This window comes from Spongiactinospora rosea, assembly GCF_003315795.1.
GTDB classification, from domain to species: domain Bacteria; phylum Actinomycetota; class Actinomycetes; order Streptosporangiales; family Streptosporangiaceae; genus Spongiactinospora; species Spongiactinospora rosea.
Map to the genome: position 1 here is coordinate 55,583 of NZ_QMEY01000024.1, position 57,216 is coordinate 112,798.

Genomic DNA, 57,216 nt, shown 5'->3' on the forward strand with positions numbered 1-57,216 from the left:
CCTGCCGGCTCGTGTACCGGCGATGCCCGCTCAGGAACGTCTCGCTCAGTCCGGCCGAATCCGCCGGGTTGTCCCGCCCCATGACCCTTCTGCCCGTCGTGTCACCACCCTCGCAACCGAAACATACCTCCTGCGGGTGACATTCCGAATCGAAGCGCGGATGGCCAGGCTGACCTGTCATAAGATGTCCGATCAAGCTCTGTACATTCTCCTTCTTTCGGGCTGCGCGTCCAGGGGGGCGGACCACAGGTGGACCTGTTCGGAGAGCGGCACGACCCGGGGGAAGGCGAGCAGTGGGAGCCCTTCTCCAAGGTCGCCGTCTCGGGGTTCTTCGCCGCGCTCGCCTTCTTCCTGACCGGCTCCGCCGTGGGCTGGACCGCCGTGCCGGTCGTCGTGGGCCTCCTGGTCTTCGTGGTCGGCATGCTGCTCGGCGTGCGGGGACTCGACACCGACGTCGCCCCGGACTTCAACGACTACGACCACTTCGACGACGAGGACGAGGACGAGGCGTCCGCCCGTGAGGCGCGCCTGGCCGGCACGGCCGGGCTGGACGCCGAGGGGCACACGCTGTACGGCCGCGCCTGGCGGGCCGTGGCCGTGGTCCAGGAGTCGCGGGCGGGCCGGATGGGCCTGCTCGACGACGTGGCCAACGACGTCGTGCTGCCGCGCCGGCTGACCGGGATCCTGGAAGTGCTGTGGGACCAGGCGGCGCTGCGCGCCGAACAGGCCGACGCGATGCGCGAGGCGATGACCCCGGAACTGCGGGCCGTGCTGGGGCCGCAGCGGGAGGCGCTGGCCCGTTCGGTGCGCGCGGTGACCCGCCAGGTGGAGGACCTGGAGGAGTACGCCCGCAGGGTCCAGAACGCCGACTCCGCGCTGCGCGCGCACGACCTGCTGGACAGTAACCAGAAGTACCTGGACCTGCTGGCCAGGACGGAGGACGCCGAGGGCGTACGCGACCTGACCGCCCAGGCCGCCGATCTGGAGGCGGCGCTGGCGCAGAGCCTCCGCGACGCGGTGAGCGCCGGGCGCACGCTGGCGCTGCCCGCGGCCGACGATCCGCCCACGCTCCCCGACCTGCCCGCCGTCCAGGGCGCGCCCCCCGAGCCGGGCCCGCCCACGCTCCCCGGCCTGCCTCCCGTCAGGGACACCGCCCCCGGGTCGTCCACGCTCCCCGAGTGGCCGCCCGGCGCTCATGAGGGGCCCCCGTTCCGCTTCTGACCTCGGCACGGGCACAATGTCAGGCGATGCCGAACTAGACGGGGGGATTGCGGCGTGAGCTTGACGATCGTCAATGTGACCGTGTTCGACGGGGAGTCCGGGGACCTCAAGGAAGGCCCCGTCCACATCTCCGACGGGAAGATCGTTCAGGTGGGAGGCACCCCGCCGCAGGCCGATCGGATCCTCGACGGGGGCGGCGGCACGGTGGTGCCCGGGCTCATCGACGCCCACTTCCACGCCTACGGCACCAGCCTGGACCTGCTGACGCTGGAGTCCAGCCCGCCCAGCTACATGGCGCTGGCGGGCGCGCGGCGGCTCGGCGCGGCGCTGACCCGCGGCTTCACCACCGTCCGCGACGTCGCCGGGGGAGACCCCGGCCTGGCCAAGGCCATCGCCGAAGGGCTGATCCCCGCGCCGCGCTACCTCTACACCGGGCCCGCGCTCAGCCAGACCGGCGGGCACAGCGACCTGCGGCCCGCCGACGCGGACCTGTGCGCCTGCTGGACGCACATGGGCGAGGTGGTCGACGGCGTGGACCCGCTGCGGCGGGCGGTACGCGACAGGTTCCGGCGCGGCGCGCACGCCATCAAGATCATGGCCTCCGGCGGGGTGGTCTCGCCGACCGACCCGATCCGCGTGCCGCAGTACTCCGCCGAGGAGATCCGCGCGGTCACCGAGGAGGCCGCGCGGCGCGGCAGCTACGTCGCCGCGCACGCCTACTCGCCCGAGGCCATCGCGCACGCGGTCGGCAACGGCGTGCGCAGCGTCGAGCACGGCAACCTGATGGACGCCGCGACGGCCGGGCTGATGGCCGAGCGCGGCGCGTTCCTGGTGCCCACGCTCGCCACCTACGACGCGATGGACCGGCGCGGCGCGGAGGTCGGCCTCGCGCCGGTCTCCCAGGACAAGAACCGCGAGGTCCTGGACGCCGGGCGCAAGGCGATCGAGCTGGCCAGGCGGGCCGGGGTGCGGATCGGCTTCGGCACCGACCTGATGGGCGTGCTGGAGGACGAGCAGCTCAACGGGCTGCGCCTGCAGAGCGAGGTCGAAGGGCCGCTCGCCGCGCTGCGCGCCGCCACCAGCGTCAACGCCGAACTGATCGGCCGCTCCGACCTCGGCCGGGTACGCCCGGGCGCCGTCGCCGACCTGCTCGTGCTCCCCGGCGACCCGCTGGCCGACGCCTCGGTGCTGTGGTCGGACCCCGAGCGCCGCACGGTGATCCAGGGGGGCACGGTCGTCCAGGAGGCGACGACCGCCCCGCGACACGCCGCCGGGTAGCGCGAGGCCGGGCCCATCGCCTCCTATCCTGCCGATGAGCAGGCAGAACACCGTTCGGGGGGCAAGTGGCATGAGCGATGACTTCGTACTCGACGTGACGAGGATCCGCGAGCAGGCACGGCAGAAGATGGCCGAGGGCCCGGTGACCGACGCCTACGGCAAGGACCGGGAACGCGTCGTCGAGATCCTTAACGACGTGATCGCGACCGAGGTGGTGTGCTGGCTGCGGTACACCCGGCACGCCATCTCGGCGGTGGGCGTGGACCGGGCGCAGGTGTCCGCGGAGTTCACCGAGCACGCCAAGGAGGAACTCGACCACGCGCTGCGCGCCGCCGAACGGGTCTCCCAGCTCGGCGGCGAGCCGGAGTTCGACCCGGCCAAGCTGGCCGAGCGCTCGCACACCGACTACACCACCCCCGCCGACCACGACCTTCAGCAGATGCTGCGCGACAACCTGGAGGCGGAGCGGATCGTCATCGCCACCTACCAGGAGATCATCCGCTGGCTGGGCGAGGACGACCCCACCACCAGGCGGCTGATGGAGTCGATCATGGAGGAGGAAGAGGAGCACGCCGACGATCTGGTGGACCTGCTCGGCGGCTGAGCGGGGCGACCCTGGGCGAACCCTTGGCGTTGCGCGGGGCGAACCCCGGGTAGGTCCCCGGCATGGCAGAGATCGGTTACACGATGATGTGCGAGCAGACCTCGCCGGGTCAGCTCGTGCGCGACGTCGCGACCGCCGAGCGCGCCGGCTTCGACTACGCGGTCATCTCCGACCACTACTTCCCGTGGCTTGAGGAGATGGGGCACTCGCCGTACGCCTGGACGGTGCTCGGCGCGGCGGCGCAGGCGACCGATCGGCTGCCGCTGATGACCTACGTGACCTGCCCGATCATGCGGTACCACCCGGCGGTGGTGGCGCAGAAGGCGGCCACCATGGGGGTGCTGTCCAAGGGCCGCTTCACGCTGGGGCTGGGCTCGGGGGAGAACCTCAACGAGCACGTCGTCGGGCACGCCTGGCCGTCGGTGGACACCAGGCACCTGATGTTCCGCGAGGCCATCGAGATCATCCAGCGGCTGTTCGGCGGCGGCTACCGCGAATACCGGGGCGAGTTCTTCGACCTGGACTCCGCCAAGCTCTACGACCTGCCCGAACGGCCGGTCCCGCTGGCGATCGCGGCCTCGGGGCCGCGCTCGGCGGAGATCGCCGCGGAGTACGGCGACGCCCTGGTGGCCACCGAGCCCGACGCGGACGTGGTGGACGCCTTCGCCGCGGGCGGCGGGCGCGGCAAGCCCGTGTACGGCCAGCTCGCGATCGCCTACGACACCGACGCCGCCGCGGCCAGGGAACGGGCGCACCGCCTGTGGCGCTGGTCGACGGCCGGTTGGAAGGTCATGGCCGAACTCCCCGGCCCGGTCAACTTCGCCGCCTCCGCCGAGTCCGTCACCCCCGACGACGTGGCCGCGACCGTGCCGTGCGGATCGGACGCCGGCGCGGTGGTGGAGGCCGTCCGCGCCTACGTGGACGCCGGTTTCACCCACATCGCGCTGGTCCAGATCGGCGCGGACCACCAGGACGCGTTCTTCGACTGGGCCAAGAGCGACCTGCTGCCCGCGCTGCGCGAGCTGTGATCAGCGCCCGGCGGCGATGATCGCCTTCACGAGGTCGCCGTCCCGGCTCTCGGGCACGGCCCGCAGGTCGAGCAGCAGCCGGCCGTCCTCCACCCGGCCCACGACCGGGGGCTCGCCGGTGCGCAGCGGGCCGGCGAGGCGGGCGGGGAGGCTGACCGCCGCGCTCGGCAGGCGTACGCCGGGCGCGCCGCCGCCGCCGACGGTGGCCGCCACCTCCTCGACCGTGATGTCCAGGTGCCCGAGCTGGGCGGCGATGGCGGTGGCGCGTTCGCGCAGCCTTGCGGGCATCGCGCGCAGCGCCCGTCGTACGGGGGTCTCGGGGGTGTGCAGGGTGGCCTCCAGGGCGGCGAGGGTGAGCTTGTCCACCCGCAGCGCCCGCGCCAGCGGGTGCCGCCTGAGCCGTTCGACCAGGGGGGCCCGCCCGAGCAGCAGCCCGGCCTGCGGGCCGCCGGCCAGCTTGTCGCCGCTCGCCGTCACCAGGTCGGCCCCCTCGCGCAGCGCGCCGCGCACCGAGGGCTCACCGGGCAGCGCGGGCTCCGGATCCAGCAGCCCCGAGCCGACGTCGGCCACCACGGGCACGCCGAGGCCGGTCAGTTCGGCGATCCCGGCCGCACCCGTGAAGCCCTCCACGCGGAAGTTGGAGGGGTGCACCTTCAGCACGAACCCGGTCCGCGGGCCGACCGCCGCCGCGTAGTCGGCCGGGGTGGTGCGGTTGGTCGTGCCGACCTCGCGCAGGGTCGCGCCGGTCGCGGCCAGCAGTTCGGGGATGCGGAACCCGTCGCCGATCTCGACCAGTTCGCCGCGGCTGATCACGATCTCCCCGCCGCCGGCGGCCAGCGCGGTCGCGGCGAGGACCAGCGCGGCGGCGTTGTTGTTGACCACATGGACGTCGCCGGCCTCCGGCACGGCGGCGGCCAGCGCCGCCAGCGCGCTCCTGCCCCGCCGCGCCCTGCGGCCGGTGACCAGGTCGAACTCGACGTCGGCCGGTCCCGCGGCGGCGGCCACGGCCTCGATCGCGGCCTCGGCCAGCGGGGCGCGGCCGAGGTTGGTGTGCAGCAGCACCCCCGTGGCGTTGATCACCGGGCGCAGCGGCGCGGCCGGGGCCAGCGCCGCCAGCGCGGCCTCCACCACGTCGGCGGGGGCGATCTCACCCGCCCTGGCCCGCTCCTGCGCCGCTGCCACGGCCGCCTTGACCTGCGCCCGGCCCAGCGCGGACAGCGCCGCGCGCATCCGCGCGTCGGCCAGCACGGCGTCCGTACGCGGAATCCGCCTGCGGTGGTCCATGTCGATCAAAGATACCGCCGCCGAAGCCGAATCCCCGGCACCACCCCACCACCGCGCGTCCGCCCCCAGGGGGTGCCGTCAGGGGTGGGATCAGGGCCGCGCTGAGGGCGCGGTGGCCGAAGAACCGGGAGACCGGAGGGGTGCGCGGGCCTTTGATTTCGTGCCGCCCGATAGCGCACCGGTCTACTGCCAGATTTTCTCGGAATTGGGGGGAAGTCGGGCCGATCGTCCGGTGGCGAGGTTAAGCAGAGGTTGCCGGAAATGATGCTGCCGGAAACGAAGGAGTGGCCATATCGGGGTCAGGTGTGCAACGTGTTTACTCAGGGTCGAAATTCGGTCAGGACGCTGCGATGTTTGTATCCGCGTATTGTCATAGACCAGGCCGCTGGGTATCGTCTGTTCGGGCAAGTCAAGAACGTCCCAGGTCAGGCCCGCATCCGTACGTACATCCCCTTTTTGCCGCGGCATCATCATGCCGCCTAAAGCGCGGTATACCGCATGCCCGCCGACCTTTTCCGCGCATTATGACGACCCCCTTGTGTAAGGAGCGCATGCCGTATGTCATCCAATCAAGAGACGGCCGAGATCGAGCAGGCGATCCGGTCGATCCTGATTAGGGATCTGTTCGTCGAGGTGCCGGACATTGGGCTCGACGACGGCCTTCGAAGCGTTGCGGGGCTCGATTCCCTGGGTTATGTCGAGCTGCGCGTCCAATGCGAGGACAGATTCGGCATCAGCATCACGGAGAAGGACTTCACCCCGGAGAACTTCGCCACCATCCGCTCCATCTCCCGGCTGGTCGGAGAGCTGCGGGCGCGCGCCGGCGCGGACCGGGCCCAGTGAGCGGACCGCACCTGATGCCGGCCGAAACACTCACCCCCGTCCTCCCCGGCGGGCCCGAGACCGGCGGGCCGGACCTCGGGTTCGACCGGTCCGTGCACATGAACCACTACGGAACGCGCCTGCCCTTCTGCTGTACCGGGGCCAAGGGGATCGTCCAGCGGTTCGTCGAACTCGACGGCCCGCGGGCGGGCCGGTCGCTGGACGTGCTCGACGCGAGCGGCGGGTACGCGTCCGCGTGCCTCGGAGCCGGTTCGCCGGTGATCGCCGCCGCCCTCCAGCGGGCCATCGAGGACAGCGGCTACGTGACCGACGAGATCGCCTCCCTGGAACGGGCCCGGCTGCTCGCGCGCCTGTTCGGCCCCGGCGGGCTGTGGTCGGACCGGTTCCCCGTCGGCGAGTACCACGTCAGCGGCCGTAACTCCGGTTCGGAGGGGATGGAACTGGCGCTGCGCCTGGTGCTGGAGTCCCGCTTCGACCGCCGCCGGCTGCGGCCCGCCGAGGGACGCGGGGGCCGCGACGTCATCCTCGCCTTCGAGGGGGCCTGGCACGGCTGGACGGGCGCGCTGCTGCCGCTGATCAACCGGCGGCACTACCGGGCCGGGCTGCCCACCCTGGCCGCGGAGCCGTTCGGCGTCACCGTCGAGCACATCCCGTTCGGCGAGATCGAGGCGGCCAGGGAGTACTTCGCGGCCAACGGGCACCGGCTGCTGGGCGTGGTCATCGAGCCCGTCCAGGGCGACGCCGGTATCCTCACCCCGCCGCCCGGCTACCTGCGCGAGGTGGCCCGGCTGTGCCGGGACGGCGGCGCGCTGCTCGTCGCCGACGAGATCCTGACCTTCGCCAAGACCGGCCGGTTCTTCGGCATGACGGACGACGAAGGGCCCATCCCCACCGACGTCACCGTGCTCGGCAAGAGCCTCGGCATGGGCGTGCTGACCACGTCCATGGTCGTGGCCCGCCGCGAGCTCACCGTACGGGAGACCGGCGCGGTCGCCACCTCCGACCTGCGCCCGATCACCTGCGCCGTGATGGGCGCGGGCATCGGCCACATCCACGCCGAGGGCCTGCTCGAACGGTCGCGCAAGGTGGGGGAGCACCTGGGGACGCTGCTCCGGCAGGAGGTGGTGGAACGCTTCCCCGACCTCTACCACGAGGCCAGGGGACTGGGCGTGATGCACGGCGTGGAGCTGACCGAGGCGGCCGCCAGGGACGTCCCCGCGTTCCGCGAGCACATGATCAGAAGCGGCGTGTACGTGGAGTTCATGGCGGGCGCGGGACGGCGCTCGCACGGCCTGCGCTACGTCTTCCCCACCATGCGGGTCGCCCCGCCGCTCATCATCACCGAGTCCGAGGCGGAGTCGATCGTCGAGCGGATCGCCGCCGGTTCCCGGGCGATTCGCGAGGCGGCCAGGTGACCACCGACCTCGCGCCCGCCGCCGTCCGGCATCGCGTCGAGCACGTGGACATCGACGCCTCCGGCGTCGTCCACTTCGCGCGCCACGCGACCCTGCTCGAAACCGCGGCCCTCGCCCACCTCGACCGCATCGGCACGGGCATCGACGCCCTGGCCCGCCTCGGTCTCGACCTCGTCGTGGTGGACCTGCGCATGCGCTACCACGCCCCGGCCCGCTTCCGCGACCACCTGGACCTCGCCGCCGACGTCCTGCACGTCGGCGCGGCGAGCTTCCGGCTGTCCGGCACGATCACGCTCGTGCCCTCCGGCCCCGAGGCGGAGCCACGCGCGCTGTCCACCGGCGTGTTCGTCTTCGGCGTGGCCGGCCGGGCGTGCGGCACCGCGCGACCGCTCCCGGAAAAGCTCCGCACACTGCTCAAGGAGTGCCGCCGACATGCAGACATCTGAGCCGGTCAGCACGGCCCCCGGTGAACCGGCCGAACCTGTAGCACAGACCACGACCATGGGCTTCACCGAACTGAAGCAATGGCTCCGCCACCGGCATCCCATGATCTACATCGACCGGGTGCTGGACTACGCGCCCGGCTCGCACCTGACCAGCAGCCTCATGGTCTCCGGGACGATGGACGTCATCGCCGGGCACTTCCCGGAACGCGCGATCTTCCCGGCCAGCCACCTCACCCAGGCGTTCGCCCAGTCCGGGATCATCCTGTACCAGGTCAGCACCTCCCCGGTCGCGGACGACGAGCTCACCCTCATCGGCTCGATGAAGTCGCGGTTCACCCGCATCGTGGTCCCCGGCGACCAGGTGGTCTTCCGGGTGCGCAGCGAGCGGATCGAGGACACCACGTTCTTCTTCTCCGGCCGGGCGACCGTGGAGGACCGGCCCGTGGCCGTGTTCAGCGGCACGCTCGTGCGGGTCAAGGTCGCGGACCTGGGGAGGATGCTGTGGTGAGCGGCCCGGCCACGGGAGAGCCGGAGGTCTGGGTCACCGGAATGGCGTGGTCCTCCGCGCTCGGCTCCGGCCTGCGCGAGGTGTGGGACCGCCTGCTCGGCGGCGCGGGCGGCATCCGGCCGGTGCCCTCGCCGCACCCGCTGCGCAACGAGGGCGCCGCCGTGCTCGCGGACCTCCCGCTGGAGAAGGACCCGCGCGAGCGGCAGTACATCCTCACCCGCGACACCGTGGCCGGCGCCGTGGCCGACGCGGGCCTTGAGGTCACCGACCCGCGGCTGCGGACGGTCTTCGGGACCAGCTTCGCCGCCCACCTGGACACCACGGGTGTGGCCTCTCTGGACGACTGGTGCGCGGAGGTCACCGGCGCGCTGGGCATGGCCCACGCCCCGGTCTCGCTCACCACGGCCTGCTCCTCGGGCTCCGACGCCCTGCTGGTCGGCGCGGAGCTGATCCGGAGCGGCGACGCGGAGATCTGCCTCTGCGGCGCGGCGGACGTCCTCACCCCGGCCAAGCGGCTCGGCCACACGGTGCTCGGCACCATGTCGCCGACCGCGCTGCGGGCGTTCGACCAGGCCCACGACGGAACGCTGCTCGGCGAGGGCGCGGCCTTCCTGGTGCTGGAGTCCGGCCGTTCGGCCAGGGCGCGCGGGGCCCGGCCGCACGGACGCCTGCTGGGCGCGGGCTCGGCCAACGACGCGGTGAACACCGCGGCCCCCGACCTGTCCGGCGACAGCGTCGTGGCGGCCGTGGGCCGGGCGCTGCGGTCCGCCGGCCGATCGGCGGCGGACGTCGCCGTGATCAACGCGCACGGCTCCGGCACGCCCGTCAACGACCTGGTGGAGTGCCGCAGCTACGCACGCGTGTTCGCTGGGGACGGCACGGCGGGGCCGCTGGCGTTCGCGACCAAGGGCGCGTTCGGGCACACGCTCGGGGCCACCGGCGCGATGGAGGCCGTCGCCGTGCTGCTGGCCCTGCGCGAGGGGGTCGTGCCGCCGGTCCACGGCCTGACGAACGTCATGCCGGGCTTCCCGCTCCGGCTGCCGCTGGGCGGCCCGGCGGCGTTCGAGGGCCGGGTCGGGCTGAGCGTGACGCTCGGCTTCGGCGGCTTCAACACCTGCCTGGCCTTCGGGGCGGCGACATGAGCGAGATCGGCTCGCTCGCGGGCGAGGGCGTCGTCGTGCGGGCGACGGGGGAGGCCGCCTGCGCCGAACTGCGCCCGGTGCGCAGCAGGATCCCCTCCCTGTACGCCGACCCGCTCGCCTGGCTCGTGGTGGACGCCGTCGAGGACGCCCTTTCTACCTGCTCGGACGAGTTGTACGAGGCGCGAGACGACGTGGCCGTCATCCTGATCAGTCCGCTCTGCACGCTGCTGACCATGGAGGCGGTCGCGCGGGCGGCGCCCGGCGGCCGGGTCTCCCCGCTCCGGTTCGCCGGGGCCAGTCCGGGCGGCGGGGGCAGCCTCACCTGCGTCGCCCGCGGGTTCAGAGGGCCCTCGCTCACCCTGGCCACCCACCCGGACAGGGGCCTGCCCGTCGCACGGACCCTCGTCCGCTCCTGGCTGCGGTCGGGGCAGGCCGCGTACGCCGTGGTCAGCGCGCACGAGGCGACGGCGGAGGGCGGGCACCGGGTGCGCTGCGGCGTCCTGGCGCCGGAGCCGGGCCGATGAGCGCGATCCAGGTGGACGGACTGCCGGGCCAGGACGAGATCCACGCCTTCCTGACCAGCGTGGTGGACCTCGACCGGTCCGGTCCCGCCGCGCCGCTGTCGTCCGTCGCCGATGACCTGGCGGCCCTCGGCACGCCGCCGGGGACCCCGGTGCTCATCGCCCTGCCCAACGGGACGCCGCTGCTCGCCTGCTTCTTCGCGGTCCTGCTCACCGGCGGGGTGCCGGTCCTCGTACCCCCGTCGGCCGGTGCCGCGCGGATCGAGGCGATCGGCCGCCGGTTCGGGGCGGGCGCGCTGATCGCACCCCGGGTGGACCCCCAGCGGTACGGCGCGGCGGCCAGGCATCGGGCCGGTGACGGCGAGGCGATCATCGCCCCCTGGCCGCAGCGGCGGCGGCACGCCCCCGGCGAGGTGATCCTGATGACGTCCGGCACGTCCGGCATCTTCAGCGGCTGCCTGCACGGCATCGGCTCGCTGCTGCGCAACGCCGCCCTGCACGCGCGGGCGATCGGCCAGCGCGCGGGCGACACGGTGCTGCTCAACCTCCCGCTGCACTACTCCTACGGCCTGGTGGCCCAGGCGCTGGCCGCGCTGGTCACAGGGTCGCGCCTGGTGGTGTGCGGGCCGCCGTTCACCCCGGTGGCGTACGCGGCGACGCTGCGCGAGCAGGGCGTCACGCTGTCGTCGCTGACCCCGGCGCTGGTCGTCCGGCTGGCCGGGACCGTGGCCTGGTCGCGGCCCCTGCGGGTGCTCACCGTCGGCGGCGACCACCTCGGCCCGCAGCACGTCGGGCGGGTGCTCGCCGCGCACCCCGGCCTGGAGCTGTACCTCACCTACGGCCTCACCGAGGCCGGACCACGGGTCTCCACCCTGGCCGCCCACCTGGAACCCCCGCACCGGCACGCCTCGGTGGGCCTGCCGCTGCCCGGCGTCACCACCGCCCTGCGCCCGGCCCCGCTCGGCGACGGCTCGCGCGAACTGCTGGTGCGGTCGGACACCGTGCTGCGCCGCCGGGTGCCGGACGACCGGCCGGACCCGCTGGTCGCGTCCCGGACCATCGCCACCGGCGACCTCTTCGAGATCGACGGGGACGGCTACCACTACTACCGGGGACGGCTGTCGGACTCGCTGGTCGTCAACGACGAGAAGGTCTGGCTGCCGTCGGTCAGGGAGCTGGCGGCGGCGATCCCCGGCGTGCTGCGGGCCACCACGCGGGTGTACCGCAACGACGACGAGCCCCGCTACGACCTCGACCTCTACGTGGACCGCCCGGACCCCGCGCAGGCGGCGGAGATCGAGCGCACCCTGCGCCGGTTGCTGCTGCGGGCGGAACGGCCCTCACGGATCGTGCTGCACCCGATCTCGGACGCGGGCTGGCACAAGTGAGCACCGCCTCGGCGGAGAGACGATGAACGACCTTCGGCCCGCGATCGGGCCGCCCCCGTGCCACGGGTCGTCACGGACCGGGTCCGCGAGGCCCCGGACGCCGAGGCGGTGACGTCCGGCGGGCGCTCCCTGACCTACGGCGAACTGTGGGCCGCCTCCGGCGAGGTGGCCCACCGGCTCGCGGCCCACGGCGCGACCGCGGGCACCCGGATCGGCGTCTGCCTGGACCGGCCGGCCGAGCTGGTGGGCGACGAGAAGGAGGCGGCGACGCCGCGGCTGGTGTCCACGGCGCTCGCGTGCGGGATCGGTGACATCCTCGCCGGCCTGACCCCGCCCGGCCTGACCCCGCCCGGCCTGACCCCGCCCGGCCTGCACCGCGCCGCGGCGGAGCCGCAGGCGGTGCGCCGCTGGCTGACCGCCCTCGAAGGCCACGGCATCACCTGTGCGTTCCGGCGATCCTGAGAGGAGCCAGCCATGATTTTTCGCGACATCGCCGACATCCTGCACACCGAGCGGGACGTCCACCACGAGTACTACCGCAGCACCCGCCTGCTGCTCGCCGAGGACGGCGCAGGCGTCGGCCTCACCGACACCACCCTCAACCCCGGTACCAAGGCCGCCTACGGCTACCCCGACCGCACCGAGATCGCCTACTGCCTCAGCGGCGCGGCCACCGCCGTCGACCTGGAGACTGGCGAGGAGCACGCCGTCGGTCCCGGCGTACTGTGGGTCGCGCCCCCCGGTTCCAGGTTCACCCTCGCCGTCACCGAGCCCACCCGGCTCATCTGCGTCTTCGACCCCCCGATCGAGGGAACGGGAGACCGGCGTACTGGACCCGTGAGGCGCTAGACGATCATCGCCGAGCGGCTGTGAGGGTCTGACGACGCAGACGGCGCGCTCCTTCCGGGCAGCCCGCGGGCATTCCAAAAGCCACCGCCGGCGCCCGACGCGGCGGCTCCTGGAATGCCGATCCTCCCAAGTGCGGGCGGTTCATCGGCGGCCGGCGCAGTGGACCGGCCCGGCCGCAGTCAGGCGGATCGGGAGGAAAGGTGCAACCCTGCCCTCAGGTCAGGCGGATCGGCAGGTGGTCCACGCCCCGGGTGCCGATGGCGGTGCCCACGGCCTGGGTCCACACGGGCTCCCCGGCGGCGCTCAACTGCGGGAAACGGCGGTGCATCATGGTGAGCAGGATGTTCATCTCCGTCCGTACCAGCGCCGCGCCGTTGCAGTAGTACATTCCGTACCCCATGCTCAACGTGGCGTTGTGGTTGCGCCCGGGATCGAAGCGGTCGGGGTCGGAGAACACCTCCGGGTCACGGTTGGCGGCGGCGAGCACCATCCGCACTGGGGCCCCCTTGGGCAGGGTGTGCCCGTCGAACTCGATGTCGGTGGTGGCCACTCGCGGGATCGGGGTGAACAGCACCACGCCGTCGTGCCGCAGCGCCTCCTCGACGAACGCGGCGGCCTCGTCATAGCTGCCACGTAGCCAGTAGAGCTGGTCAGGGTGGTCAAGCATCGCCTGGAGGCCGCGGTCGATGCCGGCCGCGGTGCTGTCATAGCCGGTCATCCACATGACCCAGAGCAGACCCAGCATCAGGCGGTCGTCCCCGGGCCTGGCGGTCCCGTCGTGGGCCGTGACGAGCGTGCTCAGCAGGTCGTCGCCCGGCGCGCGCCTGCGCTGCTCGATCTCCTCGCGGAAGTACGCCTCCACGCGCTCGGCGGCGGCATCCGCGGAGTTCAGGGTGTCCTCGTCGCGGGCCTCCAGAGCGGCCATCACCTCGACCACGTCGCTGGACAGCCGGTCGCGGACGTCCTCCGGCACGCTGAACAGGTCAGCGAACACCTCGATGGTCAAGGGGCGTGAGACCGTCTCGTGGAAGTCGACGACCTCACCGTCGCGCAGCCGCTCTGTGATCGCGTCCAGGAGGCGCTCGCACTTGGCGCTGATGTCGGCCTGCAGACCCTCCACGTTCTTGACCGACAGGTCACGGCTCATCAGCTTGCGCAGGCCGGTGTAGGCGCTCTCGTGCTTGCTCGCGAATGCGTCCAGTTGAATGGCGACGGCCCGGTGCCGGTCGGCCTGCGGGAACTGGTGCCGCAGATCCTCCCTGCCGGGCACGGTCAGCGCGTTGCCGGTGTTCTGCAGCGCCCACTGCACGTTCCCGTGCCGGCTCAGCAGGTAGAAACCGGCCGTGGTCAGATGCACCGGCTCGTTCTCGCGCAGCCAGTGCAGGAACGGATAGGGATTGGCGCGCTCCTCAGGAGCCGCCAGTCGTTGCAGTACGTCGACGGAAATGGTCGGGCTCATCGATCCTCCGCTCACAAGCAGGAATGGGTTGCGGCGCCACCGGCGGCTCCGGTCGCGCGCGGGGTCGTCAGACGCGCTCGGCCGAGACCTGCCAGATGGGCAGGAGCAGGCGGCCCTGGTCGTCGGCGGGCAGCCCTTCGACGAACGACGCGCCGTCGGCCACGTTCATCGCTTCCACGATCCGGTGGAGCAGGTCGCGGGTGAAGTCGGGACTGGCGGTGTAGGTGGCGCGGTCAAAGCGCGTGATCGACCAGCCGGCGTCGGTCAGGGTGCGCCTGATGTCCTGCTCCGAGCACCGGTTGGGCGCCAGGATCTCCCTGGGGACCTCGTCGGAGAAGCAGGCGATGTGCAGTCGCGCGCCCGGAGCGGTCACCCCGTGCAAGGCGGCGGCGTACTTACGGCGCTGCTCGGGGTCCAGGCCGTGATAGAGCGCACTGTCGATCACTGTGTCATAGGCCCTGCCCTCCAGGCTTCGCAGCGTGACGGCGTCCGTCACCACGAACGTGATCTCCAGCCCGAGGGAGCGCGCCCGCTCGCCGGCCCGTTCTATCGCCTTGGGGGAGACGTCCAAGGCGGTGACCCGGTGCCCACGCCCGGCCAGGAACAGGGTGTTGTCGCCGAGCCCGCAACCGACGTCGAGCACCTCCCCGCGGAAGGCGCCCTCCGCTTCCAGGGCGACGACCACAGGTTGCGGGCCGCCGATGTCCCACGGCACCACGTCGCGGTAGATCGCGTGCAGCGGGGAGTCCTCGGCGTAGATGGAGTCACCGCGATAGTTGGCGTCGAAGTGGAACTCCGACAGGGTCATCGGATCAGGCATATGGTCGCTCCTTCGTTGTCGGGTGCGAGATCGTCGTCACCAGCGGGAATCGGGTCGGTCCATGAAAGATCAGGTCGTCGTCGAAGACGGGCGGCTCCGACGGCAAGGTCATGCCGGGAAAGGCGGCGAAGAGAGCGGCCAGTCCGATCTCGGCCTCCGCGCGCGCCAGGCTGGCGCCCAGGCAGTAGTGGATGCCCAGGCCGAACCCCGTATGGCGGGCCGGCGGCCGGTCCAGGCGCAGAAGGTCCGGCGCGGGGAAGCGGGCAGGGTCGCGGTTGGCCGCACCGAGGACCGGCACGACCTTCTCCCCGGCCCTGATGCGCTTGCCCCCGAGCAGCTGGTCCTGCCGGGCCCACCGGCTGACCATCTGCACCGGCGAGTCGAAGCGGACCAGTTCTTCCACCGCGGTGGGGAGCAAGGCGGGATCGGAGCGCAGGCGCCGCAGGACCCCTGGCCTGCGCAGCAGGGCCAGCGTTCCCTTGGTGAGCAGATGGGTCGTGGTCTCGTGGCCGGCGGTCAGCAGGTGCACGCAGGTGCCGACGATCTCGTCCTCGCTCAGCGCCGTGCCTTTCCGGGCGGCAGCGACCAGGAGCGAGAGCAGGTCCTCGCGGGGTGCCCGAGCGCGCAGCCGAGCCTGCTCGGAGAAGTACGCCGCCAGCTCGCGGGCCGCGCGTTCGGCCAGGTCCGCCCCGGTCCTGCCGGTACGGCCGGCGCGGGACGTACTCGCCCCCTGCAACCACACGGCACGCTCCCTGAACCAGTCGCGGCGCTCGGATGGGACGCCCAGCAACTCGGAGATGACCAGGAGGGGGAAGGGCGCGGCGAAGTCCCGGACGAGGTCGATCAGCGGCTTCTCCTGCAGCGGGGCGAGCAGCTCTGCGGCGATGGCGGTGACGCAGGGGCGCAGCGCCCGCACGACCTTGGGTGAGAACGTGGCCTGTAACAGGTCACGAAGCTCGGTGTGCCGCGGCGGATCCATGAAGACCAGCCAGTTCTGGACGAGCCGGCGCAGCGCCGGGCTACGGTCGCTGACCGGTCCGCCGGGTCCCCGCCCGAAGGCGGGGCTGGTGAGGACCTCGTACGCCTCGTCGTAGCCGAAGACGTACCAGGTGCCGCCCTCGCCTCGCTGCACCGAATCCTGCTCCCTGTACCGCCGGTAGACGGGGTAGGGGTCGGCCAGGTGCTCTTGCGGCCAGCCGGTGGGAGCGAACATCAGGCGGCTCCCCGCACGGCGTCGACGAGTTCGAGCGGGTCGTCCGGCGGCCGGTGTCCTCGCCAGGCGACGTGGTCGTCGGGCCGTACCAGGACGTAGGGGTGGCCGTACAGGGCGGCGATCTTCTCGTCCCGGCACACCAGTACCGACAGGGGGACGCCTCGGTCGCGGAACGCGCGCTCCAACCCGTACGGCGCCGCCTCGGGGTGGAAGCACAGCAGGGTGAAACCGCGGCCGAACACGTCGAGAGTGGATGTGCCGGGGCGGAGCCAGGCGTGTGCGGCGCGGTAGCCGGGGTCGCTGCCCGGCCGCCACCCGGGCGTGAGCTCTACCCGTTCACCAAGGACGAGCGGGGAGGAGTACCGGTAGCCGAAGTGGATCTCAGGGGCGTCGAACTCCCGGCGCGCACCCCCGTTGCGCAACCGATCGGCCATCCGTGCGCGGGCCTGCTTCCCCGCTGCCGTGTCGGCGTGCAGGTCGGCGGGCAGGACCTGGCCGGTCGTCCTGGTCAGGTTGGCGTTGGCGGCCTCCAGGTTGCGTACCGCGACGGGCCGCCGCTCCAGATCGTAGCTGTCGAGCATCGCCGGACCCGCCCAGCCCGACAGCAGGGCGGCGAGCTTCCACCCGAGGTCCGCGGCATCAGCGATCCCGGTGTTCATCCCGAACCCGCCGGAGGGCGAGAGGGTGTGGGCGGCGTCGCCGGCGAGCAGCACACGCCCGTGCCGGTAGCGATCGGCGATCCGCTGGGTCAGGTGCCAGGCCCCGTCGGACAGCACCTCGACCGGGACGTCGACGGCGATGGTTTCCCGTACCAGAGCACCCGCGTCGTGCGACGCTGTGGCACCGCTCACCACCAGGTTGTACAGGCCGGCGCCGTCCAGTGACCGCATGGGGAAGCGCAGGCTCGCCGACCGGAGCAGGAAGTAGACCATGGCGGTGCGCAGGCCCATCGCGGTGAGCTTCCCCGCCAGGTCGGGCGCCTTGAAGAGGACGTTCCTGAACTCCTGCGTCTCGTACCGGTAGGGCGCTTCGATGCCGCAGGCACGCCGGACCTGGGAGGAGGCGCCGTCGCAGGCCACGAGGTATCGCGCGCGGACGGTGAGCGGCAGGCCGGAGGTCAGATCGGTGACGTGCGCGGTGACAGCGTTATCGTCCTGGGTGAAGGAGTCCAGTCGGTGAAGGAGGCGCACATCGCAGCCGTCCCTGCCGGTCAGCTCCTCCAGCAGGAGCGGGTTCAACCAGTGGGCGGGGCAAACCTGGTCCGGCTCGGGGGTGTGCAGGAACTCCGGGCGGTCGGCGGCCGTGCCGCGTTCGTAGCGGTAGATCTCGTGCCCGCCGACCTGGGTCACCCAGGCGATGTCCAGCGGATGGTCCGGTGGCCAGCCCGCCTGTCTGATCCGCTGTGCGACTCCCCAGCGACGGAACAGCTCCATCGACCGGGCCCCGATCGTGCTCACCTTCGGGTGGCGCACCCGGCCGTCGCCGCTGTCCACAACCGTGCACGGCACGTTCCGGTACGTCAGGTCCAGTGCCAGCGCCATCCCGACCGGGCCGGCTCCGATGATCAGCACGTCGGTCTCATGGTCGGAACCGGTCATCTCGCTCCTCATCCGTTCGTTCCTCGGGCTGCTCACGCCCGCTCCTCCCGGAAGTACGCGCTGAGAAAGGCGCTCTGCTCCGCCACCCGGCGGGGTACGAGCGAGCAGGCCGCCGCCCGCGTGGCCAGCCGCTGGAACCGGGCGGCGAGCGTGCGCGCTGCGACGCCGGGCTGCGCCAGGTAACCCGGCAGGAGGTCCAGCTCGAAAGTCGGGCCGGCGGTGCGCCCCGCCCTGCCCGCAGGCAACGTGACGAGCAGCTCGGCCAGTGGCCGCATCATCGCGGTCATCACATCGATGGCGTGATTCATCAGCGGTGAACGACGCAGGCTCCCTCCCGGCCTGCCGTAGAAGTGCTGCACCATGAGCTGAAGCATCAGGAAGTACGCATCGTTGAACAGCATCGCGACCTCGCGCGCGACCGGATCGGTGATCGCGTCCTTGGCGTGGTCGCCCGGGTCCAGGCTGGGATTGCGCAGCACCGGGTACGACGGCCGCCAGCTCAGGTCCGCGGCGAGCAGGCTCGACAACCGCAGGAACGCGGCGTGGTGCGACTCCTCGCCCGGGTCCTCGGCGGTGAGCACGCCGCCCTCACCCTGCTCGGTGATCACGTCGATCGCGAACAGGGCACTGGGCAGGTCGTCGACCTCCATTTGGTAATCGGGGTGCTCACGGTCGATGGAACGGCGCAGAAACAGGTGGTGCTCGCCGCCACCGCTCTCCCCGGCGGCCACGAAGAGATCGGGGAGCCGGGTCAGCCCGTCGCGGATGTCGGCGTACAGCTCGCTCAGCGAGCCGTATCCGGGCCGTGCGGCCGCGCCGGTCAGGTTGCCGAGCCGTACCTCGCCGGAGGCCCCGGCCGGCTCCTCGATGCGGGCGAACCGCTCGGCGCTGCCGACGCTCAGGCCCTCCAGGCAGAAGTCGAGCGGAACCGGTAGTTCGGCGTTGATCGTGCCGAAGTCGATCCGCGGCACGTGGAACGGCTCGCCCACGGCGGTCAGGATGTTGTTGACCATCAGGAAATGGACCATCTCCTCTCGGGCGATGCCGAGGAGCGTCCCGCGAACTCCGCCGTCCGCCGTCTTTCCACCGTCCCCGCAGGCCATCGCCAGCTGAGCGGAGGTCCACTCGCCGCGTCGGACGAGCTCCACGCCGGTGCCGTAGGTGGGTACCGAGTACGCGGCGTACAGGTACTGGAGCATGACCGCGAGCTCGACGGCGGCTCCGCAGCGCAGCGCCCGGACGAGTGCGTCGCGGGTCGCCAGGACCGGCCTGCCGTCGTGCCCGCCGGGGGTGACCACGAGCACGTCGCGCGGTGTCTGCTGCCGTCGCAGGTACTTCAGCAGCAGCCGTGCCTTCGGCGCGGTGAGATCACGCGAGGGCGGCATGTAGTACGTGCGGTCCTTGTTGCGCGGGTCGCACATCTGCCAGATCAGCATGGCGTAGGTCTCCACCTTGAACCGGTCGGCGAGGCTGAACACCTCCTCCCGCATGAACGGATACAACTCCTCATACGGTGCGAAGACCTCGCGGTGGATCAGGGAGAAGTCCACCTTCTCCAGGGGGATGCCGTCCAGCCGCCAGTCGTCGGGCAGCACCCGCACCGTCATCGCGCCCGGGAAGTGCCGCTCGTCGTCGTGCCCCTGTGGCGCGGCCTCCCCGTCGGCGCAGAGCGACAGCCGGGCCGTACCCGCACGCAGTCCTCTGAGAGTGAACGTGCCAAGGCCGGACGCGTCGGTGCTCAGGACACAGGAGGGCTCACCGTCCAGGGCCACCACTGGATGCCGTCCCTGCGTCGCCCGCGGGTTCGCACACTGCCGGACCTCCACCCGCGAGACGGCTGCGGGCACGCCCCGCACGAAGGAGCGGACGGTCACCTCGACGTCGTGGTCGGCGTCCTCCGGTCCCCTAGGGTGTTCCAGGATCACGCAGGCGTCGTCCACCTGGACGTTCACCACCTCTTCCGCCAGTACCACGGCTCCTGACGCGTCCACGACCTCCAGCGGTTCCGCATCGGCACGCTCGGGCGGCCCGGTCAGGGCGGCGGACACGATCCCGGTCACGCCGGCAGGCAGGTGGGCCACCGTCGAACCGGAGTGCGCGGTGCGCAGGGAGAGCCCGTGCGGCAGTAGCTCGACCAGGTTCACCAGCAGGTCCGCCGGGGTGATCTGCAGCGTCAGGTTGACCGGCGGGCGGCAGGTGTCCTTGGCGCGTCTGGAGGTGAGCAGCCTGCCCGCCGGGTAGGTCCGTAGCTCGTGAGAGTGCCAGGGCGCGATCACGCCGTCGAGGTCGAAAGGGACGCCCGGTGGCTCGCCGCGCGGTGCGGGGCGGGTGCGGTGGTTCAGGACGAACTGCACGACCAGGCCACTTGCCCGTTCCGCGGCGAGAAGCGTGCGCAAGGCGGTGACGGCCGGGCTGCGGTCGGCTTCGGGCAGCCAGGTCAGCCCGCCGGCCTGGTCCACCACGAACTGGTGCAGCACCTGGCCCGGCCGGTGCCACCGGGGTGGCTGGAACCCTTCGACCTGTCCGGTGAGCATGTACCCCGTGTCGGATGACCGTCCGGAACGTCCGAACCCGAACTGTCCCACCATCACGATCGTGGACCAGCGGGACGCCGGATCCACATCGAAGATCCGCGCTCGGTTGGCCGTGGTGCCGAGGTACTCGTTGTAGTGCCCCCAAAAATCCACCGCGCGTCCCACGACCGGATCTGGCGAGGCGGCCGGCGGGTCCACCGAGGTGATCACCGCGTCGATCAGGAAGTGGCCGTTACCGGCGAAGTTGTCTCCTTTGCGGAGCGTGTGCACCCGGCCGGTCGCCAGATCGACGTCACTTGCCGCAGGGCCACTGGGCAGCCTGCTCAGCGCGGTGCCGGCGAACCGCAGCCGGGGCAGGTCGAAGACGCTCACGCCGACCTGCTCACCGGGCGCCGGTCATACCGGTGCAGGCTGATGCCCTGGACCGCCTCCAGCGCCGACTCGACCGCGCTCTCGATCCAGGCGGGAGTGGTCGCGCAGTGCTCACCGGCGAAGAAGAGATGCTTGTCCGGGCGCGCGGCCAGTTCCCGTTCCGCCTCGGCCGCGGATGCGGTCTTGCCCCAGCGGACGGTGCAGCCGCCGTGGGTCAGGCCGTCCTGCCCCCACGCCATGCTGGCCGCCGCCCGAACCATGCCCGGCTCGTCCAGGGCCGGGTGGATCGCGGCGAGCTGCCGGCGGACGTGCTCGTGCCTGCGCTCGGCCGTCATCCGGCCGAGCCGGTCGGCCTCCTCCCCGATCGTGTAGCTGGCCAGCAGCACCGATCCGTGGTCGGGGTAGTAGGTCTGCCGGATGTCGCCGCCGGTGAAGGAGGCTCCGCCGGTGATGCCCTCGCGCTCCCAGAACCGTTCCCGGCAGTGGAAGGCGACCTTCGTGGCGGAGCAGTAGACGGTGGTGCGGATCGCTTCGGCCTTGTCCTGCGACAGCCCGTCCATGCGGACGTGGCGCAGGGCGGAGAACGGGATCGCGCAGACCGCGTAGTCCACCCGGCGGACGATCGTGCGGCCCGCACAGGAGAGTTCGAGGATCACATCGCGTTCCCGCACCCGCAGCCCGGTCAGTGTGTGTCCAAGGTGTACGGCAGAGCCCAAAGCGAGGGCCAGCCGTTCGGGCAGGGCGCTTATGCCGTGCTCCAGCCGGAGCAACGCGGGACTGATCTCGGTGAGGACGTCGTCGAGGAATCCGTCCAGCTCCAGTGGCAGAACCTTGCGGCACCGGGGATGGTCGGTGAAGAAGGCCTCCAGATCGGCCGGGCGGTCCGCGCCGCGCACGTACGGCCCCAGGTTCATGCCGTCGAGCTGGCCGAGCAGCCTGCCGAGCACGATCTTGTTGTCGAGCTGGTCGCGCAGCCGCTGGGGTGAGAGCGCCCGCACCGCCGCGATCAGCCACGCGGCGAACAGCAGGCTCTCCTCCCGGTAGCCGGGCTCACCGAGCCTCGCCCGTAACTCGCCGACCAGCGCGGGTGCGGCCTCGGAGACCTGCACAGGGCCCGGCTCCATGGCAAGGAAGGCCCTCCCGTCCGACAGCCATGAGCGAAAGGGGCGTAAGCGATCCGACAGCCCCAACTCGTCGATGTAAGAGAGCGTTCGCACATGGTGCGCCGGCAACCGCATGGCACCCAGCTCGGCGAAGGAGCCGGTCGGGTCGGCGTCGAACCGGTGTGTGTGCACGCGCCCGCCGATCCGGCTTCCTGCTTCGTAAAGCTCGACCTGGTACCCGAGTTTGCCGAGCTCGTACGCCGCGACCAGGCCGGCCATACCACCCCCGAGCACGGCGACCGACGGCCCTGGGACCTCGGCGCGCGTGAGGCCCGTCGCTCTCGGAACGGTCCCCTGTGGTTGTGCGGGCAATCTGGACAACCTCCAACCTCCAACCTCCGTGGTCAATGTGAGAAGGACCGGCGATGTTTTCCCCCGTCCGCTGACGCGGAGGCATCACCTGACGAGGGGCACTTCCCAGCAGTAGCTGCCAGGACGTGTCCGCCTCTTGCGGCAGGATGTACGAACGTGCCGAAACCGCCGGGTGCCTGCCGGCACCGCGTCCAGACGCGCGGGGGTCTGGCCCGGCGCCCTCCCCGGTCTCCGCCGTCCGGCCGCCCGTGCGGACCGGCGCCGGGGTGCTCAAGGCGCCGTCCTGTCCAGGCGAGGCGTCGCCGGAGCGCAGAATCCCCGCGGGCGTGACCGCGACCGCCGCGACCGGCGCACCCTCCGGGCCGACCGATCACCTCGCGCGTGCCGGCCCTCCGATGGTCACCGAATTGTCAAGTGGTCGTTCGATAGAAGGAATTCACCGGGCTATTCAAGCGGTGCTGGTACCGGATGGTCGCATTGTTGTCGCCGGACTGGACGTGGTAAATGCCGTGGGCGGCCATACCTACTGTGCCCGCGTTCGCCCGGCAGTGCTGGTCGCCGTTGCCGTTGCCGATATATAGGAAGTCGCCGCCATCCTTGGGGCAGGCAACGCCGTTGATGGCGAACGCGGGGGAGGCCGGACTGACGAGTACGCCCAGGAGGAGCGCCGCGGCGACCGCTCCTGAGGTGAGGATCTTGCGAAAGGTCGCCCTCATGACCGCCCTTCTGTCGGAGGGGTGAACCTTGCGCCTTTACTTTCGCCGGAGAAGCTGTCCAATTGACAGGCCATTGGCTGCCCATTTGGTGCTCACCACGGTCACCACCGCGGCGGAGGGAAAGGCGTCCTGAGAGGCATTCCTGGCTATGGCCGGCAACTCGGCCGTGTCCCTGGCCTTTTCGCCACCGGCCCTTGGACGTGACTGTCTGCGGACTCGGCCGAAGCGCTCAGCCTGGACAGTACGGGAGACCGGGCGCCACGCGCCCTGGCCTTCGGGGGATGCGAGTTGGCCTTGAGGCGTGCCCACCAACCGTGTCCACACAAATCACCGGCCGTGCGCTCGGTTCCGCTCCCGGGCGTCGATTCGTTCGCGCTGCGGGACGACCGTGTACTTGGGGTCGGCGGCCGACGCGCGGCCCGCCCGCAGTACGCCGAAGCGGACGCACAGCGACCCCGCCGTCAGCGCCGCGGCCGAAAGGACGGACGGCGTCCGCCATCTGGTGAGGCCGGAGACCGCCGCGAGCGCGCCTCCGGTCACGGTCAGCACCCGCGCCGCGCGCATCAGCCGCCCGGCCGACCCCTCGCGGTACGGCTCGGCGAGGAGGCCGAGCCGCCGTTCGAGCACCTCGCCCGCCACGGTCTCCATCGCCGCGCCCACCATCGCCATCCGCCGGGCCGGACCGGCCTCCCGGTGCGGGGCGGCGACCATGGCGACCGCCCCGGCGCTGGCCAGCGCGCTGCCCGCGAACAGGAACGGCAGCTCCCGGTGACCGGTGTGCCAGGACGGCACGGCGGTGTCGGCCACCAGCACCGCCGTGTAGGTCGCCATCATCGGCCCGGTGATCCCCGTGGCCAGCCCGGCGGCCTTGCCGATGGAGGGCAGCAGGCCGGTGAGGGCGGAGCCCGCGGCGACGGCGGCGAGGCCGCTCTGCGCGGCGAGGATCCACGAGCCGACGCTCATCGGCGAGGTCGTCTTGAAGACCCGCAGCATGTTCAGGAAGCGCTCCGGGCGGCCCAGCTCGGCCACCAGGAACGCCGCGCCCGCCGTTCCCGCGGCCGCGGCGGCGATCTTGGCGGGGGCGGCCAGGCGGTCCCGGCCGGTCAGCTCGCACCCGGCGGCCAGCAGCGAGGACGCCCCCGACAGGCCGCCGAGGTACAGGTAGGCGGGCATGTGCGGCTCGTGCCAGAGCGGGCCCTTGATGATCGGCTGCCCGTAGTAGGAGCGGAACTCGGGCTCGGGCACCATCGCCCGCTCGCGGCTCATCGGCGCGCCCCGCGGGCGAACACGCCGACGCACACGGCGGCCATGGACACCGCCGCCGCCCCGGCCCACAGCCACATCGACGGCAGGTCACGGGTCGTCACCACGGGGTCGGGCGGCAGGCCGTACACCTCGGGTTCGTCCAGGAGCAGGAAGAACGCGCCGTCGCCGCCCACGCCGTCATCGGGACGCTCGCCGTACAGCCTGGCCTCGGCGACTCCGGCCTCGTGCAGCGTGGACAGCCGCTCCGCGGCGCGTTCGCGCAGCTCGTCCAGCGGGCCGAACTGGATCGAGTCGGTCGGGCACGCCTTGGCGCAGGCCGGTTCCAGGCCGTCGCGCAGCCGGTCGTAGCACAGCGTGCACTTCCACGCCCGCCCGTCGTCCTCGCGGCGGTCGATCACCCCGTAGGGGCAGGCCGGGACGCAGTAGCCGCACCCGTTGCAGACGTCGGCCTGCACCACGACGGTGTCGAACTCCGTGCGGAACAGCGCGCCGGTCGGGCAGACGTCCAGGCAGGCCGCGTGCGTGCAGTGCTTGCACACGTCGGAGGACATCAGCCAGCGGTCGCCGCGCTCGGTGAAGTCCTCGATGAAGGCCACGTGCCGCCAGGTGCTCGCGCCCAGCCCGCCGGTGTTGTCATAAGACGTGGCCCGGAACACGAACCCGTCGTCGGGCACGTTGTTCCACTCCTTGCAGGCGACCTCGCACGCCTTGCACCCGATGCACACGCTGGTGTCGGTGAAGAACCCCATCCGCTCACTCACGCCGGTACTCCTCGATCAGGGCCCGCAGCGCCGCCCCGCGCGGCCGCCGCCCGGGCAGCACGTCGCAGGTGGCCGCCTTGCTCTCCTGGATGTAGACGTTGGGGTCCAGTACGACGCCCAGCAGGTCGTTGGCCGCGTCGCCGGTGACCAGGCCGCCGCCCGCCCAGCCCCAGTGGTAGGGCACGCCGATCTGGTGGACCGTCCGCCCGGCCACCCGCAGCGGCCGGACCCGCTCGCTGACCAGCACCCTGGCCTCGATCGCGGCCCGGCTGGTGATGATCGTCGCCCAGCCGCCGTTGCCCAGCCCCAGCTCGGCGGCGAGCTGCGGGGACACCTCGCAGAACATCTCCGGCTGCAACTCCGCCAGGTGCGCCAGGGAACGGCTCATGCCGCCCGCCGTGTGGTGCTCGGTCAGCCGGTACGTGGTCAGCACGTACGGGAACCTGGTCCCGTTGGCCGGGTTGTCGGCGCGCCGGTAGATCTTCCTGGCGGGGTTGGCGCGCGTGCCGTACAGGGTGTTGGGCACCGGAGACTCGTCCGGCTCGTAGTGCGTGGGCAGCGGCCCGTCGGCGAGCCCGGCGGGGGCGAACAGCCAGCCCTTGCCGTCGGTCTGCATGATGAACGGCGAGTCGCCCGCGATCGCGGCCTGCGCGGTCGCGCCCGGCGGCGGCACGTAGTCCGGCGGCTTGTCCTTCTCGAAGTCCGGTACGTCGGGGCCGGTCCACTCGCGCCGCTCCGGATCCCAGACGATGTAGGACTTCCGCTCGCTCCACGGACGCCCCTGCGGGTCGGCCGAGGCGCGGTTGTACAGGATGCGGCGGTTCAGCGGCCAGGCCCACCCCCACTCCGGGGCGACCAGCGACTGCTCCCGGCCGGGCTTGCGCCTGGCCGCCTGGTTGACCTCGTCGGCGAACACGCCGCAGTAGATCCAGCAGCCGCAGCGGGTGGACCCGTCGGCGGCCAGTTCGAGATAGGACGACAGCGCCCGCCCGTCCGGACCGGTCCCGTTGATCTCGCGCAGCACGGCCTCGGCCGAGGGCTCGGCGTGCTCGCCCTCCTCCGGGTAGTCCCAGGTGAGGTCGCGCAGCGGCGCGTCCATCTCGGTGTCGCCGGCCCGCTCCCGCAGGAGTTTGCCCAGGTGATAGTAGAACCACAGGTCGCTGCGGCAGTCGCCGGGCGGATCGACCGCCTTCTCCCGCCACTGCAGCAGCCGCTGGGTCTGGGTGAACGTGCCCTCCTTCTCCACATGCGAGGCCGCGGGGAGGAAGAAGACCTCGGTGCCGATGTCGGCGGTGCGCAGCTCGCCCGTCTCGATCTCCGGCCCGTCCTTCCAGAACGTGGCCGTCTCGATCGGGACGAGGTCCCTGACCACCAGCCAGTCCAGGTTCGCCAGGCCGAGCCGCTGCGCCCGCCCGCCCGCCGAGCCCACGACCGGGTTCTCGCCGATCACGAAGTAGCCCTTGACCGTGCCGTCGATCTGCCCGAACACCGTGGCGTAGGTGCCGTGGTCGCCGGTGATCCGCGGCATGTAGTCGAAGCGGAAGTCGTTGTCGGCGGTGGCCGAGTCGCCCCACCACGCCTTGAGCAGGCTGACCATGTAGGAGCGCTTGTTGCCCCAGAAGCCGGTGTCGCCCGCGGCGTAGCCGAGGTAGTCCTCCAGGGTCTCGTGCAGCTCGGCGTGCGGCATCGGCATGTAGCCGGGCAGGATGTTGAACAGCGTCGGGATGTCCGTCGAGCCCTGGATGCTGGCGTGGCCGCGCAGGGCCAGGATGCCGCCGCCGGGGCGGCCGATGTTGCCCAGCAGGAGCTGCAGGATCGAGGCCGCGCGGATGTACTGCGCGCCGACCGTGTGCTGGGTCCAGCCGACCGAGTAGACCCACGCCGTGGTGCGGTCTCTGCCGCTGTTGGCGACGATCGCGTCGGCGAGCCGCTGGAAGTCGGCGCGCGGGATGCCGCACAGCTCCTCGACCAGCTTGGGCGTGTAGCGCGCGAAGTGGTGGGCGAGCAGCTGGTACACGCACCTGCGGTGGGTCAGGGTGGGGTCGGTGTGCGGCGTCGGGTGCGCCGACGGCCCGCCGGAGCCGTACTGGTCGGCGCTGGCCGCTCCGGCGTGGACCCGCCCGCCCCTGGCGTGCTCCTCGCGCTCCCTGGGGGCGTCCTCGCCCTCATAGGACCAGCTCGCCGGGTCGTAGGAGGCGTTGTCCGCCTGGAAGCCGGAGAACAGGCCGTCGAGGTCTTCGGTGTCGCGGAAGTCCTCCGAGATGATGGTGGCGGCGTTGGTGTAGGCCAGGACGTACTCGCGGAAGTCGTGCGCGCCCTTCAGCACATGGTTGATCAGCGCGCCGAGCAGCACGATGTCGCTGCCCGCCCGGATGGGCAGGTGCGCGTCGGCCATCGCGCTGGTGCGCGTGAAGCGCGGGTCGATGTGGAACACCTTGGCCCCGCGCGCCTTGGCCTCCATGACCCACTGGAACCCCACCGGATGGCACTCGGCCATGTTGGAGCCCTGGATCACGATGCAGTCACTGTTGACCAGGTCCTGCTGGAAGGTCGTGGCGCCGCCGCGCCCGAAGCTGGCCCCCAGACCGGGGACGGTGGAGGAGTGTCAAATGCGCGCCTGATTCTCCACCTGTATCGCGCCGAGCGCGGTGTACAGCTTCTTCATCAGGTAGTTCTCTTCGTTGTCGAGCGTCGCCCCGCCCAGGCTCGCCAGCCCCATGGTGCGCCGCACGACCTTGCCGTCGGCGGTCTCCTGCCAGGTGTCCCGCCTGGTGGCCATCACCCGATCGGCGATCATGTCCATCGCGGTGGCGAGGTCCAGGCTCTCCCACTCCGTGCCGTACGGCCTGCGGTACATGACCGTGGTCTGCCGCCCCGGGTGCGTGACGAGCTGCTTGCTCGCCGCCCCCTTCGGGCACAGCCGGCCGCGTGAGATCGGGGAGTCGGGGTCGCCCTCGATCTGGGTGACCTTCCCGTCCTTGGCGTACACGAGCTGGCCGCAGCCCACCGCGCAGTAGGGGCACACCGAGCGCGCGACCGAGTCGGCCTCGGCCGTGCGCGGGCGCAGCGCGTCGGTGCGCGCCGAACGGGCCGCCGAACCGCGCCCGTCCTCGCCGCGAAGCTGCCGGATGACCGGCCAGCGGCCGATCAGACCGCGAAGGTCCATGCCATGGGCTGTGCCCCGATTGCGGGGGCTTTATGCAGGGTCATTCTTGCGGCCCGTCCTAGCTGTTCGTCAAACTCCGGAGTGAACCCCTGATTCGGTCATCGAGGGCGTGACCTTCTGGCATGATCGCTGGAATACACTCAGGCAACGAGACTGACGGACAGTGACGAATGCCCTCCATCGATGAGATAACCACCTTCGCAGCACAAAATCCGGTCGGAACAGTCGTCGTAAGCGTCATCGCTCTCGCCTTGCTCGGCGTGGCCGTCCTGGCCCTGCGCGCAGGGGGCCGTGCGGGGGCACGGCTTTTCAACAGATTCGTCGCACCGCGTCCGATCGAGGACATCCTCACCATAGTGGCCGCGTGCATCGCCACGGGCGTGTCCGCGCAGGGCATGTGGCGCTTCTCCAGCGACGTCCTCGGCTTCGACGGCCCGCTGCGGCTGCTGCTGTTCGCGTTCATCGAGGTCGCGGTGATCACCAGCGCGGTCCGCGCCCGGCGCAGCATGCGAGAGAACTTCTCGGCCGGCATCGACGGCATCGCGGTGTGGGCGCTCACCGGGCTGACCGCGATCCTGTCCAGCATGGACGCCCGCAGCCTGCCCGAAGCCGTCTTCCGGCTGGCCGCCCCGCTGGTGGCGGCCTGGCTGTGGGAGCGCGGCATGGCGATCGAGCGGCACCGGATCACCGGCCGCGGCAAGATCAACTGGCGGCTCACCCCGGAGCGGATCATGGTCAGGATCGGCCTCGCCGAGGTCAGCGACCGTACCGCGTCGGAGGTGGACGCCCACCGCAGGCTGACCAAGGTCGCGCTGGCCGCCAAGCGGGCCCGCGCGCTGCGCGAGAGCGGGGCCTCCGAGCGCAAGATGCGGCACGCCCTGGCCAAGCTGGACCAGGCGATGGACCGCGCCGTGGAGCACACCGGGCTCGCGGTCGACTCCGCCCGCCAGGAGGCGCTGCTCTCCCAGATCGGCGCGCTTTACAACACCAACGTGCTGATCGACCTCAAGCCGCCGGTGCCCTGGGACCCCGAGCCCGTCGCGCACGCGCTGCCGTCATCCTCGGCGCTGCCGCGCCCGGACGACGAGGACGAGGAGTTCGAGATGGTCGAGGGCGCCCAGGTACCGCAGCAGCCGATGGACACCGCGCAGCGCGCCGCGCTGATGCGGGCCGCCCGCCGCTACTGGGACGAGCAGATCGAGCGCAAGTACGTGCCCCGCGCGGACGACATCGCGGCGGAGACCGGCATCTCGCTGACCACCGCCCGCGAGTGGCGCGCGCTGTGGAAGCTGGAGCCCAAGGCGTACGCGCTGCTCCAGGCGGCCTTCAACGAGCACGGCATCATCGACACCGGCACCTTCCCGGCGATCGTCACGCCCGACCCGGTGCTCACCGTCAACGGCTCGGCGACCCGCTGACCTCACCTGCGGCCGGTCGGCGACAGCCGGCCGGCCGTTCGTTCGCAAGCGATTTACAACGTTGGTTGCAACGATGTAAAAGAGTACGTACCGTCTGCCCCCGAACTGGAGGACCCCACGTGCCGACCGCCCGCCTGACCCTGGACCGGGCCTTCACCATCGCCCCCGTCAACCGGCGGCTGTTCGGCTCGTTCGTGGAGCACATGGGCCGATGCGTCTACACGGGCGTGTTCGAGCCCGGCCACCCCGCCGCCGACGAGCGGGGCCTGCGCACCGACGTCATCGACCTGACCAGGGAGATGGGCGTCGAGGTCGTCCGTTACCCGGGCGGCAACTACGTCTCCGGCCACCGCTGGGAGGACGGGGTCGGCCCGGCCGCCGAGCGGCCCAACCGGCTGGACCTCGCCTGGCGGCAGATCGAGACCAACCGGTTCGGGCTGAACGAGTACATGGCCTGGACGCGGGCCGCCGGCGTGGAACCGATGATGGCGGTCAACCTCGGCACGCGCGGCATCCAGGAGGCGTGCGACCTGCTGGAGTACGCCAACCACCCGGGCGGCACGCACTGGTCGGACCTGCGGATCAGGCACGGCGTGGCCGACCCGTACGGGATCAGGCTGTGGTGCCTGGGCAACGAGATGGACGGACCCTGGCAGATCGGGCACAAGACCGCCGTCGAGTACGGGCGCCTGGCGAATGAGACCGCCAAGGCGATGCGCCTGGTGGACCCGGACGTCGAACTCGTGCTGTGCGGCAGCTCCAACAGCTCCATGCCGACCTTCGGGACCTGGGAGGCGACCGTCCTGGCCGAGGCGTACGACGCGGTGGACTACCTCTCGCTGCACGCCTACTACGAGGAGGACGGGGACCTGCCGGGGTTCATGGCCAGCGCGGTGGACATGGACGCATTCATCGACGCCGTGGTCGCCACCGCCGACGGCGTGGCGGCCAGGCGGCGTTCCCGCAAGCGGATCGCGCTGTCCTTCGACGAGTGGAACGTCTGGAACTTCTCGCGGTTCACCGGCCGGGACCGGGCGGCCTTCGAGGAGGCCCCGCGGCTCATCGAGGACACCTTCACCGCGGCCGACGCCGTCGTGGTCGGCGACCTGCTGATCACCCTGCTCAGGCACGCCGACCGGGTCACCGTGGCCTGCCAGGCGCAGCTCGCCAACGTCATCGGCCCGATCCGCACCGAGCCCGGCGGCCCGGCCTGGCGGCAGACCATCTTCCACCCGTTCGCCCTGACCGCCCGGCACGCGCGCGGCGAGGTGCTGCGGGTGGAGCCGGTCGGGCCGACCCTGGACACCGCCAGGTACGGCGACGCGCCCCAGCTCTCCGCGGTCGCCACCCTCGATGACGAGGGCGTCACCCTGCTGCTGGTCAACCGGGGCGTCACCGAGGCGCTGGACCTTGCGGCCGACGTACGCGACGTCGGCGTGACCCGCGTCGGCCTGGCCGCCTGCCTCGCCGAGGACGACCCGCACCGGGTCAACGGCCCCGGCGCTGAGACCGTGGTCCCGCGGCCCCTGCCCGGCGTCCGCATCGACGCCGGGGTGTTGCACGCTCGCCTCCCCGCCATGTCCTGGAGCCTCGTCCGCCTGCACGCCTGATCCCTGTTCATGATCACTGCCTGATGGCGCTGGGTATCCTGGCCGTGTCCGCGACCTCGGTCTCGACGGCACGGCCCCGGCGGGGTGACTCCGCACGGGTCGGTTGAACACGACCTCCGGAGGATGACCAGGCATGACCGTCCGAACCGCCACCGACGCAGACCGCGCCGCCATCGCGGCGCTGGCCTCGGCCGCGCTCGATCTCGACAGCGCGGAGGCCCCTGCCCTCACCGCCAGGCTCGCCGCCCCGCCGCCCGGCCGGGTCTGGACGGCGCTGCTGGCCGGTGAGGACGGCGTGGCGTACGCCTCGCTGTCGCAGGCCGACCCCTCGATCGGGCACATCGACCTGCTGGCCGTACATCCCAGGGCCAGGGGGCGCGGCCTCGGCAAGGAACTGGTCCGCGCGGCGGAGGACTGGCTGCGCGGCAACGGCGCGGCACAGGTCCGGATGGCCGGCAACCCGCCCTGCTACGCCTGGCCCGGCATCGACGTGCGCGCCACCCCCGCCGCCTGTCTGGCCGAGAGCCTGGGCTACGAGCGCTACCACACCGCCTTCAACATGACCGCCGACCTGACCGGAGACCTCGGCGTGAGCGACGACCTGGATCGGCTGGCGAAGTCCGGCGTCACCGTCTACAGCGCCCCGCCCAGCGACCGCGACCGGGTCGCCGCCTTCGGCAGGAAGCACTGGAACGACAACTGGGCCTGGGAGATCGAGTACGCCACCGGCTGCCACTACGCGGTACGCGCCGGTGAGGTCATCGGGTTCGCGGCGTGGGGCACGCGGCCGGAGTGGTTCGGGCCGATGGGCACCGCCGAGGAGGCGCGCGGGCTGGGCGTGGGCGGCGTACTGCTGCGCCGCTGCCTGGCCGAGCAGCGCGACCGGGGGCACGCCACGGCGCAGATCTCCTGGGTGGGTCCGATGCGCTTCTACGCCAGGACGGTCGGCGCGCGGGTCGAGCGCGTTTTCTGGCTATACCGCCGCGACCTGCGCTGATGTGGCTCTGAAGGGGACCCCGCCGTACCATCGGGCGAAGCTATTTTGCATAATGGAAGTCTTCGGTGAAAGTTAGCGACATGGGATGACATGACTGAGCAACTTGCCGCACTGTCCACCGAGCAGAGCGATCCGCGCTACCGGCGGATCGACAGGCTCCCGACGGAAGAGGTGGCGCGGCTGATGAACGCGGCCGACGCCACCGTGCCCGCCGCGGTCGCGCGGGCGATCCCCGCGATCAGCGCGGCGATCGACGCCATCGCCGCGCGGATGGGCCGGGGCGGGCGCCTGATCTACGTGGGCGCCGGTACGTCCGGGCGGCTCGCCGTACTTGACGCCTCGGAGTGCCCGCCGACCTTCGGCACCGACCCCGAGCTGGTGCAGGGCGTGATCGCCGGGGGAGCGCCCGCGCTGACCCGCTCGGTGGAGGGCGCCGAGGACGACCACGCCGACGGCGTCCGGTCGATCGCCGAACTCGGCATCGGCCCCCTGGACTCCGTGGTCGGCGTGTCGGCCAGCGGGCGCGCGCCGTTCGTGCTGGGCGCCCTCGCCGAGGCCGCCCGGCGGGGCGCGCTCACCGCGGCGCTGTCCTGCAACGCGGGCACGCCGCTGTCGGCGGCGGCCGAGCACCCCGTCGAGGTCGTCGTCGGGCCGGAGGTGGTCACCGGCTCGACCAGGCTCAAGGCCGGTACCGCGCAGAAGCTCGTGCTCAACATGATCTCGACGATCACCATGATCAGGCTCGGCCGCACCTACGGCAACCAGATGGTCGGCCTGTCGGCGATGAACACCAAGCTCGCCGACCGCGCCGTGCGGATGGTCGCCGGGATCACCGGGGTCGACCCGGACGTGGCCCGCCCCGTGGTCGAATCGGCCGGCTGGGACGTCCGAACCGCCGTCGTCATGATCGAGCGGGAGGTCGGCGCGGAAGCCGCCCGCGCCCTACTACGCACCCACGGCGACCGCCTGGACGCCGTACTCGCCACAGACCCAGGCAGCGCCTGACCCCGGCCCCGCCACTGAGCGGCGTCCGCGGTATTTCGAGCCACCTGGGCAGGAGCCGTGCGTACACTCGAAGACATGACCGTCGCCCATGACTACGACGACGTGCACCACCTCGTCGAGCAGCTGACCCCCGACCAGTTGGTCGAGGTCCGCGCCCACGCGCTCCGGTTGGTCACCGGCCGCCGGGCCTTCGTGCCGTGGAGCGAGCTCAGGCGCGCAGCCGCCCGTCTGCCGCGCATCGACTACGCCGAGTTCCGCAGCGACGTCGACGCCGTGATCGACTCCGATACCCTGCTCGGGGACGACCGGTGAGCGACCCGCACAACCTGCTGCTGGACACCTCCGCCATCATCGATCTCGAACGGCTCGACGAGCAGCACATCGCCGGCTCTCTCGGCTGTCGGCCAGGCGACCTGCGCCCGGCGATCAGCTCCATCTCGATGGCCGAACTCGCGGCCGGCCCGCACGCGGCCAAGACCGCCGACGCGCGAGCCGTACGGCAGGCGGTGCTGCAGTGGGCGGAGTCAACCTTCGACCCGATCCCCTTTGACACCGACGCCGCCCGCGCCTACGGGATCATCTACGCGCTCGTACTGGATCTCGGTCGCCAGCCGCGCAAGCGGCTCGCCGACCTGCTGATCGCATCGATCGCCGCGGCCAACGCGCTTCCCCTGGTGACCCGGAACCCCGACGACTTCGCAGGGCTCGAATCCCAGATCCAGGTGATCGCCGCCTGAAACGGCCACGGTTGGGACGGCCGAACGGATCAAGAGCCCGGTTTGCTCGATGGTTGCTCGCTTGTCGCGGTACCGCACGGCACGCGGTGACATCACCCGGTAGAACGGCAGGGACAGCGGCGGACAGAACGGCACAAGACGGCACGCCACGGCATCGGACGGCAGTGAACCCGCAGACTTTTAATCTGTAGGTTCAGGGTTCGAGCCCCTGGCGCCCCACCACTCCCACCCCACCTGACCAGCGCCCCCTCCCCAGAGGAGCACTCGCGACGAGCAGTTCGTCTCGCGTGGTCGCTCGCCGGTTGCTCGCGGGCACGGACCGGGCACATCAATGATCGTTTAGGCCACCGGTATCTGAGGCGGCGGTGACCGAGCGCCGAGCCCTTCGGGCGATATGCCCGGGTGAGGTCTGTGATCGATCAAGATCATTCCTGGCTGTCGGGGCGCCTGCCGGTGAGGGAGCAGGCCCGCTGCAGCCCCGCAGCGGGCCCGTCTCGGTCAGGTGTCGGCTGTGGTGTCGCCCCCTGCGGCCTTCAGCCGCCGTGGCCGCGCCGTACGCCCCTGCCGTTCCAACCGGCCTGTGCGGGCGGCGGGGATCGGTGGCGGGGCTGGGGTGGTGATGAGGGCGGCGGTCTGCTCGGCCGCCGCGGCTGCTACCTCGGGGTAGACGCTGGTGTAGGTGTCGCGGGTGAAGGTCGAGGAGACGTGGCCGAGGGTTTCTTGGACGATCTTCAGTTCGACTCCGGCGGCGAGCATCATGGAGGCGGCTCCGTGGCGCAGGTCGTGAAGGCGGATCGGTGGTAGTCCCGCCTCATAGGCGAGCCAATAGAACTGGTCGGTGAGGTGCTGGGGATGCAGCGGTCGTCCGAGTTCGTCGGTGAACACAAACCCGCTGCCAGCCCAGTCCTGGCCTGCGGCGAGGTGTTCTTTCGCCTGCTGGGCGTGGTGGTGGCGGAGGGCGGCCATGGTCTGGGCGTCTACGGCGATGACGCGGTCGCTGGCGTCGGTTTTCGGTTTGCCCTGGATGGGTTGCCAGCCGAGTTGGGTGATCTGCCAGTTGATCCCGATCGTCTTGGCCGACTCGTTCACCTCACGCCAGCGCAGCCCGGCGGCTTCTCCTCGGCGGAGCCCGCGTAGCGCGATCAGCCGGTACAGGGCGTACAGCCGGTGAAGCCGGGCGTGGGTGAGGAAGACCGCGGTCTGCTGCGGGGTCCAGACCATCACGGGGGAGGGCCGATCCCCAGCGAGGTAGACGCCGATCACATCGACGCCGCCCATCGGCCGCTGCTGCTTGGCGGTGGCCAGTCGCCGGGTGTGGTCGGTTTGCCAGCAGGCGACGCGTTCGGCGGTCCACACGGCGGGTTTGGGGCGGGTGATGGCAGGGAGTTCGACTACGGCGGCGGGGTTGAAGTCGAGCAGGCGGTCTTGTTTGATCGCGATGTTGAGGGCGTGGCGCAGGGTGGCGCGGATGCGGTGCATGGAGGAGGCGCCGACGGGGCGGCGGTATCGCACTTCCACGATCTGTTCGGGGTCGCCGCTGGCGCGGGCTTGGGTGATGGTGTCGTTGAACTCCTCGATGGCGTCGAACATGCCCGCGATGTCGGAGACGCGGAGCCGGTCCAGGCGGATGTGGCCGAGGTAAGGGGTGAGGTAGAGGCGGATGTCGGTGGCGTAGCCGCGGCGGGTGGTGGCATCGATACGGCGTTTGCGGGCGAGGAATTCCTCCAGCCATTCGGCGACGGTGAGGTGCCGGTTGAGGTCTTGCCGGGTGCGGACCTTCCGGCGTATCTCTTCCATCGGCGGCAGGTGCCGGGTGTCCTTGAGGGTGGTGAGGATGAGTTCGGTGATCTGCCGCCGCACGTGCGGGTCATCGTCAAGGGCGAGCAGTCCGCGGGCGTGGTCGAGTTCGGCTTCGGCGTCCTCCAGCGTAGAAAAGCCGCTGCGGCGTAGCGGGTTGCGGCGTCGCCCGTCGGCGTGGGCGGGGAGTTCGAGTTGATAGGCCCAGCGTCCGTGGGTACTGCTCCATCGTTCCCCACCGCCGCCTGTTCGGCGCAGCTTGGGGCAGGTTTTGCCGAGCCTACGGCCGGTCGTCTCGTCGCGGCAGGAGCAGCTTTTGTAGGTGGATCCGTTGGCCACCGTGGTGTCATCCTTTCCAGTGTTCGCGGCACTCGTGGGTGTCGCGATATCCCAGCAGCGCACGCACCCCGCGTACCGGCACCGCGTACCGGCTGCCGATCCGTAGGACCGGGCAGGGGAATCGCCCGGTCTTGGCCAGCCGGTATGCCTTGGTCCGGCCCATTCCGAGTAGTTTCCCGGCGGCGACCACGCCGATCACGGCGGGATACTCTGCCTCCGCCATGTGATGCCGCTCCTCGGAGTCGAGGGCGGGTTCATCCCGCTCGCTGCTGGTTGGTCGTGCGGTCATCAAGTCACCTCCATGGGGCAGGTCCGGGCACAGGTGGCGGGATGGTGTGCGTTTCGCCGGCCCGGCCCGCTGGTGGGTGGGCCGTGGCGAGCGGTATCGACACCCACCTTGGACCGCGCCGTCAAGCGAAATCCGCTGGTCCATCGGCTGATGTCGCTGTTTCCGGTGCTGAGCGGTGTAGTGCCGGATGGCCGGGGACGGTGCCCGGGTGCCTGGCCGGAGGGCGGCCGTCTGGTGGCTTGCGGAAGACGAGGAGATCTTCGTGTGCGATGGCATGGATCGGCCGCCCGTGCGTCCATCCCCGGCGCGCTTCGTGGAGCTGGAAGAACGACGCGCGGTTCAGCAGCGTGCCGTCGCCGAGGCCGCACAGCAGGCAGACGATCCGGTCGGCGAACTCCAGTCCCGCCCGGCGGCCGAGGGTGATGATCTGGCCGGGGAGGTCGATGAGTTCGCCGCGGTTGCGGTAGGGGCGGGCGGTGACCGCGACCACGCCGCCGGGCCGCAGCATCCGGATACTGCCCGCGAGAATGCGGGAGAAGCCGTCCAGCAGCCCCGGGAGCCGCCGGTACGCCAGGTTGGCCCGGTCGGCACGGTCGGTGTAGTGGTGATTCCATTTGCGGACCCCGGGCTGTCCGGTGTCGCGGGTGGAGCGGACGTGACCATGGGTGGCCAGCCCGTAGGGGGGAGAGGTCAGCACCAGGCCCGCCTTGCCGTGCAGGTCGGGTAGCAGCTGCGCGATGCGTCGGGCGTCTCCGGTGACGACCCGGCCGAACCCGGCCGCTCCAGCTCGGCGTGCGTGGGCGAGGTTGGCGACGGCGAGGTCGGCCCAGCGCGCTTCCAACTCGACTCCGGCGGCGTGCCGGTCTTGGTGGACGGCCTCGACCAGTGTGGTGCCGATGCCGCACATCGGGTCGATGACGAGATCACCGGGGCGGGTGTAGGTGGCGATGACCTGGGCGGCGATCGCGGGGAGCATCTTGGCGGGGTGCTTCATCGAGGCGGGCAGATAGCGCCCGCGCCGCTGGATGCGGGAGGGCTGTTGCCCGGTCGCCCAGACCGACGTGGTCATCTCGATCACGAGGGGTCACCTCCTGCGTTCTCAGTGGGGAGATCGGCCACCCGTGGTGATTGCCGGGGCTTGGTGAAGATCAGCACGTCGGTGTGGAGCCGGGTGCTGATCGGCAGCCCGGCACACCGTGCCGTAGCCGGGCCTGGCGCGGGTACTCGCCAGGCCGGGGGTGGTTCGAGGCGCCCGCCGCGGACGGGGACGTGAAGGGCCACGATGTGCTGGAGGTAGGTCAGTTCTGCTTGCCGGGCATTGTCGATGATGTCCGGGGCGGGGTCATGGACGTGTCCGCCTGCGCGATGCAGGCTGGTAATGACGGCCAGATGACCTCCCGGCTTCACCAGCGCCGCTAGGAGGGCCAGCCCCACCTGCTCGCTTTGGCGGCAACAGCGTTTGGCGATGACGAGATCGGCAGTGCCGAGCAGATCGGTGACCATGCGGTGGGTGGTGCCTGTCGGGGCGAGGCGCAGGTCGGCGACCTCAAGGTCATGGCGGGGATGCAAGCGCTGCAACGCCTGCCAGCAGCGGTGTGCCCGGGCGGGGTCGCTAAAGGTGGCCACGGCCCGGCAGCCGGTGGTCAAAGCGCTGGAGACGATGGCATGGTCGGCCGCGTCGATGTCGATGACCAGGCCGCCGAGCCGTGTGCAGGTGGTGATCAGATGCCGGGCGAGGAGCGTACTGACCGGCCGGCAGCAGCCATAACGGCATGAGGGTTCCGGTTCGGTGTCGTTGGCGGCGAGCCAGACGCTCAATGGCAGGTGCCCCTGTGCGCCACTGTCCGGGTCGCTCCGGTGCAGAGCGCGAGTGTGGTGGTGAGGTGGGTTCAACGATGGTGTGGCCCGATCACACGAGCCGCCTGGTCCCTGTCACATCGGAAATACCTGCCGCGAGAAGCGAGATGGGACAACCGGGCAGAACGGCGGCCGTGTGGAACCGCGGTGATCACGCTTCCCGGCGGTACCGTACGCACCGTTCGTTGTTCATGCAGGTCAGGGCGCTGCTGTACCGGTTTCGAGCATCCTTCGTACAAGGTCTGCGGCGCCCGTCGTCTTCGAGATCGGCGAACGGCTGCCCTTGTGCTGTCTGTCGTTCTACTTTGAAAAGCGGTACCTCTTCGGCTGGATCAGGGGTCGATCTCGGGCGGCGATCGAGGCGGCCGGGCATGACGAGCTCGCCGAGCGCCGGTTCGGTAAGAAGGTCGATCGCCTCAAGACTTTGATGGAAGCGTCGCTGCGGCCGGCCTACCGTGGCTACCACGGCCAGCTGGTGCTGACTGATCAACAAGTCGGCGGCGAGATCGGCGACATGGCCGAGGTACGCCGGACAGCCCGGGCGGCGGGGCGAGCCCTCGTCTGAAAGACCGTTACCCATATCGCCCGATGGACGGCCGTTCGTTGTGGATGATCGAGATCCGCGTGCGAATGTTCAGACGCGAGCTCAGCATCGCGGTGGCGAGGCTGATGACGGTCAAGGACGCCGTCGGTGACCAGTCGGGCAGGCTCGCCGCTTTCGGCTATTTCGGCACCGAGTAGGCCGCGACCGCGCACGGTTGTTCCCGTGGGAGATCAGGACGCCTAGGGGGTCGTCGCGCGAGATCGAGCCGATTCACTGCTATGTCGAGTACTCGCACGATGCGGTGCCCGAAGCCGGTTGAGCCATGTGTCTCCCCCCGGCGTACACACGCTGACCTCCGGCACGCGTAGGGTCCAGGCCACCGTGACACGTTCCTGCCTGGGCCTGCTCCAGGCCAGATCGGAGACCCTCCACCAGTGTCTGGAACACCGGGCAGACCTCCACGATCTCGCTGAACTCCACCTCCCGCCCGGGCTATCACCCTCACCGGCGCCGTCACCTCTAGCCTGCTAGTCGGTGACACGGTCCTGATGAACCTCACCGGACCGTCCCTTGACATCACTTGTGCACGCTCGGCCTGGGCACGGTCTCCAGCATGTACTCCCTGGTCACTCTGGAGATCACCTCCCTGTGACCCGAGTACCACGACCCCGCTGGGTACCGGCGCCCGCTGGCGGGTCCAGCACGACCCTGCCACCGCCGGTCGGGCAACTCCAGGGGAAACACCGCAACTTCTTACCCTTCGCACCACTCTCGATAGCAAGAGGGCAGCGCAATGGCGACGGCCTGGCACGTACCCATCCTGGGCGGACTCAGCAGAGTTACCCTCGGTGGACAACTCCTCCAAACCCTGAACCCTGGAAATCTGCGGCGGAGGCCTGTGTCCGCTCCCGCTCACCGTAAATCGTGCATTGTTCGGACGATTAGCTATGAAAGTATGACGTTTCGCCCAAAGGTGACCGAACTCGTTGGCGGTACATGGGCGTGAGGGCTGTGGATGGCTCCGCCAGGTTGAGTCGATCGTGACGGGCACTGTCGTGGCTCCGCCCTGTCGTCACTGCGATCTGGCCATCCAGTTGAGATCGTCGTGGTCAGTCGTCTTTGAGCAGGTCTTGGAAGTGCGGACAGTCGATGGCGTGCCACTCACGCACGACGATCTCCTCATCGACAACGACAACTTCGGCGTGCCAAGGAAGGCAGTCGTGACAAGGCCAGATCTCGTTCGGCGTACCGTCGGCTTTGGCGTGCATCAAGTCGATCGACCCTACGGGCGCTGTGTAGGTGGTGTTCGGCTTGCGCTTCTCGGGGGAGTTCACCAGGCCAGTATCGGCGAAGGCCCGCACGGCAGGAGCCGTGCGGGCCTCGGTGTGTGTTGCTATCTCTCCCCACCGATCGCCCTTGCCCACAGGGTGAGCTGGCGGACGAACGAGAGCACTGTCCGCTGCCGGTGCTCCGGCAGGAAAGGCCACGAGGCCCATGCTGGGGCGGACAGGAGGACAACGCACAATAGGGGCAGGGACAGCAGTGCTGCGGCCACAAGCCGCAGCCACACGGGGTGAACTTGCATTACTTATCCGTTCGGACAAGACGGATGTGGCGTGAGCCACCAGGCACCTCGACGAGGTGCCCGACCCATCTCTGACCCCATCGACCAGCCGTTGCGTTGGGGAGTTCGCCATTTCCCCTGTGATACTTATTGTGTCCGAATAAGGATCAATGGCATACCTACTACAAAGTAGCACGCAGAACCGGCCGCGCGGTCAAAGTACGGCTCTCAAAGTCTACATCTATCCTAATGCAGACATGTCTGCATCTGCTGATACATGCCCGCTCAGCAAGATCATGGATGTGTGGCACCGCGTTCTTCGGTGAGTGAGATCGCCGCGCTGAAGAGCGTTTCCGGGGTTGCCTGCTTTGAGCGGTGCTAGGGCTGGTGGCGGTGTACTGCAGCAGGGCATCAGATATAGGGAGGCCTCCTGGCCGGATGAGGGATGGGGCCGCGGGGGTCACCAAAGCCCTGGCCGACAGTGCCTGCCGGACCACCGTCATCGACGGCGGAGCCACCCTTGGCATCGACCTCGAAGTCGTCCGCCGAGACTCCGCCGCCCGAGGCTTCACCTCACTGCCACGCCGCTGTGTGGCTGAGCGTACCCTCGGCCGGCTCATGCTCTGCCGCCGCCTGGTCCGCGGCAACGAGACCCTGTACGTCCGCTCCGAAACAATAATCCATATCGATCTTATGGCCCGCCGCCTGACCGGCGAATTCACCCCACGTGGCGCGGCACCTGAACTCGGAATCAAGAAGGACTAAACGTCGGCTAAATAGGGCGCTCTCCGTGAATTGCGTAGGTCGGAGCGAACGTGGCCGACGCTGCGCAGGCATCGACTTTGATGGAAGTTTGACCTCAGCCGTCACGGTGACGCGCATCATTGCAGGTGAGGGCCATCAACGGGCAGCCGCTGGGCATTGAGCCCTGTCGGCGGCGAGGGAGGGGCGCGGCAACATAATCGACGAGGTTTCGCCATACCGCAAGGCGCTTGGGAACTTTGAGCAGGGGCCGCCGAAAATATTACCCACAGCAATGTCTGTCCGGAAAGTGCCCGGTTCTTGTACGTGACATATGGCGGCATGAGCAACGTCCGAATCCACGCTTCATTCGGGAGTTGTCATGTCCCAGCCCACATCGCACGCCCCTCGTACCGCCTCATCCTTCTCTCACGTTCGCGGGCCGCTGGATGCGGCCGAAGACGCGTTCCGCCTGCTGATGCAGGGGCCGCAGTCGCTCGGCATCGACGGAGCCCACCTCGGAGCCGGTCTTCCGGCCAGAGTCATCGCGCTGGAGGAGCTGCGGGCGATCCTGCTTCACCCCTCCTGCGGGCGGGTGACCCGTGATGAGGTGTGGCGGCATCTGATCGGTCAGGCCCGGGTACGGCGGGGCGCGTGGATGGTGGCCGCCGTGGCGCTGGCCATGCCGATGCTGCGCCGCCTCGCCACATCGATCTGCCGGTCGGCGGATGCGGAGCGCGACGATGTCGAGGCCGAGGTGCTGACCGGCTTCATGGACGCACTGTCCAAGGTCAATCTGCAATGGACCCACCCATTGCTGCGGCTGTCTCGTCTGACCCGCCGGTCCGTGGCGCGAAGCGGGGTACTGCAGCGGCCGTGCCTGCTCAACGACGCAGAGACGGCCGAAGGGCACACCCTCGCCTATCCGTCGGGGCACGCCGACCTGCTTCTCGCGAAAGCGGTCACACAAGGAATCATCACCGCCGAAGCCGCGGAGATCATCGCGGTCACCCGACTGGAGAACATTCCGCTCAGCGACTACTGCCGCCGCCGTGGCCTGCTGTACTGCACCATCCTCAAGCGACGCCAGCGTGCCGAGGCGCGACTGCGCCAGGCGATCGTCAATGGTGACCTGACCGGCGGCGATCTGTAGCACACCGCCGATGGCGAGCACGCGCGATAGCTGCTCGCCGGTCAGCGAAAAGCAAATTCGGCACCGGCCGATGTCCGAAATCGGCTCGACGGCCAAGTCTTTTCCCAGGTGAAGAGGAAGCGCGGAGGCCCGGCCTTGGCTGGGGCCGCACACGGTCACCGGTCCCTGTCGCCACCGGCCCGCACGCTTCGCCGCTCGAAGGAGGACGCCCACCCGGCCCCAGCCGGTCTCGCCTCCGCGCTGCCTCTCCAAGGACTCATCGCCCAAGTGCTCGCCCTGCCCGCTTCGGCTCGGGGCACACCCCGCATGCTCAGGGAAGGTGGTCAGTGATAGCCCGCTCCCGTAGAAGTCGGCGCACGGCCCATCTCATCGCCGCCACCGTCGCCGCCTCGATCGGCCTTGGTTTCATCCTCGCGATCGGTATCGCCCACGTCGCGAGGGCGAGCCCGGACATCGTTGCCGAGGGTCTGGCCGCCCCGTCCTCGCTGAGCCAGGTGATCGACAACCTGCGCAATGTCATCGTCGGCCTGCTGGTCGGTCTGGCGACCTTGTTCCTCACCGTGGGCGGGGTCCGCTACATCCTGGCAGGAGGCGACCCCGGTGAGGTCGAAGCGGCGAAGAAGACCCTTCGTTATGCCGCCCTCGGCTATGGCGTGGCCGTTCTTGCGCCGCTTCTGGTGAGCGTCCTCAAGGGGATCGTGGGGGCGTAGCCGTGACCGCCACCCGGTATCAGACGGCCGTCGCATTGCGCCGCGCGGCGTGGATTCTTCTGGCCGTTGCGATGGTGCTGGGCTTGGGCGGTACCGCGGCCTCGGCTTCACCGGCTCCCACGCCCAGCCCCGTGGTCAGCCCCCTTCCAGACCCGCAAGGGAAGGTGCTCGCGCCTGCGGCCCCGGATGGGTGCGGGTGGATGGACGTCGGGTGCAAGGTCAAGGAGGCGATGAACGGCTGGTTCACCCGGCTGGTGGTCGAGGCGATCAATCCGGCGTTCGTCATGGTGGGCCGGATACTGCTGTCCTCGCCTCCGCCGTCGATGCTCGCCCGGGTGCGAGAACTGTCCGATCATGTCCGGCTGATAGCCAACGCTCTGCTGGGATTGTTCGTCCTGGCGGGCGGCGTGATCGTGATGTCCTACGGCAGCGTGCAGACCTCCACCACGGTCCAGGAGATCGCCCCGCGCCTGGTGGTCGCCGCCATCGCCGTCAACTTCTCGCTCACCGTCTGCGAGTACGCGGTCCAACTGGCCAACGACCTGGTGACGGCGTTGCTCGGCCAGGGCGTGGACGGCCGGCGGGCGGGAGATCTGCTGGCGGGCAAGGTCGCGGGTCTCATCACCGATACCGAGAACACGTTGCTGTTCTTGGTGCTGATGGTCGGCGTGGCGGTGCTGCTGGGGATCGTGCTGGCCTTCATCGCGTTCGTCCGGATCACCCTGCTGCTGTTCCTGATCATCGCGGCCCCGCTCGCGCTGCTGTGCCACGCACTCCCGCAGACCGAGGGCATCGCCCGGTTGTGGTGGCGCGGCTTCACCGGGGTCCTGGCGATCCAGGTGTTGCAGGCGCTGGCGTTGATCCTCGCCTTCAAGGTGTACCTGACCCAGGCCACCGACGTCTTCACCCCGCCCCCGCCAGACGCCGGTACCGCCGAGACCCTGCTGGCCCAGCCGATCGCCAGCCAGGCCATCGACGCTCTGATCCTGATCGGCATTCTCTTCGTCCTGATCAAAATCCCCGGCTGGGTGGCGCGCAGTATCTGGCAGCAGGCCCAGCCCAATCTCCTCAAGCGCCTGATCAAGGCAGTGATCGTCTACAAGGCGCTGGGAGCGATCGGCGGGGCCCGTAGAGCGGCCAGAAGAAGAACCCGGCCCGGCCCTGGCAGACGCCCAAGGGGAGCAGCAGGGCCACGGTCTGGCAGTGCCGCACGCCAAGGTCCACGACCGGCTTCAGCAAAGCGGCCGTCCACCTCCACAGGAGCACACCCAGTGAAGCCACCCACCCGCTCGGGCGGCCCGCCCCGGCAAGGCGCTGCGCCACAGCAACTCCAACTGCCGCTCGACCTCCCTCCAGCAGCCCGACGAGCACCTATGGCGTCGGTACAGGCACGGCAAGGCCGCCAGATGGCGTTGCCATTCCCCGTCACCCGGGTCCCCCGTCCACCGGCCTCGCCCACGCCGCCGCCATCGGGCGGGCCGTGGATCCGGCCCCGCCCTCCGTATGTGCAGGACCGGCTGCCTGGCATGCCCACCAGGCCGCCCCGCCCCGGCCAGCTCCGGCTCCGCCTTGACCCACCGCCCCGCCGCACACCGAGAAAGCACGGCCAATGAGCGATCAAGAGCCGCTGACCGCTCGTATCCCGGCGGACATCGACCGCCCCGACAAGATCGCCTATGGCCTCACCTTCCGGCAGATCCTCATCATCACCGTAACCGGAGCGGTCGCCGCCAGCGTCTACTACCTGTTCCACCACCTGCTGCCCATCGTGGTCCTGGCAGCCGTACTCCTGCCCGTCCTTGCGGTAGGGCTCGCCGTCGCCCTCGGCCGCCGAGACGGACTCACCCTGGACCGCTTCGCCATGGCCGCTCTGCTGTTCACCTACTCCCCGAAGCGGCTGGTGGCCGCGCCGGAAGGCGTCAGTGAGCCGCCGAGCTGGTGCCGTCTGCGCGGCAAGTTGCCCGCTCCGCTCAGCCTGCCGGTGCGCGCGATCCGCACCGACGGCGCGCTGGAGCTGGCCGAGGGCGGCGTCGCCGTACTGGTCGAAACCTCCACACTGTCCTTTCACCTGCGCACCACCACCGAACAGGCGGGACTGGTCGCCGCGTTCGGCCGCTGGCTCAACAGCTTGGAAGCGCCGATACAGATCCTCATTCGCACCCGCCCCATCGACCTCAGCGGCCTGATCGACACCGTCGAGCAGAAGGCCGCGGACCTGCCGCATCCAGCGCTGTCTCACGCCGCCGACCAGCACGCGGCCTTCCTCAGCCGGCTCAACGCCTCCCCGGATCTACTCGCCCGCCAAGTACTCATCGTCCTTCGCGACCACCAAGCCACCGGCAGACGCGCGGTGCGTCGCGACGCCTCCGCGGCAGTACTCCTACGCCGAGCAACCGAGATCGCGCGAAACCTCGCCGCGTTCGGCGTCACCGCCGGCGTACTCGACGCCCAGACCGCCTACCAGGTGCTGTCAGAGTGCCTGGACCCAGGCGGATGGCATCCCGCCGACACCGCGCTGCCCCACGAGCCCGTCACCACAAGGGAGAACCCATGAGACGCCGGGCCCACGAGCCGAGCGCACTGCCGGCGGCCGGAGCCGTGGAGATCGGAGCCCGCACACTCACCTTCCCCCACAGCCTCGCCTCTTCCTTCGCTGTGGTCGGCTACCCGCGCGACGTCGGCGCAGGCTGGCTGGAACCGCTGCTCGCCTACCCCGGCCGCCTGGATGTGTCCCTGCACATCGAGCCGATCCCACCGGCCGTGGCCGCGATGCGGCTACGCCGCCAGCTCGCCCGCCTCGAATCGGCCAGCCGCTCCGACGCCGAACACGGACGCCTGCAGGACTTCGGCACCGAGGCCGCCGCCGATGACGCCACCGAGCTGGCCGCCGGACTCGCCCAAGGACACGGCCGCCTGTTCAAAGTGGGCCTCTACCTCACCGTCCACGCCGCCACCGACGAGGAACTGACGGCCGAGGTCGAACGCGTCCAGGCACTCGCTGCCTCCCTGCTCTTGGACGCCCAGCCGACCACCTTCCGTGCCCTGCAAGGCTGGATCACCAGCCTGCCGTTGGCCACCGACGCCATCAGGCTTCGCCGCAGCTTCGACACCACCGCGCTGGCCGCCGCCTTCCCTTTCACCTCACCGGACCTCGCCACGCCGGTCGGAGACACCGCCGTCCTCTACGGCGTGAGCGCCTCCGGTTCCGGCGTCGTGCTGTGGGACCGCTTCGCCCAGGACAACCACAACTCCGTCATCCTGGCCCGCTCCGGTGCCGGTAAGAGCTTCTTCACCAAGCTGGAGACACTGCGCCTGCTGTACCAGGGCGTCGAGATCGCCGTCATCGACCCCGAAGACGAGTACGCCCGCCTGGCCCGCGCCGTCGGCGGCACCTACCTCCGCCTCGGCGCGTCCGGCGTGCGGTGGAACCCGCTCGACCTGCCCACCGGCCACGGAGCAGCCGATGACGTACTCGCCCGCCGGGCGCTCTTCCTGCAGACCCTCATCGCCACCATGCTCGGCACACCCATCACCCCCCAGGACCGCGCCGTACTGGACGCCGCCATCCTCGCCGCCTACGCAGCCGCCGGAATCACTACCGACCCGGCGACCTGGACACGCCCCGCTCCGCTGCTCGCCGACCTGGTCACCGCACTGCAAGCCCAGACGGGCGGCGAGGAGCTGGCTCGCCAGCTCGCCCCATATGTGTCCGGCTCCTACCGGCACCTGTTCGACGGACCTACCACCACCAGCCCGGCCGGGCACCTGATCGTCTTCTCCCTGCGGGACCTGCCGGAGGAGATCAAGCCGGTCGGCACGCTGCTGGCACTGGACGCCGTCTGGCGACGGGTGGCCAACCCCCGCGACCGCCGTAAACGCCTGGTCGTGGTCGATGAAGCGTGGCTTCTCATGCGCGAGCCCGAAGGCGCCCGCTTCCTCTTCCGGATGGCCAAGGCGGCCAGAAAGCACTGGGCCGGGCTCGCCGTCGTCACCCAGGACGCCGCCGACCTGCTGGCCAGCGAACTCGGACAGGCCATCGTGGCCAACGCCGCCAGCCAGATCCTCCTGCGCCAAGCGCCACAAGCCATCAAAACGGTAGGCGACGCCTTCGACCTGTCCGACGGCGAACGGCAGTTCCTGCTCACCGCCGAACGCGGCGAGGCCCTCCTGATCGCCGGCCCCGCCAGCCGTACCGCCTTCTACGCCACCGCCTCCCCCGAAGAGACCGAACTGATCACCAGCGACCCAGCCGAACTGGCCCGCCTCGAACCCGGCCAGGCCCCCGCCTTCACCACCGGCCAGCAAGACGAGGAAGGGGACCCGTTGTGAGCCCTTGCCTCCTGTGCGATCTCACCGATCGCGACGTCGAAGCAGTACTCGACGCCCTGAGCGACCTCCCCTCCCGGCTACCAGAATTGCTCGCCCTGTACGGCTGGCACATCGGCGCGACCGTGACCTGCGTAATGTCAGTGCTGGCCCTCCTACGGCACGGCCTGGCACTCCTGCGACACACCAGGCTCGAACCCGGCTCGCGCCTCATCGAGATCACCCCACCCCCGCAGACCGACCCGAACGGTGCCCCGGTCCTGTGGAGCCACCTCCTGGGACTCCTGCGCCCGGCCTGGAAACGGCTACTCACCGGCCAGCCACATCTGGCCTGGGAGTACCTCGCCGACGAGTCAGGTGTCCGCATCCAGCTCTGGGTGCCCGGCACCGTCCCGCCCGGCACCGTGGAAAAGGCCGTCCAGGCGGCCTGGCCCGGTACGACGATCACCACCCGGCCCGCGACCGCCCCACTGGACACCAAGGCCCGCACGGCAAGCGGACGGCTCCTGCTCGGCCGCCCCGAGCACTTCCCGCTCAAGACCGACCATCCCAACGATCCCGTGCGTTCGATGCTCGCCGCCATGACCGGCCTGCGCCCCGGCGAGCACGCCCTGGTGCAGATCCTCGCCCGGCCCACCACCGGCAGGCGGCTACGCCGTGCGCACCGAGCCGCAGCCGCCCTGCGCGGAGCGAGAACCGCCGGCCTCCTCGGACAGGCCCTGGACGAGCTCGCCCCCATGTCCGGCCACACCAGCCCCGGCGAACTGGCCCGCATGTTCCCCGAACGCGCCGACCAAGTCCGCGCCATCCTCATCAAAGCCGCCCAGCCCCGCTACGAAGTCGCCGTCCGATACACCGTCACCGGCAAGGCAGTACCCCGGTTGCGGGGCCGGGCACACACCCTGGCCGGCGTCTTCGCCCTGTACACCTCCAGCCACCAGTACCTGCGCCGCGCCCGGCTCTTCCCCAGCAGGCCGGGCTCGCGGCGGCTCGGCACCGGATATCTGCTCTCGGTCGGCGAACTGGCCGCGCTCGCCCACCTGCCCTGGGACATCGACGCCCCGGGCGTCACCCGCGCCGGAGCGCGCCCCGTCGCCCCGTCACCGGCCGTACCGAGCGGCCCGGCCGACCAGCGCGTCCGCGTGTTGGGCGACGCCGACAGCGGCCACAGACGGCCCGTGGCCATGCCCATCCCGGACGGCCGCCATCACATCCACGTACTCGGCGGCACCGGCGTCGGCAAATCCACCCTGCTGGCCAACATGGTCCTCGCCGACGCCGAGGCAGGCCGAGGCGCCCTGGTGATCGACCCGAAGGGCGACCTGATCACCGACGTACTGGCCCGGCTGCCCAGCCGCACGATCGGCTCAACCGTCGTCTTCGACCCGCAAGACGCCGCGCCGCCACCCGTCATCAACGTCCTCGCCGGCCCCAACCCCGCCTTCGCCGTCGATTCCATCGTCACCATCTTCCACCGATGCTTTTCCACAGCCTGGGGACCACGCGTGGACGACCTCCTGCGGTCAACATGCCTGACCCTCACCAAGGTCCTCGGGCCACGCGCCACCCTGGCCGACGTACCAAAGCTGCTCACCGACTCCGCCTACCGCACGCGGATCACCGCCCGGCTGGGCGACGAACTTTTGGCCGGCTTCTGGGACTCCTACCAAGCTCTCACCCCGGCCGGACAGGCCACCGTGATCGGCCCGGTCATGAACAAACTCCGCGCCGTCCTGCTTCGGCCCTTCATCCGGCACGCCCTCACCAGCCCCACCACCACCGTCCCCATCGGCGAACTCCTCGACGAAGGCGGTCTCATCCTCGCCCGCCTGCCCAAAGGCATCCTCGGCGATGACGCCGCCCGGCTGTTCGGCTCGATCCTGCTCGCCCACACCTGGCATGCCACCACCCGCCGAGCGGTACTCGCCGCATCCGCCCGCCCCGACGCAGCCCTCTACATCGACGAGTGCCACAACTTCCTCAACCTCCCAGGCCACATCAGCGACGTCCTCGCCGAGGCACGCGGCTACCGCCTCTCCCTCGTACTCGCCCACCAGCACCTGGACCAGCTCCCCGCCGACCTCCGCGAAGCCCTGTCGGCCGACGCCCGAAACAAGATCTTCTTCACCACTTCCCCCAAGGACGCCAACGACCTCAAGGCGCACACCGCGCCATTGATCACCCCGCACGACCTGGCCCACCTCGGCGCTTACCAGGCCGCCGTCCGGCTGATCATCGACGGCCGGCAGACCCCGCCCTGCACCGTACGCACCCGGCCACTGCCACCGATCCAAAGCGGCCGTGAAGAAGAGATCCGCAAGGCCTCCCGCGAGCGCTTCTCAACCGCCGCCCCCGAACCGACCCCGCGCAACAGACGACGCAAGCCCGCCGACCCACGCAACCACTAGCAAACGAACCGGGAGAAGATCGAATGCCGGTGACCCGTACGCCCATCGGACTGCCCCGCCTCGACGCCGCCGCACTGGCCGAGCTGGCCGCCCGGCTGACCCCGCGCGACTACGAGATCCTCAGCCACCTGCACCAGCACCGAGTCCTGACCACCCACCAGATCCAAAAGATCTTCTTCAACCTGCCGCAGCCGACCCGTCGCCGCCTCGGCATCCTGCACGCGTTCCACGCCATCACCCGCTTTCGCCCCTGGACCGCGTACGGCGGCGGCTCGGCCCCCTCCCACTGGATCCTCGGCCGAGCGGGAGCCGCCGTCCTGGCGCTCAAAGACGACACCACCATCGCCCAGCTCGGCTACCACCCCGACACGGCCATGGCCATCTCCGTCTCAAAGCGGCTCGGCCACCAGATCGGCGTCAACGACTTTTTCGCCGACCTCCACCACCACGCCCGCCGTACCAGCAGGCAGGCCGAGGTGGGCGCCTGGTGGTCCGAACGCCGCTGCGCGCAGCTCTGGGGCGACCTCGCCCGCCCCGACGCCTTCGGACGATGGAACGAGAACGGGCGCCAGCTCGACTTCTTCCTCGAACACGACACCGGCAGCGAAACCCTCACCAAGGTCATCGCCAAACTCGCCGACTACGCCAACCTCGCCGAAGCCACCGGCATCTCCACTCCGGTGCTGCTCTGGTTGCCCAGCCGAGCCCGGGAGACCAACCTGCGCCAGCGGCTGACCAGCGCGGAGGTCCCAGTGGCCACCGCCGTCCACACCACGATCGGAGACGGCCCAGCCGGACCGGTATGGCTGGCGGTCGGCTCCGAAGGCCCACGACTACGCCTGGCGGAACTCGGCAATGCATGGCCCCACCTCGGCCGCGCCGCCGGCTCTCCGGCCGGAGCCGACGAGGAGTGAAGTACGCCGCAGTCGGCGCCGCTCTCTTGCTGCTCATCGGACTGTTCATCGCCGCGGCCGGAAGCATCCTCACCAGCTCCGGCGGCCCCGGTTGCCTGATAACGCCCGGACCGGACAGCTCACAACAGTCCCTTGGGACCCTGGACGAGGAGCAGAAGCGTAACGCCACACTCATCATCCAAGCCGCGCTGCACCGTGACCTGCCGACACGAGCCGCCGTGATCGCGGTCGCCACAGCCTTGCAGGAGTCCCGCCTCCGCAACGCCACTTACGGACACCTCGACTCATTGGGCCTGTTCCAGCAGCGCCCTTCACAAGGATGGGGAAGTCCCGAACAGATCCTGGACCCCGCATACGCGACCAGCCAGTTCTACGACCGCCTCGTCAAAATTCCTCGCTGGGAGCGACTTCCACTCGCCCACGCCGCCCAGGCCGTACAACGGTCCGCCTTCCCCAACGCCTACACGAAATGGGAGCCGCTCTCCCAGCGCCTCGTCGATGCCGTCGCCGGCTTCTGCGTCGTACCTGTCGGAGGGGAAGGCGTCTCCGCTGTCCTTGCGTACGCGCACGCCCAGCTCGGCAAGCCCTACATCTGGGGAGCCGAAGGGCCGGCCGCCTTCGACTGCTCCGGACTCACCATGCGGGCCTACCAGGCGGCCGGACTCAACATCCCACGAGTTGCGGCTGACCAGTGGCGCTACGGCCCGCCCGTCCCACGAGGTCAGGAAAAGCCCGGCGACCTGGTGTTCTTCCGGATGTACCGCGGCGAACCCCAGCACGTCGGCCTCGTCATCGGCAACAGACAGATGATCCACGCACCGAACAGCAGAGACGTCGTCAAGATCGCGTCCTACCAATGGCCGGACCTGGTCGGCTTCACACGCCCGATGGCCCGCAAGGCCGCACGGTTGACGACCACTGTGGAACTGCTCGATATCGATGTCGGAGGCACTACGGAGCATTCCACCAACCACGAGCACATTCAGCGGCGGTTCGTGATGGGCACTCCCGGGAGCCACCCCGGTCACATGTGATCATGGTCTCGTAGCCGCTGTTCGACGGCGTTGCCGGTGAGGCCGACTGCGCGGCCGATGCTCGGGCGGCTCGCCCCGTCCGCGAGCAGGTCCCGCGCGATGGCCGCCCACTCTCCCGGGGTGGCGGCGGCCTGCAGGCGCGCGGCCTCTTGGTCGGTGAGGTCGCGCCCACGGCGGGCGTCGCGCTCGGTCGCGCTGGCCACCCCGGCTCCCGGCCGGTCGTTGAGCAGGTTCACGACGTCGCCCGTGCGGTAGAGGGTGCGGGCTCCGTGGTCGCGGTGTTCCGCGTGCGCGTCGAACGTTTGCCGGTACTGGGAGAGCGTCTTCCCGGCGACGCCGAGCAGCCGGGCGATCGCATTCAAGGTGCGCATCTCGTCCGGATCGCCGGGGACCTCATACCGACGGCGGGGGCGGGCGCGGGCCTCCTCCCATGCGGCGAGCCAGGTCTCCAGCGCATCGCGGTCGTACACCGGCTCGCCCGGGCCGCGAGCACCCAACCGCCGGCGGCGACCGGCTGGGCGCGGGAAGCCTGGTGTCGGCCGCCATCGGATGGCGATGTGCTCGGGCGTGCGACCGACCTCCTTCGCCCACTCGGCGAGGGTGATCGTGCCGCTGTCCTCGTCGTCGTCCCTGGTCATGTCCACCATCCTCCAGCTTGGTCAGAGCCGGTCGATAGGCTAGGGGAGTTCCTTCCTTCGTGGGTGGGACCAATCGGCGGCCGGTGTGTGCGAGCGGGCGTTGCCCGTATCACCGGCCGCCACTTACCTTTCATCCTCCGGCGGGGGCGCGCTGTCGGCCAGCGTGGCCAGGACGGACCGGAACGGTGTCGGCGGCCCCGGGTAGCGGGTCAGCTCGGCGGCCACGATGCCGGTCGTGGTGTCGGTGATGGTCCAAGTGCCCGTCTGGCGTGGCTGTCCGGGCCGGTCGCGGGTCAACTCGTCAAGCCGGGCCTCGGCGAGGGCCAGCGTGTCCTCGCTGCCGAGGGCCTGCCCGGCCTGGTCGCGGATCTCGAACATGGTGCTCCTTGTTGATCGTGAGTGGTCGCGCTGGTGCTTCCGTCAGGATGGCCGGTCCGCCCCGGCCCGCGCTGAACGGAGCGTTGTTCTGTGGATAACCCCGGGGGGCGGCCCGTGCGGGCCGCCCCCGGGTGCTGGGCGGCTACTCGGCCCGGCGTCGCGCTCGGCCCTCCTGGTCGAACACCGCGTTCGCGGCGGCGGCGGCCACCCGCCATGTGGCCACCTGCTGGTCGTACGCCTCCCGGTCGTCGGCCACGATGGTCAGCGGCCCGACCACGATGGCCAGTTCCCCGCAGCCGCTGCGGGAGTGGAGGTAGTTGCGGGCGAACACCTCCACCGACTGCTTGCCCTGCAGGCCGATCGTGATGTGGCTGGTGTGCCGGTTTGCCACCTCGTAGCCGCCCGCGCGGCGCGCACCGAACGTTCGCTCGGCGAGCCCGCCCGCGTTGCGCCACGCGGTCAGCATGGTCCAGGCGGCCCGCTCGTCCCAGAGAATCACGATGGCCCCGGGGATGTAGACATCGACCTGGGCGCGATCCCGGTCGCGGCGGGGGACGACGCGGTTCTCGGCCGCGCCGGTCAGACGGATGGTGACGCTGGGGAGGTAGTGCATGGTCCGGACGGCCAGGGCGGTCTTGGTGGCCTTCATGGGGACTCCTTCGTGTGTTGGGCGGCGGGTGTGCGTCCCGCCTTCTTTCTAAATACAGTATACCCAAAAAGAGCCGTCCGGAAACCCGAAAATGCTGCCTGAGCTGGGATTTTACCTTTCCTGGACCCTGGCTCCGCACTGCTTGTTGCCTTTGCCGGTCACGTGCAGCGAGCAGGCGGGCGGGTCGTAGTCGGCCGGCACGAGCCCGGCAGCTCGGCGCGGCGTATCCCCGAGGCGTACAGGGCGGCGATCACCACGGCGTCGCGCAGCGCCCGCCATCGGGCCGCTCGCGGTCGGCCGCGCGGCGCGGCGCGGGTCCACTGTGGTCCTGCCTCGGCAAAGCGGTCGTCACAGTTAGCTATTGATCCGCTACTCTCCAGAAGATCTGGACTGGATTCACGACCTGGGGAGACATGAGATGGAAGGGCACATACCCACACAAACGATACTGACGACACTGATCCCGGCGGACCTTAATGCTCCATTGGAGATCAGCATCGGACACTCTGTCGTGGGTATGGCTATTGCCGAACGCGCCCATCTCTCCCGGCTCGATGTCACCTGGGATGTACCAGGGGCGTACCTGCTTCTGGATCGACCAGATTCCCAAGGGCGTTGGGGTGCCTACGTGGGCAAATCCTCCCTCCCGGGACTGCGCACGCGAGTTCGGCAACAACTTCGCACTCGCGGCCATTGGTATCGGGCCCTGCTTGTTCGCCGAGAAGGAGGAGCAAGTCTGCACAGTGGCGAAACCGGTTGGCTAGAAGGAAAGCTCTATGACATCCTTCATGATTCTTCGCAGGTCGATCTCCATAACGGTAACCGACCTCGCGATCTCAGCATCTCCATCGACGACCAAAGGAACATGCTGGCCTACGTTCCGCCGGTCCTGTGCGCTCTGCGCCTGATCGGCCACGGCGTCGCGACGGGCCCCATGAGCAGGCCAGCGGCAGCGGAGCGCAGTAGATCTCGGCCAGGTGGCCGCAGGATGAGAAGCGCGACGACTCTGGCCGACCTCGTCGCGGCGGGGCTGATCCAGCCGGGCGCGAGACTGTTCTCGTCCTCGCCTTCCTATCCGGCGGAGGCGGTAGTGGGTGCGGACGGTTGGATTCGCTATGGTCAGCAGTCCCATCTCAAACCGACCAGCGCCGCCTGCGCGGTCACAGGTACCAGTGTGAATGGATGGGACTTCTGGCAGGTCCAAACCTCGAATGGCCTTGTCAAGCTGAAGGAGTTGCGTCGCCGGCTCGATGAACGCCTCACGGCGGAGGGCGGTGATCAGAATCTGCTTTCCCCGAGTTGAATGCCGACCGCTGACCGGTAAGCCCATTGCTCGGAAATGACCCGGTGATGCAGGAGGTGCGCCCCGGCCGCGCGCACGAGGTGCGCGGACCGGGGCACTCCACCTGCGCCACCGGGGCGCGGTTACCGCCAGCCGTATCCCTTCTCGCCGCCGTGGATTCGACAGATCCGCTCCTCCTCTGGGGTGAGGAGGATGGCGGGTAGCCGGTCCGTTCCCGTGGTCAGGGCCTTGTAGATCCGGTGCCAGCCGTCGATGACGAGCGGGCCGCCCGCGTCGGGTACCGGGACCGCGATCACCGGTTCGGACAGGTCTACATTTGCAGCGTGGTCAGGGTCGATCGTGATCAGGGACAACAGGGCCGCCCATTCGGCTGGTGCCAGTGTGCCCTTCGGGGTGCGGCCCGCCGCGAACCCTTTGGCCGCCGTGATGTTCCAGCGCCACGCCAGCAGATGGAACACCTCGATCTCCGCGCCCTCACCGGCCGAGACGCTCACCGGACCTCCTCCTGGGAGAAGGCGTGCAAGGTGAGGAGTTCTCCGCTGGTGGTGAGGAACTCGCGTGCCGCCGCCCGGGAGGCGTGGGCGATGGCGTGATCGAACAGCGTCCCGGGCACGCTGGAGGCAGGCTCGGTGGTGAGGTACTGGCGGACCCAGGCTCGCACTCGGCGCAGTGCGTGGTCTGTGGTGATCTCGTTTTCGTTGATCTGCTTGATCACCGTGCCCCACCAGGTACGCAGGTCCCGCCCATAGGCGGTGCCGTACAGGCACGTGGACGAGAGCCGGTGGCCTTCGCTGATGCGGTAGGTCAGCTCGGCGGCTTCCGCCGCGTGCGCCCGCGTGACCGACTCGATCACCTGCCGCAGGTGAAGGTCCAGAGTGCAGGGCTGTGCGCATGGCAAGATCATCATCGGCTCCTCTCGGGGGCGGGGAAGGCGTCGGCGAGCGTCTGCGTGACGGCGAGGAACCGCTGGGCGGCCTGGCGACGGGCCTGGGCCATGGCCTGAGCGAACAGCTCACCGCGACATGCCGGTTCCTGTCCGATCAGCACTCGCTCTGCCCGGACCCGGGTGCGCGTGATCACGTACGCCGGTGCGGCCCCACCGGTGTTGACCTGATCCATGACTGATTGCCACCAGCCACAGACGTACTGGGCGACGGCGGCGCGGGAGATCTCCTTGGCGGTGAAGTCCTGGCCCTGGTCCGCATCGATGGCGTGGAACTCGAAGTAGCCCATGCTTTGTCTCCTTTCAGGGGTGAGGTGGGGGGATGGGCGGTACGCCCGGGTTGGTGAGCCGGGCGTACCGTGGTCAGGCGGCGAGCAGGTGGAAGGCGCGGCTTTTGATCTTGCTGTTGGCGTGGTCGTCCAGCAGCGCGCGCTCGGCGCGGACGATCGCGGCCTCGCGCCGTCCGATCACCGGGCTGCGGTGGTCCAGCCGTTCGGTCACCGCGTTGTAAGCGGCCCACCGGGTGCCCCGGATCGGTTCGTTCGTCGGGGCGGAGGTGAAGAGCCACTCCAGGTCCCGCATCGCCAGTTCGTGGTTGCGCCGGGTCAGGTCTTTGGCGTCCGGGCCGAGTGGGTGCAACGCGGCGGCGAACTGGCGGAACTCCTTGACGTCCATCGGTGTGGCCAGCAGTCTCTCGGCTTCGGCGGCGAACGCCTCACCGTGCCGCCACGTCAGCCGTAGCGCGTCGCGGGCCTCGGCGATGCGCCCGGCGATGTGACCCGTGTGGCGCACTTTGAACATGGCGGCGTGGTTGCGCAACGCGGCGCGTTCGGTGTTGGCGCACACGACGCGGACGGGGGTGGCGACGGTGGTGAACGCGCCCCATCCGTCATGCCGGGAGAACGCCGCGAGGTAGAGATCGACCTGGTCGAAGCCGCCGACCATGAGCGGTTCGGGCAGGCGCATGGTGACGAACATCCGGCGTCCGCCGTTCAGCGAACCGCCGGTGTCGAAGACCGCGCCGGACTCGTCCACGAGGGTCTGAAGGAACTCGGCGACCTCCTCGTTGTGAACGATCTTGTAGTCCTTGCCGACCATGCCGAGCCGTTCCGGCGCGCCGGTGTGCGGGTTGGTACGCACGATCAGGAAGTCCTCCTCGGCCGCGACCGTCTGGCCGGTGTCCGGGTCGGTGACCTGGCCGACCGGGACCTTGCGGACGTTCCAGCCGCCGAGCTGAGCGTGGGCGAGCAGTTCCTCAGCGGTCATCGGGCCGGGGGCGGTGTAGCCGAGCCGGTGCCAGCCGGGCTTACCGGCGGCGGCGAACGCGGCGGAACCGTCAGCGAATACTTCGAGTTCGTGAGCCATGACAGACCTCTTCCTAATGAGATGAATGGGATGGACGGGCGGTCAGATCGCGCCCCTACGTGGGATGTGAGTGGCCGTAGGGGCCCGGCGGCGTATGGTGCCGGGTAAGGTCCTAGCGGGCCCGGGGGCGGGCTATAGGCCAGCCCGCCCCCGGCCCGTCTCAGGCACCCTGACCGGCGGCGACGGTGAATCGGCGGGGCCGTTCGCAGGTCAGCTCGGCCTGTCCCAGGCTGACGAGCCGGTCGAGTGCGTTGGCCACCGCGCCCGATGAGCTGTCGAGCACCCGGCCGATCTCGTACGGCGTGAAGTCCTTACCCGGGTGCTCGGTCAGGTGGGCCAGCACACGATCCCGCAGCGCCCCGGGCCGGACCGCCGCTGTGCCGGTTGCTCCACCGGACCGGCTGTCCGTTCCCCGGGTCGAACCGGGGCGGGCGGTCGTGACGCCGGTCAGGACCGCGCGGGCGTTCCGGTGCGCCTGTGCGGACTTGGCGATGAACATCTCCAACCGGCCCAACGCCATCACCCGGTCACCCTCACCGTCCATCTCGGCGACCGCGCCGGTGAGCAGGTCGGCCAACTCCAGTAGCTCG

General features: G+C 70.4%; 56 protein-coding genes (2 of these 56 only partly in view). 31 read left to right on the plus strand and 25 right to left on the minus strand.

Annotated features, from left to right (window positions below):
• Positions 1–82: the start of an adenylate/guanylate cyclase domain-containing protein gene (locus DP939_RS36160; RefSeq protein ID WP_158578904.1), read on the minus strand. The gene continues 893 nt to the left of window position 1, outside the view; 82 of the gene's 975 nt are visible here — the first part of the coding sequence; the start codon lies at positions 80–82; its stop codon lies beyond the left edge, outside the window.
• Between the two features lie 167 nt (positions 83–249).
• Here DP939_RS36160 and DP939_RS36165 point away from each other — a divergent pair, with 167 nt between their 5' ends.
• From DP939_RS36165 to DP939_RS36180, 4 genes are all read left to right on the plus strand, one after another.
• Positions 250–1,221 (plus strand): hypothetical protein, encoded by a 972-nt coding sequence (locus DP939_RS36165; RefSeq protein WP_113985338.1) that lies wholly within the window; start codon positions 250–252, stop codon positions 1,219–1,221.
• A 54-nt stretch (positions 1,222–1,275) separates the two neighbouring features.
• A complete protein-coding gene (locus tag DP939_RS36170; protein WP_113985339.1) occupies positions 1,276–2,499 on the plus strand; it encodes a metal-dependent hydrolase family protein in 1,224 nt (407 codons plus the stop codon).
• A gap of 70 nt (positions 2,500–2,569) precedes the next feature.
• Positions 2,570–3,103 (plus strand): ferritin-like domain-containing protein, encoded by a 534-nt coding sequence (locus DP939_RS36175; protein ID WP_113985340.1) that lies wholly within the window; start codon positions 2,570–2,572, stop codon positions 3,101–3,103.
• A 62-nt stretch (positions 3,104–3,165) separates the two neighbouring features.
• A complete protein-coding gene (locus DP939_RS36180) occupies positions 3,166–4,131 on the plus strand; it encodes a TIGR03557 family F420-dependent LLM class oxidoreductase (RefSeq protein WP_113985341.1) in 966 nt (321 codons plus the stop codon).
• Here the strand turns inward: DP939_RS36180 and selA are convergent, their stop codons facing one another.
• Entirely contained in the window at positions 4,132–5,415 is a 1,284-nt protein-coding gene (selA, locus tag DP939_RS36185; protein ID WP_113985342.1) for an L-seryl-tRNA(Sec) selenium transferase, read from the minus strand.
• 558 nt (positions 5,416–5,973) lie between these two features.
• On the opposite strand from selA, the gene DP939_RS36190 reads away from it, so the two are divergent.
• The 9 genes from DP939_RS36190 to DP939_RS36230 are packed head-to-tail and all read left to right on the plus strand — an operon-like array spanning position 5,974 to position 12,527.
• Positions 5,974–6,258: an acyl carrier protein gene (locus DP939_RS36190; RefSeq protein WP_113985343.1), complete on the plus strand. Its 285-nt coding sequence runs from the start codon at positions 5,974–5,976 to the stop codon at positions 6,256–6,258.
• 14 nt (positions 6,259–6,272) lie between these two features.
• Positions 6,273–7,673, plus strand: a complete 1,401-nt coding sequence (locus DP939_RS36195) for an aminotransferase class III-fold pyridoxal phosphate-dependent enzyme (protein WP_113985406.1) — start codon at positions 6,273–6,275, stop codon at positions 7,671–7,673.
• A complete protein-coding gene (locus DP939_RS36200) occupies positions 7,670–8,119 on the plus strand; it encodes an acyl-CoA thioesterase (RefSeq protein WP_113985344.1) in 450 nt (149 codons plus the stop codon). Before DP939_RS36195 ends, DP939_RS36200 begins: the two co-directional genes overlap by 4 nt.
• Positions 8,106–8,627, plus strand: a complete 522-nt coding sequence (locus DP939_RS36205) for a 3-hydroxyacyl-ACP dehydratase FabZ family protein (protein WP_199565646.1) — start codon at positions 8,106–8,108, stop codon at positions 8,625–8,627. Before DP939_RS36200 ends, DP939_RS36205 begins: the two co-directional genes overlap by 14 nt.
• Complete coding sequence (locus tag DP939_RS36210) at positions 8,624–9,769, plus strand: beta-ketoacyl-[acyl-carrier-protein] synthase family protein (RefSeq protein WP_199565647.1); 1,146 nt, start codon at positions 8,624–8,626, stop codon at positions 9,767–9,769. Before DP939_RS36205 ends, DP939_RS36210 begins: the two co-directional genes overlap by 4 nt.
• The gene (locus tag DP939_RS36215; RefSeq protein WP_113985346.1) at positions 9,766–10,293 is read left to right on the plus strand and encodes a coronafacic acid synthetase; all 528 of its coding nucleotides are present in this window, start codon (positions 9,766–9,768) and stop codon (positions 10,291–10,293) included. The genes DP939_RS36210 and DP939_RS36215 overlap by 4 nt, the downstream gene beginning before the upstream one ends.
• Positions 10,290–11,678, plus strand: a complete 1,389-nt coding sequence (locus DP939_RS36220; RefSeq protein WP_113985347.1) for a class I adenylate-forming enzyme family protein — start codon at positions 10,290–10,292, stop codon at positions 11,676–11,678. Before DP939_RS36215 ends, DP939_RS36220 begins: the two co-directional genes overlap by 4 nt.
• Positions 11,679–11,735: 57 nt before the next feature.
• Positions 11,736–12,140 carry an AMP-binding protein gene (locus DP939_RS36225; protein ID WP_113985348.1) on the plus strand — a complete coding sequence of 135 codons (405 nt, stop codon included), beginning with the start codon at positions 11,736–11,738 and terminating at the stop codon, positions 12,138–12,140.
• Positions 12,141–12,152: 12 nt separating this feature from the next.
• A complete protein-coding gene (locus DP939_RS36230; protein WP_113985349.1) occupies positions 12,153–12,527 on the plus strand; it encodes an ectoine synthase in 375 nt (124 codons plus the stop codon).
• 214 nt (positions 12,528–12,741) lie between these two features.
• Here the strand turns inward: DP939_RS36230 and DP939_RS36235 are convergent, their stop codons facing one another.
• From DP939_RS36235 to fdh, 10 genes are all read right to left on the minus strand, one after another.
• Positions 12,742–13,986: a cytochrome P450 gene (locus tag DP939_RS36235; RefSeq protein WP_113985350.1), complete on the minus strand. Its 1,245-nt coding sequence runs from the start codon at positions 13,984–13,986 to the stop codon at positions 12,742–12,744.
• Positions 13,987–14,053: 67 nt separating this feature from the next.
• Entirely contained in the window at positions 14,054–14,806 is a 753-nt protein-coding gene (locus tag DP939_RS36240) for a class I SAM-dependent methyltransferase (RefSeq protein WP_113985351.1), read from the minus strand.
• Positions 14,799–16,019: a cytochrome P450 gene (locus DP939_RS36245; protein ID WP_113985352.1), complete on the minus strand. Its 1,221-nt coding sequence runs from the start codon at positions 16,017–16,019 to the stop codon at positions 14,799–14,801. The genes DP939_RS36240 and DP939_RS36245 overlap by 8 nt, the downstream gene beginning before the upstream one ends.
• Positions 16,019–17,617, minus strand: coding sequence for an FAD-dependent monooxygenase (locus tag DP939_RS36250; RefSeq protein ID WP_113985408.1), 1,599 nt, complete (start codon positions 17,615–17,617; stop codon positions 16,019–16,021). The genes DP939_RS36245 and DP939_RS36250 overlap by 1 nt, the downstream gene beginning before the upstream one ends.
• A 32-nt stretch (positions 17,618–17,649) precedes the next feature.
• Positions 17,650–20,523 (minus strand): ferritin-like domain-containing protein, encoded by a 2,874-nt coding sequence (locus DP939_RS36255; RefSeq protein ID WP_113985353.1) that lies wholly within the window; start codon positions 20,521–20,523, stop codon positions 17,650–17,652.
• The gene (locus tag DP939_RS36260; RefSeq protein WP_263972370.1) at positions 20,520–21,920 is read right to left on the minus strand and encodes a flavin monoamine oxidase family protein; all 1,401 of its coding nucleotides are present in this window, start codon (positions 21,918–21,920) and stop codon (positions 20,520–20,522) included. Before DP939_RS36260 ends, DP939_RS36255 begins: the two co-directional genes overlap by 4 nt.
• Positions 21,921–22,408: 488 nt before the next feature.
• Positions 22,409–22,714: a hypothetical protein gene (locus DP939_RS36265; protein ID WP_113985355.1), complete on the minus strand. Its 306-nt coding sequence runs from the start codon at positions 22,712–22,714 to the stop codon at positions 22,409–22,411.
• Between the two features lie 327 nt (positions 22,715–23,041).
• Complete coding sequence (gene nrfD / locus DP939_RS36270; protein WP_225878708.1) at positions 23,042–23,980, minus strand: NrfD/PsrC family molybdoenzyme membrane anchor subunit; 939 nt, start codon at positions 23,978–23,980, stop codon at positions 23,042–23,044.
• Positions 23,977–24,729 (minus strand): 4Fe-4S dicluster domain-containing protein, encoded by a 753-nt coding sequence (locus tag DP939_RS36275; protein WP_113985357.1) that lies wholly within the window; start codon positions 24,727–24,729, stop codon positions 23,977–23,979. The genes nrfD and DP939_RS36275 overlap by 4 nt, the downstream gene beginning before the upstream one ends.
• Before the next feature lie 4 nt (positions 24,730–24,733).
• Complete coding sequence (gene fdh, locus DP939_RS36280) at positions 24,734–27,907, minus strand: formate dehydrogenase (RefSeq protein ID WP_147268264.1); 3,174 nt, start codon at positions 27,905–27,907, stop codon at positions 24,734–24,736.
• A gap of 356 nt (positions 27,908–28,263) precedes the next feature.
• Between fdh and DP939_RS36290 the strand changes: the two genes are divergently transcribed.
• From DP939_RS36290 to DP939_RS36315, 6 genes are all read left to right on the plus strand, one after another.
• Positions 28,264–29,325, plus strand: a complete 1,062-nt coding sequence (locus DP939_RS36290) for a hypothetical protein (protein ID WP_225878709.1) — start codon at positions 28,264–28,266, stop codon at positions 29,323–29,325.
• Positions 29,326–29,444: 119 nt separating this feature from the next.
• On the plus strand, positions 29,445–30,935 hold the full coding sequence (gene arfA, locus DP939_RS36295) for an arabinosylfuranosidase ArfA (RefSeq protein ID WP_113985361.1): 1,491 nt from the start codon (positions 29,445–29,447) through the stop codon (positions 30,933–30,935).
• A 133-nt stretch (positions 30,936–31,068) separates the two neighbouring features.
• Entirely contained in the window at positions 31,069–31,932 is an 864-nt protein-coding gene (locus DP939_RS36300) for a GNAT family N-acetyltransferase (protein ID WP_113985362.1), read from the plus strand.
• A 90-nt stretch (positions 31,933–32,022) separates the two neighbouring features.
• Positions 32,023–32,937 carry an N-acetylmuramic acid 6-phosphate etherase gene (murQ, locus tag DP939_RS36305; protein ID WP_113985363.1) on the plus strand — a complete coding sequence of 305 codons (915 nt, stop codon included), beginning with the start codon at positions 32,023–32,025 and terminating at the stop codon, positions 32,935–32,937.
• Positions 32,938–33,012: 75 nt separating this feature from the next.
• Positions 33,013–33,249, plus strand: a complete 237-nt coding sequence (locus DP939_RS36310; RefSeq protein ID WP_113985364.1) for a hypothetical protein — start codon at positions 33,013–33,015, stop codon at positions 33,247–33,249.
• Positions 33,246–33,674 (plus strand): type II toxin-antitoxin system VapC family toxin, encoded by a 429-nt coding sequence (locus DP939_RS36315; protein ID WP_113985365.1) that lies wholly within the window; start codon positions 33,246–33,248, stop codon positions 33,672–33,674. Before DP939_RS36310 ends, DP939_RS36315 begins: the two co-directional genes overlap by 4 nt.
• Positions 33,675–34,172: 498 nt before the next feature.
• On the opposite strand, the gene DP939_RS36320 is transcribed toward DP939_RS36315, so the two are convergent.
• The 4 genes from DP939_RS36320 to DP939_RS36335 all read right to left on the minus strand — a co-directional run bounded on the left by DP939_RS36320 (position 34,173) and on the right by DP939_RS36335 (position 37,917).
• Entirely contained in the window at positions 34,173–35,810 is a 1,638-nt protein-coding gene (locus tag DP939_RS36320; RefSeq protein ID WP_113985366.1) for a site-specific integrase, read from the minus strand.
• A 7-nt stretch (positions 35,811–35,817) separates the two neighbouring features.
• A complete protein-coding gene (locus tag DP939_RS36325) occupies positions 35,818–36,099 on the minus strand; it encodes a helix-turn-helix transcriptional regulator (RefSeq protein WP_225878710.1) in 282 nt (93 codons plus the stop codon).
• Positions 36,100–36,220: 121 nt separating this feature from the next.
• The gene (locus tag DP939_RS36330; RefSeq protein ID WP_199565651.1) at positions 36,221–37,168 is read right to left on the minus strand and encodes a TRM11 family SAM-dependent methyltransferase; all 948 of its coding nucleotides are present in this window, start codon (positions 37,166–37,168) and stop codon (positions 36,221–36,223) included.
• Positions 37,169–37,173: 5 nt separating this feature from the next.
• Positions 37,174–37,917, minus strand: coding sequence for a hypothetical protein (locus DP939_RS36335; RefSeq protein ID WP_113985369.1), 744 nt, complete (start codon positions 37,915–37,917; stop codon positions 37,174–37,176).
• Positions 37,918–38,239: 322 nt separating this feature from the next.
• On the opposite strand from DP939_RS36335, the gene DP939_RS36340 reads away from it, so the two are divergent.
• On the plus strand, positions 38,240–38,521 hold the full coding sequence (locus DP939_RS36340; RefSeq protein ID WP_113985370.1) for a hypothetical protein: 282 nt from the start codon (positions 38,240–38,242) through the stop codon (positions 38,519–38,521).
• 23 nt (positions 38,522–38,544) lie between these two features.
• The gene (locus DP939_RS46470; protein WP_158578906.1) at positions 38,545–38,697 is read left to right on the plus strand and encodes a hypothetical protein; all 153 of its coding nucleotides are present in this window, start codon (positions 38,545–38,547) and stop codon (positions 38,695–38,697) included.
• A 912-nt stretch (positions 38,698–39,609) separates the two neighbouring features.
• Here DP939_RS46470 and DP939_RS36345 read toward each other — a convergent pair.
• Positions 39,610–39,834 carry a hypothetical protein gene (locus DP939_RS36345; protein WP_113985409.1) on the minus strand — a complete coding sequence of 75 codons (225 nt, stop codon included), beginning with the start codon at positions 39,832–39,834 and terminating at the stop codon, positions 39,610–39,612.
• A 668-nt stretch (positions 39,835–40,502) separates the two neighbouring features.
• On the opposite strand from DP939_RS36345, the gene DP939_RS36350 reads away from it, so the two are divergent.
• The 9 genes from DP939_RS36350 (at position 40,503) to DP939_RS36390 (ending at position 51,350) form a co-directional block, all read left to right on the plus strand.
• Positions 40,503–40,829: a hypothetical protein gene (locus tag DP939_RS36350; protein ID WP_113985371.1), complete on the plus strand. Its 327-nt coding sequence runs from the start codon at positions 40,503–40,505 to the stop codon at positions 40,827–40,829.
• Positions 40,830–41,187: 358 nt separating this feature from the next.
• Positions 41,188–41,958 carry a hypothetical protein gene (locus DP939_RS36355; protein ID WP_147268265.1) on the plus strand — a complete coding sequence of 257 codons (771 nt, stop codon included), beginning with the start codon at positions 41,188–41,190 and terminating at the stop codon, positions 41,956–41,958.
• Between the two features lie 326 nt (positions 41,959–42,284).
• Positions 42,285–42,668, plus strand: a complete 384-nt coding sequence (locus DP939_RS48230) for a pilin (protein WP_113985373.1) — start codon at positions 42,285–42,287, stop codon at positions 42,666–42,668.
• Between the two features lie 200 nt (positions 42,669–42,868).
• A complete protein-coding gene (locus DP939_RS36365; protein WP_113985374.1) occupies positions 42,869–44,281 on the plus strand; it encodes a hypothetical protein in 1,413 nt (470 codons plus the stop codon).
• Positions 44,278–45,222, plus strand: a complete 945-nt coding sequence (locus tag DP939_RS36370; RefSeq protein ID WP_113985375.1) for a PrgI family protein — start codon at positions 44,278–44,280, stop codon at positions 45,220–45,222. Before DP939_RS36365 ends, DP939_RS36370 begins: the two co-directional genes overlap by 4 nt.
• Positions 45,219–46,997 (plus strand): VirB4 family type IV secretion system protein, encoded by a 1,779-nt coding sequence (locus DP939_RS36375; RefSeq protein WP_113985376.1) that lies wholly within the window; start codon positions 45,219–45,221, stop codon positions 46,995–46,997. Before DP939_RS36370 ends, DP939_RS36375 begins: the two co-directional genes overlap by 4 nt.
• The gene (locus DP939_RS36380) at positions 46,994–49,402 is read left to right on the plus strand and encodes a type IV secretory system conjugative DNA transfer family protein (protein WP_225878711.1); all 2,409 of its coding nucleotides are present in this window, start codon (positions 46,994–46,996) and stop codon (positions 49,400–49,402) included. Before DP939_RS36375 ends, DP939_RS36380 begins: the two co-directional genes overlap by 4 nt.
• Positions 49,403–49,425: 23 nt before the next feature.
• Entirely contained in the window at positions 49,426–50,316 is an 891-nt protein-coding gene (locus DP939_RS36385; RefSeq protein WP_113985377.1) for a replication-relaxation family protein, read from the plus strand.
• Entirely contained in the window at positions 50,313–51,350 is a 1,038-nt protein-coding gene (locus tag DP939_RS36390; RefSeq protein WP_158578908.1) for a C40 family peptidase, read from the plus strand. Before DP939_RS36385 ends, DP939_RS36390 begins: the two co-directional genes overlap by 4 nt.
• On the opposite strand, the gene DP939_RS36395 is transcribed toward DP939_RS36390, so the two are convergent.
• The 3 genes from DP939_RS36395 to DP939_RS36405 all read right to left on the minus strand — a co-directional run bounded on the left by DP939_RS36395 (position 51,341) and on the right by DP939_RS36405 (position 53,015).
• A complete protein-coding gene (locus DP939_RS36395) occupies positions 51,341–51,988 on the minus strand; it encodes a hypothetical protein (protein ID WP_113985379.1) in 648 nt (215 codons plus the stop codon). The two genes, DP939_RS36390 and DP939_RS36395, sit on opposite strands and share 10 nt — an antisense overlap.
• A gap of 123 nt (positions 51,989–52,111) precedes the next feature.
• Entirely contained in the window at positions 52,112–52,366 is a 255-nt protein-coding gene (locus DP939_RS36400) for a hypothetical protein (RefSeq protein ID WP_113985380.1), read from the minus strand.
• A 142-nt stretch (positions 52,367–52,508) separates the two neighbouring features.
• Positions 52,509–53,015, minus strand: coding sequence for a hypothetical protein (locus tag DP939_RS36405; RefSeq protein WP_113985381.1), 507 nt, complete (start codon positions 53,013–53,015; stop codon positions 52,509–52,511).
• A gap of 361 nt (positions 53,016–53,376) precedes the next feature.
• On the opposite strand from DP939_RS36405, the gene DP939_RS45640 reads away from it, so the two are divergent.
• Entirely contained in the window at positions 53,377–54,318 is a 942-nt protein-coding gene (locus tag DP939_RS45640; protein ID WP_147268266.1) for a restriction system modified-DNA reader domain-containing protein, read from the plus strand.
• A gap of 122 nt (positions 54,319–54,440) precedes the next feature.
• On the opposite strand, the gene DP939_RS36410 is transcribed toward DP939_RS45640, so the two are convergent.
• From DP939_RS36410 to DP939_RS36430, 5 genes are all read right to left on the minus strand, one after another.
• On the minus strand, positions 54,441–54,812 hold the full coding sequence (locus DP939_RS36410; protein ID WP_113985382.1) for a hypothetical protein: 372 nt from the start codon (positions 54,810–54,812) through the stop codon (positions 54,441–54,443).
• Entirely contained in the window at positions 54,809–55,225 is a 417-nt protein-coding gene (locus DP939_RS36415) for a hypothetical protein (protein WP_147268267.1), read from the minus strand. Before DP939_RS36415 ends, DP939_RS36410 begins: the two co-directional genes overlap by 4 nt.
• Positions 55,222–55,551 (minus strand): hypothetical protein, encoded by a 330-nt coding sequence (locus DP939_RS36420; protein WP_113985384.1) that lies wholly within the window; start codon positions 55,549–55,551, stop codon positions 55,222–55,224. Before DP939_RS36420 ends, DP939_RS36415 begins: the two co-directional genes overlap by 4 nt.
• Positions 55,552–55,624: 73 nt before the next feature.
• Positions 55,625–56,626 carry a DUF932 domain-containing protein gene (locus DP939_RS36425; protein ID WP_113985385.1) on the minus strand — a complete coding sequence of 334 codons (1,002 nt, stop codon included), beginning with the start codon at positions 56,624–56,626 and terminating at the stop codon, positions 55,625–55,627.
• Between the two features lie 160 nt (positions 56,627–56,786).
• Positions 56,787–57,216, minus strand: the 3' portion of a protein-coding gene (locus tag DP939_RS36430) for a MarR family transcriptional regulator (RefSeq protein WP_113985386.1). It continues 797 nt past the right edge of the window; 430 of the gene's 1,227 nt are visible here — the last part of the coding sequence; its start codon lies off the right edge, out of view; its stop codon occupies positions 56,787–56,789.

Coding starts and splice junctions, on each gene's coding strand:
- DP939_RS36175 (WP_113985340.1), top strand. CDS start 2,570: ATGAGCGATGACTTCGTACTCGACGTGACGAGGATCCGCGAGCAGGCA.
- DP939_RS36180 (WP_113985341.1), top strand. CDS start 3,166: ATGGCAGAGATCGGTTACACGATGATGTGCGAGCAGACCTCGCCGGGT.
- selA (WP_113985342.1), bottom strand. CDS start 5,415: ATGGACCACCGCAGGCGGATTCCGCGTACGGACGCCGTGCTGGCCGAC.
- DP939_RS36190 (WP_113985343.1), top strand. CDS start 5,974: ATGTCATCCAATCAAGAGACGGCCGAGATCGAGCAGGCGATCCGGTCG.
- DP939_RS36195 (WP_113985406.1), top strand. CDS start 6,273: ATGCCGGCCGAAACACTCACCCCCGTCCTCCCCGGCGGGCCCGAGACC.
- DP939_RS36205 (WP_199565646.1), top strand. CDS start 8,106: ATGCAGACATCTGAGCCGGTCAGCACGGCCCCCGGTGAACCGGCCGAA.
- DP939_RS36215 (WP_113985346.1), top strand. CDS start 9,766: ATGAGCGAGATCGGCTCGCTCGCGGGCGAGGGCGTCGTCGTGCGGGCG.
- DP939_RS36220 (WP_113985347.1), top strand. CDS start 10,290: ATGAGCGCGATCCAGGTGGACGGACTGCCGGGCCAGGACGAGATCCAC.
- DP939_RS36230 (WP_113985349.1), top strand. CDS start 12,153: ATGATTTTTCGCGACATCGCCGACATCCTGCACACCGAGCGGGACGTC.
- DP939_RS36235 (WP_113985350.1), bottom strand. CDS start 13,986: ATGAGCCCGACCATTTCCGTCGACGTACTGCAACGACTGGCGGCTCCT.
- DP939_RS36240 (WP_113985351.1), bottom strand. CDS start 14,806: ATGCCTGATCCGATGACCCTGTCGGAGTTCCACTTCGACGCCAACTAT.
- DP939_RS36245 (WP_113985352.1), bottom strand. CDS start 16,019: ATGTTCGCTCCCACCGGCTGGCCGCAAGAGCACCTGGCCGACCCCTAC.
- DP939_RS36250 (WP_113985408.1), bottom strand. CDS start 17,617: ATGACCGGTTCCGACCATGAGACCGACGTGCTGATCATCGGAGCCGGC.
- DP939_RS36265 (WP_113985355.1), bottom strand. CDS start 22,714: ATGAGGGCGACCTTTCGCAAGATCCTCACCTCAGGAGCGGTCGCCGCG.
- nrfD (WP_225878708.1), bottom strand. CDS start 23,980: ATGAGCCGCGAGCGGGCGATGGTGCCCGAGCCCGAGTTCCGCTCCTAC.
- DP939_RS36275 (WP_113985357.1), bottom strand. CDS start 24,729: ATGGGGTTCTTCACCGACACCAGCGTGTGCATCGGGTGCAAGGCGTGC.
- DP939_RS36300 (WP_113985362.1), top strand. CDS start 31,069: ATGACCGTCCGAACCGCCACCGACGCAGACCGCGCCGCCATCGCGGCG.
- murQ (WP_113985363.1), top strand. CDS start 32,023: ATGACTGAGCAACTTGCCGCACTGTCCACCGAGCAGAGCGATCCGCGC.
- DP939_RS36310 (WP_113985364.1), top strand. CDS start 33,013: ATGACCGTCGCCCATGACTACGACGACGTGCACCACCTCGTCGAGCAG.
- DP939_RS36325 (WP_225878710.1), bottom strand. CDS start 36,099: ATGACCGCACGACCAACCAGCAGCGAGCGGGATGAACCCGCCCTCGAC.
- DP939_RS36330 (WP_199565651.1), bottom strand. CDS start 37,168: ATGACCACGTCGGTCTGGGCGACCGGGCAACAGCCCTCCCGCATCCAG.
- DP939_RS46470 (WP_158578906.1), top strand. CDS start 38,545: ATGGACGGCCGTTCGTTGTGGATGATCGAGATCCGCGTGCGAATGTTC.
- DP939_RS36350 (WP_113985371.1), top strand. CDS start 40,503: ATGAGGGATGGGGCCGCGGGGGTCACCAAAGCCCTGGCCGACAGTGCC.
- DP939_RS36355 (WP_147268265.1), top strand. CDS start 41,188: ATGTCCCAGCCCACATCGCACGCCCCTCGTACCGCCTCATCCTTCTCT.
- DP939_RS36365 (WP_113985374.1), top strand. CDS start 42,869: ATGGACGTCGGGTGCAAGGTCAAGGAGGCGATGAACGGCTGGTTCACC.
- DP939_RS36370 (WP_113985375.1), top strand. CDS start 44,278: ATGAGCGATCAAGAGCCGCTGACCGCTCGTATCCCGGCGGACATCGAC.
- DP939_RS36375 (WP_113985376.1), top strand. CDS start 45,219: ATGAGACGCCGGGCCCACGAGCCGAGCGCACTGCCGGCGGCCGGAGCC.
- DP939_RS36385 (WP_113985377.1), top strand. CDS start 49,426: ATGCCGGTGACCCGTACGCCCATCGGACTGCCCCGCCTCGACGCCGCC.
- DP939_RS36395 (WP_113985379.1), bottom strand. CDS start 51,988: ATGACCAGGGACGACGACGAGGACAGCGGCACGATCACCCTCGCCGAG.
- DP939_RS36400 (WP_113985380.1), bottom strand. CDS start 52,366: ATGTTCGAGATCCGCGACCAGGCCGGGCAGGCCCTCGGCAGCGAGGAC.
- DP939_RS36405 (WP_113985381.1), bottom strand. CDS start 53,015: ATGAAGGCCACCAAGACCGCCCTGGCCGTCCGGACCATGCACTACCTC.
- DP939_RS36415 (WP_147268267.1), bottom strand. CDS start 55,225: ATGATGATCTTGCCATGCGCACAGCCCTGCACTCTGGACCTTCACCTG.
- DP939_RS36420 (WP_113985384.1), bottom strand. CDS start 55,551: ATGGGCTACTTCGAGTTCCACGCCATCGATGCGGACCAGGGCCAGGAC.
- DP939_RS36425 (WP_113985385.1), bottom strand. CDS start 56,626: ATGGCTCACGAACTCGAAGTATTCGCTGACGGTTCCGCCGCGTTCGCC.